52 protein-coding genes, 3 tRNA genes, 1 pseudogene and 1 riboswitch (1 of these 57 running past the window's edge) are annotated in these 57,671 nt (G+C 57.8%); of the genes and pseudogenes, 15 read left to right on the plus strand and 41 right to left on the minus strand.

Going from position 1 to position 57,671, the window contains the following annotated elements; translation table 11 throughout:
- Positions 1–79: 79 nt before the first annotated feature.
- The 4 genes and pseudogenes from AC07W5_RS27705 to AC07W5_RS27720 all read right to left on the minus strand — a co-directional run.
- Complete coding sequence (locus AC07W5_RS27705) at positions 80–499, minus strand: putative holin (protein WP_495024694.1); 420 nt, start codon at positions 497–499, stop codon at positions 80–82.
- The gene (locus AC07W5_RS27710; protein ID WP_494992762.1) at positions 486–788 is read right to left on the minus strand and encodes a response regulator transcription factor; all 303 of its coding nucleotides are present in this window, start codon (positions 786–788) and stop codon (positions 486–488) included. The genes AC07W5_RS27705 and AC07W5_RS27710 overlap by 14 nt, the downstream gene beginning before the upstream one ends.
- Before the next feature lie 135 nt (positions 789–923).
- The gene (locus tag AC07W5_RS27715; RefSeq protein ID WP_495024695.1) at positions 924–1,541 is read right to left on the minus strand and encodes a TPM domain-containing protein; all 618 of its coding nucleotides are present in this window, start codon (positions 1,539–1,541) and stop codon (positions 924–926) included.
- Positions 1,542–1,586: 45 nt separating this feature from the next.
- Positions 1,587–1,788, minus strand: a pseudogene (locus tag AC07W5_RS27720) (LemA family protein); the annotation flags it as partial.
- A 237-nt stretch (positions 1,789–2,025) separates the two neighbouring features.
- On the opposite strand from AC07W5_RS27720, the gene bglX reads away from it, so the two are divergent.
- A complete protein-coding gene (gene bglX, locus AC07W5_RS27725; RefSeq protein ID WP_495024696.1) occupies positions 2,026–4,317 on the plus strand; it encodes a beta-glucosidase BglX in 2,292 nt (763 codons plus the stop codon).
- A 134-nt stretch (positions 4,318–4,451) separates the two neighbouring features.
- Here the strand turns inward: bglX and AC07W5_RS27730 are convergent, their stop codons facing one another.
- The 5 genes from AC07W5_RS27730 to AC07W5_RS27750 form a co-directional block, all read right to left on the minus strand.
- Positions 4,452–5,609 (minus strand): phospholipase D-like domain-containing protein, encoded by a 1,158-nt coding sequence (locus tag AC07W5_RS27730; protein ID WP_495024697.1) that lies wholly within the window; start codon positions 5,607–5,609, stop codon positions 4,452–4,454.
- 1 nt (position 5,610) lies between these two features.
- On the minus strand, positions 5,611–6,201 hold the full coding sequence (locus AC07W5_RS27735) for a YceI family protein (RefSeq protein WP_494992758.1): 591 nt from the start codon (positions 6,199–6,201) through the stop codon (positions 5,611–5,613).
- Between the two features lie 63 nt (positions 6,202–6,264).
- Positions 6,265–6,618: an amidase gene (locus tag AC07W5_RS27740; RefSeq protein ID WP_494992757.1), complete on the minus strand. Its 354-nt coding sequence runs from the start codon at positions 6,616–6,618 to the stop codon at positions 6,265–6,267.
- Entirely contained in the window at positions 6,615–7,712 is a 1,098-nt protein-coding gene (locus tag AC07W5_RS27745) for a serine hydrolase domain-containing protein (protein WP_495024698.1), read from the minus strand. The genes AC07W5_RS27740 and AC07W5_RS27745 overlap by 4 nt, the downstream gene beginning before the upstream one ends.
- 242 nt (positions 7,713–7,954) lie before the next feature.
- Positions 7,955–8,830, minus strand: a complete 876-nt coding sequence (locus AC07W5_RS27750; RefSeq protein ID WP_494992755.1) for an acyl-CoA dehydrogenase middle domain-containing protein — start codon at positions 8,828–8,830, stop codon at positions 7,955–7,957.
- Positions 8,831–8,971: 141 nt separating this feature from the next.
- Here AC07W5_RS27750 and olsB point away from each other — a divergent pair, with 141 nt between their 5' ends.
- Both olsB and AC07W5_RS27760 read left to right on the plus strand, forming a co-directional pair.
- A complete protein-coding gene (gene olsB / locus AC07W5_RS27755) occupies positions 8,972–9,727 on the plus strand; it encodes an L-ornithine N(alpha)-acyltransferase (protein WP_494992754.1) in 756 nt (251 codons plus the stop codon).
- The gene (locus AC07W5_RS27760) at positions 9,727–10,521 is read left to right on the plus strand and encodes a lysophospholipid acyltransferase family protein (RefSeq protein WP_495011546.1); all 795 of its coding nucleotides are present in this window, start codon (positions 9,727–9,729) and stop codon (positions 10,519–10,521) included. Before olsB ends, AC07W5_RS27760 begins: the two co-directional genes overlap by 1 nt.
- 128 nt (positions 10,522–10,649) lie before the next feature.
- Here the strand turns inward: AC07W5_RS27760 and AC07W5_RS27765 are convergent, their stop codons facing one another.
- Entirely contained in the window at positions 10,650–11,234 is a 585-nt protein-coding gene (locus tag AC07W5_RS27765) for an acyl carrier protein phosphodiesterase (RefSeq protein ID WP_495011545.1), read from the minus strand.
- A gap of 153 nt (positions 11,235–11,387) precedes the next feature.
- Between AC07W5_RS27765 and AC07W5_RS27770 the strand changes: the two genes are divergently transcribed.
- Genes AC07W5_RS27770 through AC07W5_RS27780 form a run of 3 tightly spaced genes read left to right on the plus strand, consistent with a single transcriptional unit; the run spans position 11,388 to position 13,952 of the window.
- Positions 11,388–11,690: an ArsR/SmtB family transcription factor gene (locus AC07W5_RS27770; RefSeq protein ID WP_494992751.1), complete on the plus strand. Its 303-nt coding sequence runs from the start codon at positions 11,388–11,390 to the stop codon at positions 11,688–11,690.
- 25 nt (positions 11,691–11,715) lie between these two features.
- Positions 11,716–12,882: an MFS transporter gene (locus tag AC07W5_RS27775; protein WP_495024699.1), complete on the plus strand. Its 1,167-nt coding sequence runs from the start codon at positions 11,716–11,718 to the stop codon at positions 12,880–12,882.
- Between the two features lie 20 nt (positions 12,883–12,902).
- Positions 12,903–13,952 (plus strand): alkene reductase, encoded by a 1,050-nt coding sequence (locus AC07W5_RS27780; RefSeq protein ID WP_495024700.1) that lies wholly within the window; start codon positions 12,903–12,905, stop codon positions 13,950–13,952.
- A gap of 405 nt (positions 13,953–14,357) precedes the next feature.
- Here AC07W5_RS27780 and AC07W5_RS27785 read toward each other — a convergent pair whose 3' ends face one another.
- From AC07W5_RS27785 to emhR, 4 genes are all read right to left on the minus strand, one after another.
- Entirely contained in the window at positions 14,358–14,987 is a 630-nt protein-coding gene (locus AC07W5_RS27785) for a CoA transferase subunit B (RefSeq protein ID WP_494992748.1), read from the minus strand.
- Positions 14,988–14,989: 2 nt separating this feature from the next.
- Entirely contained in the window at positions 14,990–15,688 is a 699-nt protein-coding gene (locus AC07W5_RS27790; protein ID WP_495011543.1) for a CoA transferase subunit A, read from the minus strand.
- A gap of 119 nt (positions 15,689–15,807) precedes the next feature.
- Positions 15,808–16,692, minus strand: coding sequence for a DMT family transporter (locus AC07W5_RS27795; RefSeq protein WP_495024701.1), 885 nt, complete (start codon positions 16,690–16,692; stop codon positions 15,808–15,810).
- A gap of 161 nt (positions 16,693–16,853) precedes the next feature.
- Complete coding sequence (gene emhR, locus AC07W5_RS27800; protein WP_495024702.1) at positions 16,854–17,486, minus strand: efflux system transcriptional repressor EmhR; 633 nt, start codon at positions 17,484–17,486, stop codon at positions 16,854–16,856.
- A gap of 252 nt (positions 17,487–17,738) precedes the next feature.
- Between emhR and emhA the strand changes: the two genes are divergently transcribed.
- From emhA to AC07W5_RS27815, 3 genes are read left to right on the plus strand one after another with little or no spacing between them, the layout of a single operon-like run.
- Positions 17,739–18,896, plus strand: a complete 1,158-nt coding sequence (emhA, locus tag AC07W5_RS27805) for an efflux RND transporter periplasmic adaptor subunit EmhA (RefSeq protein ID WP_494992744.1) — start codon at positions 17,739–17,741, stop codon at positions 18,894–18,896.
- A 3-nt stretch (positions 18,897–18,899) separates the two neighbouring features.
- Positions 18,900–22,064, plus strand: a complete 3,165-nt coding sequence (gene emhB, locus AC07W5_RS27810; protein ID WP_494992743.1) for an efflux RND transporter permease subunit EmhB — start codon at positions 18,900–18,902, stop codon at positions 22,062–22,064.
- Positions 22,061–23,521, plus strand: coding sequence for an AdeC/AdeK/OprM family multidrug efflux complex outer membrane factor (locus AC07W5_RS27815; RefSeq protein WP_494992742.1), 1,461 nt, complete (start codon positions 22,061–22,063; stop codon positions 23,519–23,521). Before emhB ends, AC07W5_RS27815 begins: the two co-directional genes overlap by 4 nt.
- Positions 23,522–23,963: 442 nt before the next feature.
- Here AC07W5_RS27815 and AC07W5_RS27820 read toward each other — a convergent pair.
- The 7 genes from AC07W5_RS27820 to ltaE form a co-directional block, all read right to left on the minus strand.
- A tRNA-Arg gene (locus tag AC07W5_RS27820) sits at positions 23,964–24,040 on the minus strand.
- Between the two features lie 71 nt (positions 24,041–24,111).
- Positions 24,112–24,188, minus strand: a tRNA-Arg gene (locus AC07W5_RS27825).
- A gap of 107 nt (positions 24,189–24,295) precedes the next feature.
- Positions 24,296–24,386 (minus strand) — tRNA-Ser (locus tag AC07W5_RS27830).
- Positions 24,387–24,448: 62 nt separating this feature from the next.
- On the minus strand, positions 24,449–24,637 hold the full coding sequence (gene csrA / locus AC07W5_RS27835) for a carbon storage regulator CsrA (protein ID WP_002554426.1): 189 nt from the start codon (positions 24,635–24,637) through the stop codon (positions 24,449–24,451).
- Positions 24,638–24,821: 184 nt separating this feature from the next.
- Positions 24,822–26,063, minus strand: a complete 1,242-nt coding sequence (locus tag AC07W5_RS27840; RefSeq protein WP_494992740.1) for an aspartate kinase — start codon at positions 26,061–26,063, stop codon at positions 24,822–24,824.
- Positions 26,064–26,158: 95 nt separating this feature from the next.
- Positions 26,159–28,789, minus strand: coding sequence for an alanine--tRNA ligase (gene alaS, locus AC07W5_RS27845; protein ID WP_494992739.1), 2,631 nt, complete (start codon positions 28,787–28,789; stop codon positions 26,159–26,161).
- A gap of 146 nt (positions 28,790–28,935) precedes the next feature.
- Positions 28,936–29,940, minus strand: a complete 1,005-nt coding sequence (ltaE, locus tag AC07W5_RS27850; RefSeq protein ID WP_495024703.1) for a low-specificity L-threonine aldolase — start codon at positions 29,938–29,940, stop codon at positions 28,936–28,938.
- Positions 29,941–30,159: 219 nt separating this feature from the next.
- Positions 30,160–30,331, plus strand: a riboswitch (FMN riboswitch).
- Positions 30,332–30,453: 122 nt separating this feature from the next.
- On the opposite strand from ltaE, the gene AC07W5_RS27855 reads away from it, so the two are divergent.
- Positions 30,454–30,963 carry a 6,7-dimethyl-8-ribityllumazine synthase gene (locus AC07W5_RS27855; RefSeq protein WP_494992737.1) on the plus strand — a complete coding sequence of 170 codons (510 nt, stop codon included), beginning with the start codon at positions 30,454–30,456 and terminating at the stop codon, positions 30,961–30,963.
- A gap of 133 nt (positions 30,964–31,096) precedes the next feature.
- On the opposite strand, the gene astE is transcribed toward AC07W5_RS27855, so the two are convergent.
- The 14 genes from astE to acs form a co-directional block, all read right to left on the minus strand.
- Positions 31,097–32,107 carry a succinylglutamate desuccinylase gene (astE, locus tag AC07W5_RS27860; protein ID WP_494992736.1) on the minus strand — a complete coding sequence of 337 codons (1,011 nt, stop codon included), beginning with the start codon at positions 32,105–32,107 and terminating at the stop codon, positions 31,097–31,099.
- A gap of 12 nt (positions 32,108–32,119) precedes the next feature.
- The gene (locus AC07W5_RS27865) at positions 32,120–32,407 is read right to left on the minus strand and encodes a hypothetical protein (protein ID WP_007943895.1); all 288 of its coding nucleotides are present in this window, start codon (positions 32,405–32,407) and stop codon (positions 32,120–32,122) included.
- 62 nt (positions 32,408–32,469) lie between these two features.
- Positions 32,470–33,816, minus strand: a complete 1,347-nt coding sequence (gene astB, locus AC07W5_RS27870; RefSeq protein WP_495011538.1) for an N-succinylarginine dihydrolase — start codon at positions 33,814–33,816, stop codon at positions 32,470–32,472.
- A gap of 137 nt (positions 33,817–33,953) precedes the next feature.
- Positions 33,954–35,423 (minus strand): succinylglutamate-semialdehyde dehydrogenase, encoded by a 1,470-nt coding sequence (astD, locus tag AC07W5_RS27875; RefSeq protein ID WP_495024737.1) that lies wholly within the window; start codon positions 35,421–35,423, stop codon positions 33,954–33,956.
- Positions 35,420–36,454, minus strand: a complete 1,035-nt coding sequence (astA, locus tag AC07W5_RS27880; protein WP_494992734.1) for an arginine N-succinyltransferase — start codon at positions 36,452–36,454, stop codon at positions 35,420–35,422. Before astA ends, astD begins: the two co-directional genes overlap by 4 nt.
- A gap of 97 nt (positions 36,455–36,551) precedes the next feature.
- Positions 36,552–37,571: an arginine/ornithine succinyltransferase subunit alpha gene (gene aruF / locus AC07W5_RS27885; protein WP_494992733.1), complete on the minus strand. Its 1,020-nt coding sequence runs from the start codon at positions 37,569–37,571 to the stop codon at positions 36,552–36,554.
- Positions 37,572–37,829: 258 nt separating this feature from the next.
- On the minus strand, positions 37,830–39,050 hold the full coding sequence (locus tag AC07W5_RS27890; protein ID WP_495011537.1) for an aspartate aminotransferase family protein: 1,221 nt from the start codon (positions 39,048–39,050) through the stop codon (positions 37,830–37,832).
- 348 nt (positions 39,051–39,398) lie between these two features.
- On the minus strand, positions 39,399–40,379 hold the full coding sequence (gene argR, locus AC07W5_RS27895; protein WP_495011536.1) for a transcriptional regulator ArgR: 981 nt from the start codon (positions 40,377–40,379) through the stop codon (positions 39,399–39,401).
- 122 nt (positions 40,380–40,501) lie between these two features.
- The gene (locus tag AC07W5_RS27900; RefSeq protein WP_494992730.1) at positions 40,502–41,266 is read right to left on the minus strand and encodes an ABC transporter ATP-binding protein; all 765 of its coding nucleotides are present in this window, start codon (positions 41,264–41,266) and stop codon (positions 40,502–40,504) included.
- A gap of 27 nt (positions 41,267–41,293) precedes the next feature.
- Complete coding sequence (locus AC07W5_RS27905; RefSeq protein ID WP_495024704.1) at positions 41,294–42,406, minus strand: succinylglutamate desuccinylase/aspartoacylase family protein; 1,113 nt, start codon at positions 42,404–42,406, stop codon at positions 41,294–41,296.
- 2 nt (positions 42,407–42,408) lie between these two features.
- Positions 42,409–43,107 (minus strand): ABC transporter permease, encoded by a 699-nt coding sequence (locus AC07W5_RS27910; RefSeq protein WP_494992728.1) that lies wholly within the window; start codon positions 43,105–43,107, stop codon positions 42,409–42,411.
- Entirely contained in the window at positions 43,104–43,793 is a 690-nt protein-coding gene (locus AC07W5_RS27915) for an ABC transporter permease (RefSeq protein ID WP_495024705.1), read from the minus strand. Before AC07W5_RS27915 ends, AC07W5_RS27910 begins: the two co-directional genes overlap by 4 nt.
- Positions 43,794–43,885: 92 nt before the next feature.
- Complete coding sequence (locus AC07W5_RS27920) at positions 43,886–44,662, minus strand: ABC transporter substrate-binding protein (protein WP_494992726.1); 777 nt, start codon at positions 44,660–44,662, stop codon at positions 43,886–43,888.
- Between the two features lie 668 nt (positions 44,663–45,330).
- Positions 45,331–47,286, minus strand: coding sequence for an acetate--CoA ligase (acs, locus tag AC07W5_RS27925; RefSeq protein WP_495013512.1), 1,956 nt, complete (start codon positions 47,284–47,286; stop codon positions 45,331–45,333).
- Positions 47,287–47,703: 417 nt separating this feature from the next.
- On the opposite strand from acs, the gene AC07W5_RS27930 reads away from it, so the two are divergent.
- The 3 genes from AC07W5_RS27930 to AC07W5_RS27940 all read left to right on the plus strand — a co-directional run bounded on the left by AC07W5_RS27930 (position 47,704) and on the right by AC07W5_RS27940 (position 50,536).
- Positions 47,704–47,967, plus strand: a complete 264-nt coding sequence (locus tag AC07W5_RS27930) for a DUF2790 domain-containing protein (protein WP_495024706.1) — start codon at positions 47,704–47,706, stop codon at positions 47,965–47,967.
- A gap of 330 nt (positions 47,968–48,297) precedes the next feature.
- The gene (locus tag AC07W5_RS27935; RefSeq protein WP_495024707.1) at positions 48,298–48,621 is read left to right on the plus strand and encodes a hypothetical protein; all 324 of its coding nucleotides are present in this window, start codon (positions 48,298–48,300) and stop codon (positions 48,619–48,621) included.
- A gap of 667 nt (positions 48,622–49,288) precedes the next feature.
- On the plus strand, positions 49,289–50,536 hold the full coding sequence (locus AC07W5_RS27940; RefSeq protein ID WP_494992722.1) for a ribonucleotide-diphosphate reductase subunit beta: 1,248 nt from the start codon (positions 49,289–49,291) through the stop codon (positions 50,534–50,536).
- Between the two features lie 189 nt (positions 50,537–50,725).
- Here AC07W5_RS27940 and AC07W5_RS27945 read toward each other — a convergent pair whose 3' ends face one another.
- From AC07W5_RS27945 to tnpB, 4 genes are all read right to left on the minus strand, one after another.
- Complete coding sequence (locus AC07W5_RS27945; RefSeq protein ID WP_495024708.1) at positions 50,726–50,953, minus strand: type II toxin-antitoxin system Phd/YefM family antitoxin; 228 nt, start codon at positions 50,951–50,953, stop codon at positions 50,726–50,728.
- A gap of 189 nt (positions 50,954–51,142) precedes the next feature.
- On the minus strand, positions 51,143–52,219 hold the full coding sequence (locus tag AC07W5_RS27950) for a GmrSD restriction endonuclease domain-containing protein (protein WP_495024709.1): 1,077 nt from the start codon (positions 52,217–52,219) through the stop codon (positions 51,143–51,145).
- On the minus strand, positions 52,216–52,965 hold the full coding sequence (locus AC07W5_RS27955) for an FRG domain-containing protein (RefSeq protein ID WP_495024710.1): 750 nt from the start codon (positions 52,963–52,965) through the stop codon (positions 52,216–52,218). Before AC07W5_RS27955 ends, AC07W5_RS27950 begins: the two co-directional genes overlap by 4 nt.
- A gap of 291 nt (positions 52,966–53,256) precedes the next feature.
- The gene (gene tnpB, locus AC07W5_RS27960) at positions 53,257–53,370 is read right to left on the minus strand and encodes an IS66 family insertion sequence element accessory protein TnpB (RefSeq protein ID WP_495024711.1); all 114 of its coding nucleotides are present in this window, start codon (positions 53,368–53,370) and stop codon (positions 53,257–53,259) included.
- Positions 53,371–53,888: 518 nt separating this feature from the next.
- On the opposite strand from tnpB, the gene AC07W5_RS27965 reads away from it, so the two are divergent.
- Positions 53,889–55,367 carry an McrB family protein gene (locus AC07W5_RS27965; RefSeq protein ID WP_495024712.1) on the plus strand — a complete coding sequence of 493 codons (1,479 nt, stop codon included), beginning with the start codon at positions 53,889–53,891 and terminating at the stop codon, positions 55,365–55,367.
- A gap of 17 nt (positions 55,368–55,384) precedes the next feature.
- Positions 55,385–56,650 (plus strand): McrC family protein, encoded by a 1,266-nt coding sequence (locus AC07W5_RS27970; protein ID WP_495024713.1) that lies wholly within the window; start codon positions 55,385–55,387, stop codon positions 56,648–56,650.
- Here the strand turns inward: AC07W5_RS27970 and AC07W5_RS27975 are convergent.
- Together AC07W5_RS27975 and AC07W5_RS27980 are read right to left on the minus strand one after the other, a co-directional pair.
- On the minus strand, positions 56,639–57,256 hold the full coding sequence (locus AC07W5_RS27975; RefSeq protein ID WP_495024714.1) for a very short patch repair endonuclease: 618 nt from the start codon (positions 57,254–57,256) through the stop codon (positions 56,639–56,641). The two genes, AC07W5_RS27970 and AC07W5_RS27975, sit on opposite strands and share 12 nt — an antisense overlap.
- On the minus strand, positions 57,213–57,671 hold the 3' end of the coding sequence (locus AC07W5_RS27980) for a DNA cytosine methyltransferase (RefSeq protein ID WP_495024715.1). It continues 1,959 nt past the right edge of the window; 459 of the gene's 2,418 nt are visible here — the last part of the coding sequence; its start codon lies beyond the right edge, outside the window — the gene reads right to left on this strand; its stop codon occupies positions 57,213–57,215. Before AC07W5_RS27980 ends, AC07W5_RS27975 begins: the two co-directional genes overlap by 44 nt.

The raw sequence follows: 57,671 nt of genomic DNA on the forward strand, positions 1-57,671 counted from the left end.
CGCCGCCGGACGCAGCCTTCGGCAGCTGCTACGGGGGACAGTGCTGAACCTGAAATTCCTTAACTGACTGGCATTGGGCTCACTTCCCCCCTTTAAGACGCCGGATAATCTCTCCGAGATTGGCGCCGTCAACCCACTGCATCGCTTTGATGCTGATCGGTATGACCATCAATGCGCACAGGAATGCAGCGACACCACTGGTCAGGAAAGGGGCGAGTGGCAACGTCACCGGGGTGAACAGGTAACCGACGCCAGCGGACAACAACAACAACAACAACAACAACAACAACAACAACAACAACAACAACAACAACAACAACAACAACAATGAACCTATACGCTGCCAAGCCTTGAGGTTTTTCCGGGTGGTGGTGACTAACCAGGCCCCAAGGGCCGCTCCAAACAGTGCTTCGCCATCGATCGGCGGCAGTGTCGCTGCAACGCCCAACCCAAGTAGCAGTCCGCTGATGCTGCTGTAGGTCGAATCAGTCATGCTCATGGGCCTCTCGTTCGATGCTACCCATGGAGATAATCCCCAGTTCGATGGCCTTGAGCACTGCCGCGCTGCGCGAGCTGACCGCGAACTTGCGGCGAATATTGGAGAAATGAAAGTTGATCGTGGCTTCTGAGCAACTCTGAATCCGTGCGATTTCCCAAGAGGTTTTCCCTTGAGAACTCCATTGCAGAACTTGCGTTTCTTTAGGCGTCAGCCTGACAGGAGTGTTTTTATCGGCCCCATAAGGCAGACCACGGCAGACGACGGGATCATCCGCTTGACGGTATGACATGATGCAAATTCCCTCTATAGCCGAACGCCTGTGTGCAGAGCGTTCATCAATAGAGAGAGATATTGGATACACGCCTGCCCCCCGGCAACGCACCGAGGTTGTAGCGCCGCAAGGGACAAATCCGGGGGCAGAGGCCTACCTGAGAATCACCAACCTATTTGGCAATTCATTGCGCACATGGGTCACCGGCACATGCACCCTGAGCAGTTCACCGCAGGCTTCGATACAGGTGATGAACCCCTGCAAGGTCTGGCCCTGTTTCACTTGCTGGGTAAAGACGGCGACGATGGCATCCCAGCATTTGTTGTCCAGGCGTTTGGAAATGCCCTCGTCCACCAGGATTTCGACATAACGCTCCGCCTCGCAAACAAAAATCAGCATGCCGGTGCTGCCGACGGTGTGATGCAGGTTCTGTTCGAGGAACTGCCGACGCGCCAGGTTCGAGGCGCGCCAATGGCGTACCGAGCGCGGGATCAAGTGGGTGGTGATCCTGGGGATCCGGAACAGCAGGCAGAGAATGATAAAGCTGACCCACTGCACCAGCAGCAACGTATGCATGTTCATCCAGCCGGACAGGTAGTGCACGACGCCCGGCACGATCAGCGCCAGCAGGCTGGCCCAGAGCAGCGGAATATAGGCATAGTCGTCGGCCCGGGCAGCGAGAACGGTGACCAGTTCGGCATCGGTGTATTGCTCGACCCGCGCAATCGCTTCGGCGACCTTGCGCTGTTCGTATTCACTCAGTAACGCCATGTCTTCGAATACTCATTCATTATTTTTAGTACCGCGAGGATGAAGTCGCGCCACGCTGATGCGGTTTTCGGTGCCTTCAAGTTGCGATTGCAGGGCCAGAAAGTTCTGGTTGGCCTTTGAGGTCCGGATAGCGCTCGGAAACCGCCATCAAACGGCTGAGGGCGCCGGTCAACTGGTCCTGAGCCTGCTTGAACTGCTTGAATTTTTCCGGGTCGTCCAGAATGCTGGCATCGACCTGGATCGGGGTGACACGCCCTTGCACAACCCTATGGAATGGAACCAGCGACCCTTTACATCGAGCTCTTGGGGCATAATCTGCTGCCACCACTGGATTGCATCGAGCCAATCAGCTAAAAGATGCCCTGCGCGAAAAAGCGTTCAGAAGTGTGCTGCATTTATCCGAACAACAATAGTCGCTCCCTAAATTTTGGCTATCCAGCGCGTTTCAACTGCGACTGCTTATAAGCCAGCGAGAATAATATTCATGAAGAAGTTGTGTTTGCTGGGCCTTGTTATCAGTCTGGCCAGTCACTCTGTATTGGCCGACACAAATCCCGCACCCATTGAGAACAAGGACGCCTTCATCGCCAACCTGATGAAGCAAATGACCCTCGATGAAAAGATCGGCCAGTTGCGCCTGATCAGCATCGGCCCGGAAATGCCCCGCGAGATGATCCGCAAGGAAATCGCTGCCGGGCGCATCGGTGGCACGTTCAACTCGATTACCCGTCCGGAAAACCGTCCGATGCAGGACGCGGCGATGCGCAGCCGGCTGAAGATCCCGATGTTCTTCGCCTATGACGTGATCCACGGTCACCGGACGATCTTCCCGATCAGCCTGGCCCTGGCCTCGAGCTGGGACATGGACGCGATTGGCCTGAGCGGGCGCATCGCCGCCAAAGAAGCCAGTGCCGACAGTCTCGACATTACCTTCGCGCCGATGGTCGACATCTCCCGCGACCCACGCTGGGGCCGCACCTCAGAAGGTTTCGGTGAAGACACCTACCTGGTGTCGCGCATTGCCAAAGTCATGGTCAAGGCCTTCCAGGGCGCTAGCCCGAGTGCAGCGGACAGCATCATGGCCAGCGTCAAACACTTTGCCTTGTACGGCGCGGTCGAGGGCGGTCGCGACTACAACACCGTGGACATGAGCCCGGTCAAGATGTACCAGGACTACCTGCCACCCTACCGCGCGGCCATCGATGCCGGTGCCGGCGGAGTGATGGTCGCCCTGAACTCGATCAACGGTGTCCCCGCCACCGCCAATATGTGGCTGATGCAGGACCTGTTGCGCAAAGAATGGGGCTTCAAGGGCCTGGCGGTCAGCGACCACGGGGCGATTTTCGAGCTGATCAAACATGGCGTCGCACGCGACGGTCGCCAAGCCGCGAAGCTGGCGATCAAGGCCGGCATCGACATGAGCATGAACGACACGTTGTATGGCCAGGAACTGCCGGGGCTGCTGAAGTCCGGAGAGATTGCCCAGAGCGATATCGATAACGCGGTGCGTGAAGTGTTGGCCGCCAAGTACGACATGGGCCTGTTCAAAGACCCGTACCTGCGCATCGGCAAGGCCGAAGACGATCCGGCCGACACCAATGCCGAAAGCCGCCTGCACCGCAGCGAAGCCCGCGACGTGGCCCGCCGCAGCCTGGTGCTGCTGAAAAATCAGGGTGAAACCCTGCCGCTGAAAAAGACCGCCAAAATCGCACTGGTCGGCCCGCTCGCCAAAGCGCCGATCGACATGATGGGCAGTTGGGCCGCCGCTGGCGTGCCGGCCCAGTCAGTGACCCTGTTCGACGGCATGACCCGCGCGCTTGGCAATCAGTCGACGCTGATCTACGCCCGTGGCGCCAACATCACGTCCGACCAGAAGGTCGTCGGTTACCTGAACTTCCTCAACTTCGATGCCCCGGAAGTGGTGGACGATCCGCGCTCGGCAGCAGTGATGATCGATGAAGCGGTCAAAGCCGCGCAACAGGCCGATGTGGTTGTGGCTGCGGTCGGCGAGTCCCGCGGCATGTCCCACGAGTCTTCGAGCCGCACCGACCTGAACATCCCGGCCAGCCAGCGCGAGCTGATCAAAGCCCTCAAAGCCACCGGAAAACCGCTGGTGCTGGTGTTGATGAACGGCCGCCCGCTGACCATTCTCGACGAGAAGGAACAGGCCGATGCGATCCTCGAAACCTGGTTCGCCGGCACCGAGGGCGGCAATGCGATTGCCGACGTGCTGTTCGGCGACTACAACCCGTCCGGCAAGTTGCCGATCAGCTTCCCGCGTTCGGTGGGGCAGATCCCGACTTACTACAACCACCTGAGCATCGGCCGTCCGTTCACTCCGGGCAAGCCAGGCAACTACACCTCACAGTACTTCGACGACATCACCGGCCCCCTGTACCCGTTCGGTTACGGTTTGAGCTACACCGACTTCAGCCTGTCCGATATGGCGCTGTCGGCCACTACCTTGAACAAGACCGGCAAGCTCGACGCCAGTGTGAAAGTTAAAAACACCGGCAAGCGCGATGGCGAAACCGTGGTGCAGCTGTATATCCAGGATGTCACCGGCTCGATGATCCGTCCGGTCAAGGAGCTGAAGAACTTCCAGAAAGTGATGCTCAAGGCTGGCGAAGAGAAAGTCGTGCACTTCAGCATCGAAGAGAACGACTTGAAGTTCTACAACACCCAGCTGAAATTCGCGGCCGAGCCAGGCAAATTCAACGTGCAGATCGGCCTGGATTCCCAGGACGTAAAAGAACAGAGTTTCGAGCTGTTGTAAAACCGCGACAGGCCTTGGATCGTTCCCACGCTCTGCGTGGGAATGCAGCCCGTGACGCTGCGCGTCACATTCAAGAGCGGACGCAGAGCGTCCGGTGAGGCATTCCCACGCGGAGCGTGGGAACAATCATGTGGTCACCCCCGTCGATCCAGCAGATTCACGACCAAGCGATCCACCCAACCCCAAACTCGCTGTTTGACCCGTCGCCACAACGGCCGGTTTCTCCACGCCTCAAGGCTGACAGCCTGGCTCTGGGCAAAGTCCGCCTCAAAACTCGCCGCCACCGCACGCGTCAGCTCAAGATCGAGCGCCTCCAGATTGGCTTCCAGATTGAAACGCAAAGTCCAGTGATCGAAGTTGCACGAACCGATGCTCACCCAGTCGTCGATCAAGACCATTTTCAGATGCAGGAAGCACGGCTGATACTCGAAGATCTTCACGCCAGCCCTGAGCAGACGTGGGTAGTAGCGATGCCCGGCGTAACGCACTGAGGGGTGATCGGTACGCGGCCCGGTGAGCAGCAGGCGCACATCGATACCGCGCGCTGCGGCTCTGCGCAACGAGCGGCGAACTTTCCAGGTCGGCAGGAAGTACGGCGTCGCCAGCCAGATGCGGCGCTGCCCGCTGTTCAAGGCGCGTACCAGCGATTGCAGGATGTCCCGATGCTGACGGGCGTCGGCATAAGCCACCCGCCCCATGCCCGGAGCGATCGCCGGCACACGGGGCAGCCGTTGCAGACCGAAGTTCGAGGCCGGTTTCCAGGCCCGGCGGTGACGGTTGGCGACCCATTGGCGGTCGAACAGCATCTGCCAGTCCTGCACCAACGGGCCGACGATTTCCACCATCACCTCATGCCATTCGCTGGTGTCCTCGCCCGGGGTCCAGAACTCATCGGTGACACCCGTGCCCCCCACCACTGCCAGGCTTTGATCGACCAACAGCAGCTTGCGGTGATCGCGGTAAAAATTGCGCACCCAGTGTCGCCAGCTCAACCGATTGTAGAAACACAGCTCGACACCGGCCTCCATCAATCGGCTGCGCAAACTCAAGGTGAAGGCCAGGCTCCCGTAGTCATCGAACAGGCAGCGCACGCGAACGCCGCGTTCGGCCGCCTGCACCAGCGACTGGACCATGGCTTCGGCGCAGGCTCCGGCCTCCAACAGGTACAACTCAAGCTCCACCTGGCGCTCGGCCCGCGCAATCGCCACCAACATGCGCGGGAAGAAACCCGGCCCGTCGATCAGCAGTTCGAAGTGATTGCCTTCGCGCCAGGGGAATACCGCGCCGCTCATGTCAGCGCGCCGCGAAAATCAGTACCGCACCCACCGGCACCGAGAGACTGATCGCCGACAAATCGGCGGCTTTGCGCAATGTAATCAGGCCCGGTGCCAAATCGAAGTCTTCGGCATTGAGCACCAGCGGCTCAAGGGTGACCACCTGAAAACGCCGGTCATCAAGCCTTGTGGCCAGCAGTTCGGCGTTGTAGCTCTGCTCCTTGCCGTGAAGCTTTACGGTCAGCGGCAACCGTAGTTCGAGCTGCGCACCGGGGGCGAGGTCTTTGATCGGCAGCAGATTGATTTGCGCGGTGATCAGCGCCTGCGGGAATGTCTTGATCTCGAACAGATCCTTGCGCATGCGCTCATCGCGTAGCGCATTTGCGCTATTGACCGACTCCAGCTCGACCTGTACTTGCGTCATGCCCGTGTCATCAACCTTGCCGTGCAGCGCCAGAAAGCGCTGAACTTCAGAGATATGGGCGTTCCTGGTGGTGACAAAGGACAGTCGTGAAGACTCGCCATCCAGATACCAGTCGGCGTGAGCAGGCAGGGCCGCGCAGGCCGTCAGCAGCAAAGTGCACAGTTTGAGTAACGAAGCGTTGGGCATAACAACTCATGGGCAAATAAACCTGAGTTGAACCTTAACCATACTCGCCGAACTTGCAAACTTTCATGAGCCCGGCAACCGATCAGCCTGTGGCAGCAACCGGCAACCCTGGCGCGTGCCTATCCAGCCAGCGGTGTGGGTTCGGCCCATGCCGCTGGCCGTCACACGCTTGCTCGCCGCATCATCAAAAAAACCGCTGATGGGCAAATATTGCTTCACATAAGCAGTGCAATACTGGGTCGGATTGTTCATCACATAGCGACAGGAGCAGTACTCCTTGGCGGTGTAAGCTCCAAGGATGTCGGGGAACGCCTGCAATGCCTCCCGTTCCTGCCAGCCCCAGCCGAGCGACGCCAGAACCAGCAAAATCAGCACACTGCTGAACGGTCTGCGCCGGACAAACCCGCGACGGCTCATGGCAACACCTGTGGGGTAAAAGCGGCCAACGCACGCTTGAGCAATTCGTTGTGCTGGTAACTGCCATCGCGATCATCAGCATAACGCACGATCACCAGGTTCTCGCTGGGGATGACATACAGCGCCTGCCCCCAATGGCCCAGTGCGGCAAAGGTATCGGCCGGAGCATCCGGCCAGGGTTTGCCTGCACCCTCCACCGCGCGATTGAGCCACCACTGGCCACCGGGCACAACGTCGTCCTGCTTCGCTTGATAGTACGCAAAAGGCTGGCGATTGAACTCGACCCACTCCTTTGGCAACAACTGCCGATCGCGCCAACGACCGTCGCGCTGCATCAACAGACCGACCCGTGCCAGATCACGCGCGGTGAGGTAGCAATAGGATGAGGCGACAAAAGTACCGCTGGCGTCGGTTTCCCAAATAGCGTTGCGAATGCCCAAGGGTTCGAACAACCCGGTCCACGGATAGTCCGGATACTTTGCGCCGAGCAGGTTTTTCAGTGTGGCGGACAACAGATTGCTGTCACCACTGGAGTAGCGAAACACCTGTCCCGCCGCGCTGAGCTCAGCACGTTCGGCAGTGAACGCTGCCATATCGCCGCGACCCAGGGTGTACAGCATGGCCACCACCGATGACTTCAACGGGGCGTATTCATAGTCTTCCTGCCAATCCAGGCCAGACGCCCAGTGCAACAGGTCGGCCATGGAAATCGCCGGATGCTTTTGCAGCGGCGGATAGAATTTCGCCGCAGGGTCCTGCAACGCAAAACGTCCCTCGCCATAAGCCACGCCCAACACGGTGGCCATCAGGCTTTTGCTGATGGACCAAGTGAGATGCGGCGTATCGACGGTGGTCGGCCCGGCATAGCGTTCGTAAATCAGCTGGCCGTCGCGGATGACCAGCAAGGCATCGGTGCGGATGCCTTTATGGGTAGTGTCGTCGCGAGTCTCAAAGGCGTAATCCTCCAGGGCTTTAAGCGCCGGACCGGTGACCTGAGGGCCTTGGGACCATTGTTCGGCAGGCCAGTTTTCGGCAACAGCCTGATGGTCCACAAACAGCAACAGCGCGAGGAGCAGGGTCAAGCCTTTGGGCATGGTAGGCACTCAGGGGATGAACCTGCTGAGCCTAGTCGAGATAGATGACAGTTTTGAAGGTGAATACCGAGGACCCTTGGCTGCAAAAAAAAACCCGTAGCAGCTGGCGAAGCCTGCGTTCGGCCGCGAAGCGGTCGTGAAACCTGCAATCGCGTTTCTTCAGACAAAACGCATCTATCGGATTGCGACCGCTTCGCGGCCGAACGCAGGCTTCGCCAGCTGCTACGAGGAGCGGGGCCTTTTCAACCCGCCAACGCCTTGGCCAGCCGTTTGGCCCGCGCCACAGTGGCCAGGTCCAGCAGCGCCCGATCACGGTTCCACAGCTCAGCCCACTCCGGCGGGCCATCGTTGAACGCTTCGTTCAGCTCAGGCTTGAGCGAATCAAACTGTGCGAACAAACCACCCAGCAAGATATGCCCGGCATTTGAACCCGGGCTGTGCCGACTGACTTCGGCACACCCGGCCAGCAGCGCCAACAGCCGCAATTGCAGGCTCTGCGGCCAGTCGCTGTCGTGACCGACGCCATACAACCAGGCGCTCATGGCACTGAGCACATAGATGTCTTCCAGGGTACGGAACGGTTTGACGTAGGCGTCCCAACCGTCCCCGGCGAGCAATTCGCACTGGGCATAGTCGAGAAACAGGCGGCCGTGGCTGATGTCCGGCATCAACGCGATGGCCGGTAATTTTTCCAGACGTACACCGGGCTCTCCGGGGTAAACCACCGCCAGACTCAAACGCGGTGGTTCATCCGGCCCTTCGCAGCGCGCGGCAATCAATAGCCAGTCCGCGGCATCGCCGGCCGTGACGAAATCCTTACGCCCGCTCAGTCGCAGGCCATCGAGACGGGTCTGCATGTCTGACGGTCGCAGGCTGCGCTGCTCGGTCGCGCACAAGGCACCCAGGCTCGGCGGCGCACTGGGCCAAAGCATGCGCAACGCTGCCTGGTAGCCCACCAGAAACGCCAGCCCCGGCGTTGCCATCAATCGACCACCGCGCACCGCCAGCTCGAACGGCGTCACGTTGCCCAACTTGTGTAACAAAGCCGCATAGCCTTCAGCCAGATCCGGACCGGCGGGCAACCGGGTGCAGCGGCTCAACAGGGCTTGCCAAGGCATAAGAGGTTCCTCAAAGGGCTGTCATACAAGCATCACCAAAGCTTCATGGCGATGACACCGGGGCTACATAGCCTGACTTTGCACAACAAAGTCGATCGGCTGCAACCCAAGATGGGTCAGTAGCCCGTAAGGAGATTCGCAATGACTCAGATCGCCCGCATCAGCGACACCGGCAATGAACGCCGCCTGCAAGCCGAACGCCTGATCGGTACCGAGGCATTGCAGGAAGCCCAGGCCTTGCGCTTCAACGTTTTCAGCGGCGAATTCAACGCCAGGTTAAAAGGAGCCGAGTTCGGTCTGGACATGGATGACTATGATGTTCACTGCGCCCACATCGGTGTACGTGACCTGAACACCGGCCGTCTGGTTGCCACCACTCGCTTGCTCGACCATCAGGCCGCCAGCAGCCTGGGGCGCTTCTACAGCGAAGAAGAATTCAGCCTGCACGGCCTGGTGCACCTCAAAGGCCCGATCCTGGAAATCGGCCGCACCTGCGTTGATCCGGCGTATCGCAACGGCGGTACCATCGCCGTGCTCTGGGGCGAACTGGCTGAAGTGCTCAACCAGGGCGGTTACAGCTACCTGATGGGTTGCGCCAGCATCCCGATGCAGGACGGCGGGATTCAGGCCCAGGCGATCATGCAACGGCTGCGCGAACGCTACCTGAGCACCGAACACTTGCGCGCCGAACCGAAGAAACCGCTGCCGCCCCTCGACATCCCGTCCAACGTAATCGCCGAAATGCCGCCACTGCTCAAGGCTTACATGCGCCTTGGGGCGAAAATCTGCGGCGAACCCTGCTGGGACGAAGACTTCCAGGTCGCTGACGTGTTCATCCTGCTCAAGCGTGACGAGTTGTGCCCGCGTTACGCACGGCACTTCAAGGCGGCAGTCTGATGAGCCGGTTGCGGGTGTACGCACGGATTGCGCGGGTGTTGCTGGTGGTCGCGCTAGGTTTGAGCATGGCCAGCCTGTTCGGTTTTTTCGAGCGCATGGGCATCGCCAACTCCATGGTCCGGCGTCAGCGCTGGTCACGGTTTTTCATGGCACGGCTGAGTAATGCCCTGCCCTTCCGTGTGACCGTTCAGGGGGAACTGCCGCAACAACCAATGCTATGGGTCAGCAACCATGTGTCATGGACCGACATTCCGTTGCTCGGCATGCTGACTCCGCTGTCCTTTCTGTCCAAGGCTGAAGTGCGTACCTGGCCGGTCGCCGGCTGGTTGGCGGCGAAGGCTGGCAGTCTGTTTATCCGTCGCGGCTCGGGCGACAGCCAGTTGATCCGCAAACAGATGAGCCGTCATCTGGAGCAAGAACATCCGCTGCTGATATTCCCGGAAGGCACCACCACCGACGGCCGTTCGCTGCGCACCTTCCATGGCCGCTTGCTGTCTGCCGCCATCGACGCCGACGTGGCCTTGCAACCGGTGGCCATTCGGTATTTACGTGATGGACAGATCGATCCATTGGCACCCTTCATTGGCGACGATGACCTGCTGTCACACCTGATGCGCTTGTTTGCCAATGATCAGGGCGAGGTGGAAATCCACCTGCTCAAACCGATTGCCTGTCACGGTCAGGAACGTGCGGCATTAGCCTTTCAGGCGCAGCAAGCGGTGCAAAAAGCATTGTTTGGTGAGGTCGCTCAACCTGCAGAACCGCGCCGTACCGGTGACCTGATCGCTGCCTGACCCCCGCGTCTGTAGGAGCCGAGCTTGCTCGCGATGGGATCGCCACGGTGTATCAGCCCAACCGAGGTGTCCGCATCGCGAGCAAACGAACGTCGCCCGACCCTTCCCACACTAGATCATCGCTGCGCTCAAGAATGTATTCGCAATTGTTCTTGTGAGAACGCCTGCAACTCTGGATAGAACACCCGAAAATCCTCACTCAACGGCTCATACAACCTTTCCAGTTCCTGCATGGCGCCAGCCAGTTCCTCGGGGCGCGACAAGCGCCGCGAGATACCCCGGAGCACTTGCTCCAGCACCGCAAAATCACGATACGAACCCAGCCAGTCATGGGCCGCCATGTGCGGCGCAATTTCCGCCAGGCGCCCTGGCAACCGGGGTTCAGCGGCCAGCACCCGATAAACGTCTGCAGTGAAACTGTCCAGCGGACGGTCGGTATACAGCTGCCAGTCCCGCGCCAGGCAATGGTCGAAGAACACGTCCAGCACGATTCCAGCGTAACGCCGCCGCGTCAGCGAAAACCGCGATAGCGACTGGCCGACCAGCGGGTGGCGATCGGTGAACATATCGATATGCCGATGCAGCGCAATGGCCGCCTCGATCTCCGGATCGAACTGCCCTTGCAGCCGGCCTTTGACGAAATCGCCATACAGGCTGCCGAGCAGTTGACCCGGGCGCTGACCGCCAAGGTGTAGGTGTGCGAGATAGTTCATAGAGCGCAGCTTAGCACCAGGCGCTGATATCGTTATAACCCGATATATCGATTTACGCTGATCTCAGACCAAAGTCATATTTGTATATCGCGAAATAACGATTTAAAGTTCGCTCCATCGCGATATAACGTTTTACCCACCCCGAGCACTGCCATGACCATCGACCTCGACGAAATAATAAAAGCCCTGGCGCACCCAGTACGGCGAGACATTCTCAACTGGCTGAAAGACCCGAAAGCTCAGTTCCCCGATCAAATCCACCATCACGAGTACGGCATCTGTGCCGGACAAATCGATCAACGCTGCGGCCTGTCGCAGTCGACCGTGTCGGCTCACTTGGCGACCTTGCAGCGTGCGGGGCTGATCACCAGCCAGAAGGCCGGTCAGTGGCACTTCTTCAAACGCAACGAGGATGTGATTCAGGAATTCCTGCGCACCATCAGCAAAGAGCTCTGACCCGGCACTTTTAAAAGGATTAAACATGCCCCTCTCGCTACTCATCCTGGCCCTGAGTGCCTTCGCCATCGGCACCACCGAGTTCGTCATCATGGGCTTGCTGCCCGATGTGGCGGCCGACCTCGGGGTGTCGATTCCCGGCGCCGGCTGGCTGGTGACCGGCTACGCCCTGGGCGTGGCCATCGGTGCGCCGTTCATGGCACTGGCCACCGCCAAACTGCCACGCAAGGCCGCACTGGTAGCGTTGATGGGCATCTTCATCGTCGGCAACCTGCTCTGTGCCCTGGCCAGTGACTACAACGTGTTGATGTTCGCCCGGGTCGTGACGGCCCTGTGTCACGGCGCCTTCTTCGGCATCGGTTCGGTGGTGGCTGCCGGCCTGGTACCCGCCAACAAACGCGCCTCGGCCGTGGCCTTGATGTTCACCGGCCTGACCCTGGCCAACGTGTTGGGCGTACCGCTGGGCACCGCTCTGGGTCAGGAAGCCGGCTGGCGTTCGACCTTCTGGGCAGTGACAGTTATCGGTGTGATCGCGCTGATCGGCCTGATCCGTTTCCTGCCAGCCAGACGCGATGAAGAAAAACTCGATATGCGCTCGGAGCTGGCCGCCCTGAAAGGTGCCGGGATCTGGTTGTCGCTGAGCATGACCGCGCTGTTTGCGGCGTCGATGTTCACCCTCTTCACCTACGTTGCACCGCTGTTGGGTGACGTCACCGGTGTTTCGCCCAAGGGCGTGACCTGGACCCTGCTGTTAATAGGTCTCGGGTTGACCGGGGGTAACATCATCGGCGGCAAGCTGGCGGACAAACGCCTGGCGGCCACGCTGATCGGGGTCTTCATCTCGATGGCGGTGGTCTCGAGCGTGTTGAGCTGGACCAGCGTCGCGCTGATCCCGACCGAAATCACCCTGTTCTTCTGGGCCAGCGCCTCGTTCGCCGCCGTTCCGGCCCTGCAAGTGAACGTAGTGACCTTCGGCAAGGCCGCACCGAACCTGGTGTCGACCCTCAATATTGGCGCCTTCAACATCGGCAACGCCCTCGGCGCCTGGGTCGGCGGCAGCGTCATTGCCCACGGTTTCGGCCTGACCAGCGTGCCCTTGGCCGCTGCTGCGCTGGCGGTCCTCGCACTGCTGGTGACCCTGATTACTTTTCGTCAGAGCGGCAATGCCGAGCTGGCCCCAGCTACCAACTGATCATTAAGAGGGTTGTATCCATGGCAACTATTTTCGATCCAATCAAACTCGGCGACCTCGAACTGCCGAACCGCATCATCATGGCACCGCTGACTCGCTGCCGCGCCGATGAAGGCCGTGTGCCGAACGCGCTGATGGCTGAATACTATGTTCAGCGCGCCTCCGCCGGCTTGATCCTCAGCGAGGCCACTTCGGTCACACCAATGGGCGTCGGCTACCCTGACACCCCGGGCATCTGGTCCAACGATCAAGTGCGCGGCTGGAGCAACGTGACCAAGGCCATTCACGGCGCTGGCGGGCGGATTTTCCTGCAGCTGTGGCACGTCGGGCGAGTTTCCCACCCCTCTTACCTGAATGGCGAAACACCGGTCGCCCCGAGCGCCATTCAGCCCAAAGGCCATGTCAGCCTGGTTCGTCCGCTGTCCGACTACCCGACGCCACGCGCACTGGAAACCGCTGAAATCGCCGACATCGTCGACGCCTACCGCGTGGGTGCCGAGAACGCCAAAGCCGCCGGTTTCGACGGTGTGGAAATCCACGGTGCCAACGGTTATCTGCTCGATCAATTCCTGCAAAGCAGCACCAACCAGCGCACCGACAACTACGGTGGCTCGCTGGAAAACCGTGCACGGCTGATGCTCGAAGTGACTGACGCAGTAATCGAAGTATGGGGCGCTGGCCGCGTCGGCATGCACCTGGCGCCACGGGCCGACTCCCACGACATGGGCGACGAAAACCCGTCAGAGACCTTCAGCTACGTCGCTCGGGAACTGGGCAAACGTGGCATCGCCTTCATCTGCTCGCGCGAGAAAGAAGGCGCCGACAGCCTCGGCCCGCAGCTCAAAGAAGCGTTCGGCGGCCCATACATCGCCAACGAACGCTTCACCAAAGACAGCGCCAATGCCTGGCTGGCCAGCGGCAAGGCCGATGCGATCGCCTTCGGCGTACCGTTCATCGCCAACCCGGACCTGCCAGCGCGCCTGAAAGCCGATGCCGAACTGAACCAGGCGCATCCTGAAACCTTCTACGGCAAAGGCCCGGTCGGCTACATCGACTACCCAGTGCTGTAAACAAAGCGCCTTAATCGGCATAGGGAGCGGCCTATGCCGATTATGGAAAGGTCGGGTTGATCGTTCCCACGCTCTGCGTGGGAACGCCTCAATGGACGCTCTGCGTCCGCTGTTGGGACGCGGAGCGTCCCGGGCTGCATTCCCACGCGGAGCGTGGGAACGATCATTTCAGCCGCTACCGGTCTTTTTGCAGGCACATTCCGGGAAAGGGGAGAGCAGCCCCCCAAACGCAAAAAGCCCCGACTCGAAAGAGCCGGGGCTTTTTGTTGGCAAAGCAATTTGCCTGGAATGTACTCGCCCCCCTGTAGGAGCGAGGCTTGCCCGCGAAGGGAGCGATGCGGTCTGCCTGACCTACCGCGTTATCGTTCATCGCTGGCAAGCCAGGCTCCTGCAAAGAGCCGTCGATCAAGCGCTGATCGGGCACCCGGTCGCCGCTTGCAGTTCTTCCAGGCTCACACCCGCCGCCAGCTCCACCAGTTTCAGGCCCTGCCCGGTCACATCCAGCACCGCCAGATCAGTAATGATCCGGTCCACCACACCGACGCCGGTCAGCGGCAAGTCGCAGCGTTTGAGCAGTTTGTGGCTACCGCCCTTGGCGGTATGTTCCATCAATATCACCACGCGCTTGACCCCAGCCACCAGGTCCATGGCGCCGCCCATGCCTTTGACCATTTTGCCAGGGATCATCCAGTTGGCCAGATCGCCGTGTTCCGACACCTGCATGGCACCGAGAATCGACAGATTGATGTGGCCGCCACGGATCATCGCGAAGGAGTCGGCACTGTTGAAAAAACTGCTGCCAGGCAAGGTGGTGATGGTCTGCTTGCCGGCATTGATCAGGTCAGGATCGACTTCATCTTCAAGCGGAAACGGACCGATACCGAGCAAACCGTTTTCGCTCTGCAGCCAGACGTCCATGCCTTCGGGAATATAGTTGGCCACCAGTGTCGGCAAACCGATACCGAGGTTCACGTAGAAACCGTCCTGCAATTCTTGAGCGGCGCGCTGCGCCATTTCTTCACGAGTCCAGGCCATGATCAGGCGCTCCGCACAGTGCGTTGTTCGATGCGTTTTTCAGGGGTGGCGTTGAGCACCAGACGCTGCACGTAGATCCCCGGCAAGTGGATCTGGTCGGCATCCAGTTCGCCTGTCTCAACAATCTCTTCCACTTCGACAACACAGACTTTCGCCGCCATGGCGGCCAGCGGGTTGAAATTGCGGGCGGTCTTGTTGAACAGCAGATTGCCCGACTTGTCGGCCTTCCAGGCTTTGACCAACGCCAGGTCGGCACGCAGCGAACGCTCCATCACGTACCACTCGCCATCGAACTCACGGGTTTCCTTGCCTTCGGCCACCAGAGTGCCGTAACCGGTCTTGGTGAAAAACGCCGGTATACCCGCACCACCAGCGCGGAGCTTTTCCGCCAGTGTCCCTTGCGGGGTGAACTCCAGTTCCAGCTCGCCGGCCAGGTACTGCCGCTCGAACTCTTTGTTCTCGCCGACGTATGAGGAAATCATCTTGCGGATCTGCCGGGTGGTCAGCAGTTGACCCAATCCGAAACCATCGACCCCGGCATTGTTGCTGATCACCGTCAGCCCGCTCTTGCCGGTGTCACGCAAGGCGGCGATCAAGGCCTCGGGGATACCGCACAACCCAAAGCCACCTACCGCAAGGGTCATGCCGTCTTCGACGAGACCTTGCAGGGCGGATTCTGCACTCGAGTAAATCTTGTTCACAGGTTTTTCCTCGAATTCACCACGACCCGCAGGCATGCGGACGCGGCCTGTTTGCTCTGGTCGGGAGGAGCCAGGACCATCAGCGACCACCCCTCCCCCGATTCGGCTGCCTCGTCAGCTTAGCCCTTGCGCTGCCCCCAGGCCACGGCAAGACCGCTCAGGCAAATCACTGCAATCCCGATGATGCCGAAGATGTCCGGCGTATGGTCAAAGATCAGGTAGCCGTACATTCCGGCAAACAGAATCTGCCCGTAGCTGAACGGCGCGAGCATCGCCGGGGCGGCATGGCGAAAGGCCTGGGTCAGCAACATATGGCCAAGCATGCCGCAGGTCCCCAGACCGATCATGAACAGAGCGTGAACCAGCGTTGGCGTGCTCCAGAAAAATGGCAGCAGCGCGCTCATGATCAACGAGTTGAGAATACCGGTAAGGAAGTTGCTGGTAGTCGGGCTGTCGATGCCGCTGAGTTTGCGGGTCAGCAGTTGATAGAAGCCAAAACACAGCGCCGAGCACAGCGGCAGGAAAATCGCCGGCGTGAACAGTGCCCCGCCCGGCCGCACCACGATCAGCACCCCGACAAAACCGGCCAGCACCGCCAGCCATTGGCTGCGCGTGACCTGCTCACCCAGCAACGGGACGGACAACGCGGTAACCAATAAAGGCGCGAGAAAGTTGACCGAAGTGGCTTCCGCCAACGGGATATAGCGCAAACCTGTGGTGAAGAACAGGCTGGTGCCAATCAGGCAAAGGGCGCGAAGCAACTGCAAACCCGGGCGTTTGGTGCGCACCACTGCCGAAAAACCAGTGCGCGGCACGAAGATCACCAGCATCAACAGCGTGTGCACCACATAACGTGCCCACACCACCATGACGATGGGGTAAAACACCGACAAGTACTTGGCCAGCGAGTCGTGACTTGCAAACAGCAAAACCGCCAGGCAAATCAGTGCGATGCCTCTGATCGGCTGCTCAGCTCCTTTGAACAACGGGGCGTTTACACTCATTCACACACTCGCACAATTTTCCTACAAAATACGTAGCTCGCTATCTATCAAGATATAACCAGCACGTATATAAAAGCACCCCATCGAAACAAGGCAAACGCAGGATCGATCTTCGCTCGCCTTAAGTGTTGACACAACTGGTCTCAATTACGCATTTTGTCTTAATTGCGCAAGCTCGGACTCCAGCGCAGCATGTCCAACCCGGTATCGACCCAACGCTCGGCTTCTGTGTGCAGTTCAAAACCGTCAGGAGCCAGAAGCCACTTGTAAAGGATGCCGTTGATGAATGCATGCATGCTGATCGCTGCGCGGGCGGTATCCAGATTCTCGGGAAGCTGCCCACGATTCACCGCATTACGCAACGCCAGGCCGATACGCACATTGCAATCCAGGCTGGCGACGCGGCGCTGCTGACGCAGATCGCACATTTCATCGGTGAACTCGCACTTATGAAACAGAATCTCATTAATGCGTCGGGTCTTCGGGTCCAGGGCAACTTGATGAAACAAATGAATCAGCAGCTTGCGCATGCAACCCAACGGGTCGAGCTCCTCTTCATTTTCACTGGCCCTGGCCATCTCATCCAGCGGCTCATGCAAAGTGTCGAGCATGGCCTGAAGCAGATCCGCCTTGTTACTGAAATGCCAATAAATGGCCCCGCGCGTGACGCCAGCCAGCGCCGCGATATCCGCCAGCGTGGTACGCGCCACACCACGCTCATAAAAGGCTTTCTCTGCCGCTTCGAGTATCTGGCTACGGGTTTCCTGAGCTTCCTCTTTGGTACGACGGACCATGGCAGTACAACCTCAATCAGGGTGCCTCAGACGGCACCGGACCTTAATCTGAGCTTAATAGCGGGCGGCGATTGTTATGCCTTCCCCAACCTACAATTCGTGCCTTGTAACAGCCCGGGTACACGCCCCGGTATTTACAAACAACCATGAACGTAAGTATATTAATTAGCAAGCTACTTATCTACCCAGCGCACATTTTTTACCTTTCCACTTTTCTTGTGCGCATTTCGCGCGCCTGACCCGAGGATTTTCATGCAATTCAAGCCAGTTGTTACCGCTCTGGTCACTGCCGTCGCCCTGGCATCGCTGCTTGGCGGATGCAAAAAGGAAGAGGCGGCACCTGCCCCACAAGTCCCTCAGGTCGGCGTAGTGACCCTTCAACCCCAGGCCTTCACCCTGACCTCCGAACTTCCTGGCCGTACCACGGCCTACCGCATGGCGGAAGTCCGCCCTCAGGTCAACGGCATCATTCTCAAGCGTCTGTTCAAGGAAGGCGGCGACGTCAAAGCCGGCCAACAGCTGTACCAAATCGATCCGTCGGTCTATGAAGCCACCCAGAAAAGCGCCGAAGCGAACCTGCAGTCGACCAAGTCGATTTCCGATCGCTACAAACAACTGGTCAGCGAGCAAGCCGTAAGCCGTCAGGAATACGACACTGCCGTGGCCAATCGTTTGCAATCGGAAGCAAGTCTGCAAAACGCACAGATCAACCTGCGTTACACCAAAGTGCTAGCGCCACTCTCAGGCCGTATCGGCCGCTCTTCGGTCACCGAAGGTGCACTGGTCAACAGCGGCCAGGCGACCGCCATGGCGGTGATTCAGCAACTCGACCCGATCTACGTCGACGTCACTCAGTCGTCGGTCGAGTTGCTTGAGCTGCGCCGCGAACTGGAAAGCGGTCGCCTGCAAAAGGCCGGCGAGAATGCGGCCATGGTCAAGCTGACCCTGGAGGACGGCAGCCAATACAAACCGGAAGGCAAACTGGAGTTCTCCGAAGTCTCGGTCGACGAAACAACCGGTTCCGTGACCCTGCGCGCGGTATTCCCGAACCCCGACCACACTCTGCTGCCGGGCATGTTTGTCCATGCGCAGTTGCAGACTGGCGTGAACGCTGCGGCGATTCTCGCTCCGCAACAAGGCGTGACCCGTGACCTGAAAGGCACCCCCACCGCTCTGGTGGTTGGCCCGGACAACAAAGTCGAGCTGCGTCAGCTCAAGGCCAGTCGGACAGTCGGTAGTCAATGGCTGATCGAGGATGGCTTGAAGGCGGGCGATCGGCTGATTACCGAAGGCCTGCAATTCGTCAAACCTGGCGTTGAGGTCAAGGCCAGCGAAGCGACCAACGTTGCGGCGAAAAACCCGACCACTGCGCAGGCAACAAACAAAGCTGCAGGCGGCAAAGGGGAGTAAACCATGTCGAAATTTTTTATCGACCGTCCGATTTTCGCCTGGGTAATTGCTCTGGTGATCATGTTGGTCGGGGCTCTATCGATCCTCAAATTGCCGATCAACCAGTACCCGAGCATCGCGCCACCGGCGATCGCCATCTCCGTTGCCTACCCAGGCGCTTCTGCACAAACCGTGCAGGACACCGTGGTTCAGGTCATTGAGCAGCAGCTCAACGGTATCGACAACCTGCGTTATGTGTCTTCGGAAAGTAACTCTGACGGCAGCATGACCATTACCGCGACCTTCGAACAGGGCACCAACTCCGATACCGCGCAGGTTCAGGTCCAGAACAAACTGAACCTGGCCACCCCGCTGCTGCCGCAAGAAGTGCAACAGCAGGGCATCCGTGTCACCAAGGCAGTGAAGAACTTCCTGCTGGTCATCGGTGTGGTCTCGCAAGACGGCAGCATGTCCAAGGACGACTTGTCCAACTACATCGTCTCCAACATGCAGGACCCGATCTCCCGGACCGCAGGTGTCGGTGACTTCCAGGTGTTCGGTGCCCAGTACGCGATGCGTATCTGGCTCGACCCGGCCAAGCTGAACAACTTCAACATGACGCCGGTGGACGTGAAGACCGCCATCGCTGCGCAGAACGTCCAGGTGTCGTCCGGGCAACTCGGTGGCTTGCCAGCCGTTTCTGGCCAGCAACTGAACGCAACCATTATCGGCAAGACTCGCCTGCAAACGGCCGAGCAGTTCAAATCCATCTTGCTGAAGGTCAACAAAGACGGCTCGCAAGTGCGTCTGGGTGACGTGGCCGATGTCGGCCTTGGTGGTGAGAACTACAGCATCAGCGCCCAGTTCAACGGCAGGCCGGCCTCCGGTCTGGCGGTCAAGCTGGCCAACGGTGCCAACGCTCTCGACACCGCAAAGGCCTTGCGCAAGACCATCAGCGACCTGGAACCCTTCTTCCCTGAAGGGATGAAAGTGGTGTTCCCGTACGACACCACTCCAGTGGTGACCGAGTCGATCAAGGGTGTGGTTGAAACCCTGGTCGAAGCGATCGTGCTGGTGTTCCTGGTGATGTTCCTGTTCCTGCAGAACTTCCGCGCTACCGTTATCACCACGATGACTGTGCCGGTTGTGTTGCTGGGTACCTTCGGGATCCTCGCGGCCTTTGGCTTCAGCATCAACACCCTGACCATGTTCGGTATGGTGTTGGCCATCGGCTTGCTGGTGGACGATGCCATCGTCGTGGTGGAAAACGTCGAGCGGGTAATGAGCGAGGAAGGACTGTCGCCCAAGGAAGCCACCAAGAAGTCCATGGGGCAGATCCAGGGCGCACTGGTCGGTATTGCGCTGGTGCTATCGGCAGTACTGCTGCCCATGGCGTTCTTCAGTGGCTCGACCGGGGTGATCTACAAACAGTTCTCGATCACTATCGTTTCAGCCATGGCGCTGTCGGTAATGGTCGCCCTGATCTTCACCCCGGCGCTGTGCGCAACCATGCTCAAGGCCATTCCAAAAGGTGAGCACGGCGCACCTAAGCGTGGTTTCTTCGGCTGGTTCAACCGCAACTTCGACCGTAGCGTGAAAAGCTACGAGCGCGGTGTCGGCAACATCCTCAGAAACAAGGCTCCGTACCTGCTGGCTTACGTGATCATCGTGATCGGTATGGTCTGGTTGTTCGCCCGTATCCCTACTGCGTTCCTGCCGGAAGAAGACCAGGGCGTGCTTTTCGCTCAGGTGCAGACCCCGGCCGGCTCCAGTTCCGGACGAACTCAGGTGGTGGTCGACGAGATGCGCGAATTCCTGCTGCGCCCAAGCGCGCAAGGCGGTGAAGGCGACGCCGTCAACTCGGTGTTTACCGTGACCGGCTTCAACTTCGCCGGCCGTGGCCAGAGCTCGGGTATGGCATTCATCATGCTCAAGCCATGGGGCGAACGCTCTGCAGAAAACAGCGTGTTCAAGCTGGCTGCCCGGGCTCAGCAGCACTTCTTCACCTTCCGTGACGCGATGGTGTTTGCCTTCGCGCCACCGGCAGTACTGGAGCTGGGTAACGCCACCGGTTTCGACGTGTTCTTGCAGGATCGCGCCGGTATCGGTCACGACAAGCTGATGGCTGCACGTAACCAGTTCCTGGGTATGGCAGCGCAAAGCAAGGTACTGTCGCAGGTGCGCCCGAACGGCCTGAACGATGAACCGCAGTACCAACTGACCATCGACGATGAACGCGCCAGCGCCTTGGGCGTGACGCTGTCAGACATCAACAGCACCCTGTCGATCGGACTGGGCAGTAGTTATGTCAACGACTTCATCGACCGCGGTCGGGTGAAGAAGGTCTACATCCAGGGTCAGCCCGGTGCCCGCATGAGCCCCGAAGACCTGAAGAAATGGTATGTGCGCAACAGCGCCGGCACCATGGTTCCGTTCTCGGCCTTCGCCAAGGGTGAATGGATCTACGGCTCGCCGAAGCTGGCCCGTTACAACGGCGTCGAAGCCATGGAAATCCTCGGTGCCCCGGCGCCCGGCTACAGTACCGGTGAAGCCATGGCCGAAGTCGAAGCCCTGGCCAAGAAGCTGCCGGCCGGTGTCGGTATTTCCTGGACTGGCCTGTCCTACGAGGAGCGTCTGTCCGGCTCGCAAGCGCCGGCGCTGTATGCGCTGTCTCTGCTGATGGTCTTCCTCTGTCTGGCAGCGCTGTACGAAAGCTGGTCGATTCCGATCGCGGTCATGCTGGTGGTTCCGCTGGGGATTATCGGTGCCCTGCTCGCCACGAGCTTGCGTGGCCTGTCCAACGACGTGTACTTCCAGGTGGGCTTGTTGACGACCATCGGTCTGGCATCGAAAAACGCCATTCTGATCGTCGAGTTTGCCAAGGAGTTGCATCATCAGGGACGTAGTCTGACCGATGCGGCCATTGAAGCCTGCCGGATGCGTCTGCGGCCGATCATCATGACTTCGCTGGCATTCGTGCTCGGCGTGGTACCACTGGCAATCTCCACAGGCGCAGGTTCGGGCAGCCAGCATGCAATCGGTACCGGGGTAATTGGCGGCATGATCACCGCCACTGTTCTGGCGATCTTCTGGGTGCCGTTGTTCTTCGTCACAGTGTCCTCCTTAGGCCGCAGAGAAAACGTGGACGAACTGGACACCATTGAAACTCAAACCGAGGCTAGCCAATGAGCAAGTCGCTACTTTCCCTGGCAATTACCGCGTTCGTGCTCGGTGGTTGCTCGCTGATACCCGATTATCAGCAGCCAGAAGCACCGGTCGCGGCGCAATGGCCGCAAGGTCCAGCCTACAGCCCTACGGAGGCCGCCAACGTGGCGGCCGCTGAACAAGGCTGGCGGCAGTTTTTCCATGACCCGGCACTGCAACAGCTTATTCAGACCGCACTGGTGAACAACCGCGATCTGCGCGTTGCGGCCCTGAACATCGACGCCTTTGCGGCTCAATACCGCATCCAGCGCGCCGACTTGTTCCCGGCCGTCTCGGCGACCGGCAGCGGTAGCCGTCAACGTACTCCGGCGCGCCTGTCGCAAACCGGCGCAGAACACATCACCAGCCAGTATTCGGCGACTCTGGGCGTCAGCGCCTATGAGCTGGATTTGTTTGGCCGCGTTCGCAGCTTGAGCGAACAAGCCTTGCAAACCTATTTCTCCAGTGAAGAGGCCCGTCGCAGTACTCAGATCAGCCTGGTGGCCAGCGTGGCCAACGCCTACCTGACCTGGCAAGCCGACAAGGAACTGCTGAAGCTGACCGAGACCACCCTGGGTACATACGAGGAGAGCTACAGACTTACTGCGCGCAGCAACGAAGTCGGTGTGGCCTCGGCCCTCGACCTGAGCCAGTCGCGGACCTCCGTAGAGAACGCACGAGTGCAATTGGCGCGTTATACCCGCCTGGTAGCACAGGACGAAAATAGCCTGGCGCTGTTGCTGGGCACCGGGGTTCCGGCCAACCTGCCAGGCGGTCAGCCGCTGGCTGGCGACCTGCTGAGTGAAGTACCCGCCGGTCTGCCTTCTGACCTGCTGCAGCGTCGCCCGGACATCCTTGCAGCCGAACACAAGCTCAAGGCTGCCAACGCCAACATTGGCGCGGCACGGGCGGCGTTCTTCCCGAGCATCAGCCTGACCGCCAACGCCGGCACGCTGAGCCCGGATCTGTCCGGTCTGTTCAAAGGTGGTTCGGGGACCTGGTTGTTCCAGCCGCAAATCAATCTGCCGATCTTCAATGCCGGCAGCCTGAAAGCGAGCCTGGATAACTCGAAAATCCAGAAAGACATCACCGTGGCACAGTACGAAAAGTCCATCCAGACCGCCTTCCAGGAAGTCTCCGATGGCCTGGCCGCACGCCAGACCTTCAACCAACAGTTGCAGGCCCAGCGTGATCTGGTCAGTGCCAACCAGGCTTACTACCGTTTGGCCGAGCGTCGCTACCGGATCGGTATCGACAGCAACCTGACCTTCCTCGATGCCCAGCGCCAGTTGTACAGCGCGCAGCAAGCATTGATCACTGACCGTCTTTCGCAGTTGGTCAGCGAGGTCAATCTGTACAAGGCCCTCGGTGGCGGCTGGAACGAACAAACCGCGCAGAACGAGCCGATCAAGGAAGAGGCGCCGAAGCTCAAGCTGCTCTGAAAGCCTGAGTAAGGATCGCTGAACGCTCCTTGATGAGTAAAAAATCCGGAGCCCGATAAGGGCTCCGGATTTTTTTTGCCTGTTCCACAGGATTCGAGCGCTAACTCTCGTAGCAGCTGACGAGCTTGCGAGGCTGCATTCGACTGCGAAGCGGTCGTGAATCAGACAACACGCTCTTTCAGGTAAACCGCGCGCACAGGTTTTGCGAGGACTTCGTCCTCGAACGCAGCCTCGCAAGCTCGGCAGCTGCTACGGCGCCCGGACAAGCACTCACAGCGTGTTTGAGATCGTTGACGAGGCATTCACTGCCGAATCGTGTGGAGCCTGCCTGGCACACCGCACAGGAGCGTTTACCGGCATCCCACACGATGCCAAACCCTTTCATAAAAAGCGCACAAAAAAAAACGCCCCAAGCCGTTAGGCTTGGGGCGCTTTTCATGTTTGGTGCACTCGACAGGATTCGAACCTGTGACCGCTCGGTTCGTAGCCGAGTACTCTATCCAGCTGAGCTACGAGTGCAATTTGTGTTTGATAGACCAGACCACCCTGGTTGAAGCAAGTTGCTCGCATTACTACAAACAACCCTTAAATGGTGCACTCGACAGGATTCGAACCTGTGACCGCTCGGTTCGTAGCCGAGTACTCTATCCAGCTGAGCTACGAGTGCATTTGTTGCCGCGCATTATAGGCCGTAGAATCTTTTTGTAAAGCACTTTTTCTAGTAATTTCAACAACTTACAGAACAAGCCAGATTACAACGTACTAAATAAATAATGGCGGAGAAGGGGGGATTCGAACCCCCGACACCCTTTTGAGGTGTACTCCCTTAGCAGGGGAGCGCCTTCGGCCACTCGGCCACCTCTCCGCAACACGGGGCGTATCTTAACCAACCTTTTCCCCGTTTGCAAACATAAAAAACGATAAAAATTAATGGCTTGGTTCTTCGTCCTTCTCTTTCTTTATACGCAGGTAAATTTCCTCACGGTGAACCGCCACCTCTTTGGGTGCGTTGACACCAATGCGCACTTGATTTCCTTTGACGCCGAGCACGGTCACAGTGATTTCGCCATCACCAATAATCAGGCTTTCTGCGCACCGACGAGTCAGAATCAGCATACCTTTCTCCTCACGCATTTCAGTTCAGGGACAACAGTCTGCAAAAAAAAGGCACTCGACCTACAACCAGAACGGTCGCAGCCCTGCATGCCTAAGTATTGACTAGCACGAGCAAAAGAACAGTTTTCCGTCGCACCGATCAAAAAACGAAGGGCGCGGATAACCGCGCCCTTCGGGCAACGCGTCACTCGCCCTGTCGGGCCGCCGCGTCGAGTTCGAAAGCCGTGTGCAGAGCGCGCACAGCCAGTTCCAGGTACTTCTCTTCGATGACGACCGAAACCTTGATTTCCGACGTCGAGATCATCTGGATGTTGATGCTTTCTTTAGCCAGCGCTTCGAACATGCGGCTGGCGACACCTGCGTGAGAACGCATGCCCACACCGACGATCGACACCTTGGCAATCTTGGTATCACCCACCACTTCACGCGCACCGATTTCACGCGCAGTGTTTTCCAGGACCGACTGAGCCGCCTGGTAATCATTGCGGTGAACCGTGAAGGTGAAGTCGGTGGTGTTATCGTGCGCCACGTTCTGCACGATCATGTCGACTTCAATGTTCGCGGCGCTGATCGGGCCGAGAATTTTAAAGGCTACGCCCGGGGTGTCTGGCACACCACGGATGGTCAGCTTGGCTTCATCGCGGTTGAAGGCGATGCCGGAAATGATCGGCTGTTCCATGGATTCCTCTTCATCAATAGTAATGAGGGTACCCGGACCCTCCTTAAAGCTGTGCAGGACGCGCAGCGGAACGTTGTACTTGCCGGCAAACTCGACCGCACGGATCTGCAGCACCTTGGAACCGAGGCTGGCCATTTCCAGCATCTCTTCGAAGGTGATCTTGTCCAGGCGTTGAGCCGAAGACACGACTCGCGGGTCGGTGGTGTAGACGCCGTCCACGTCGGTGTAGATCTGGCACTCATCAGCCTTCAAGGCTGCGGCCAGAGCCACGCCAGTGGTGTCGGAGCCGCCACGACCGAGGGTCGTGATGTTGCCGTGCTCATCGACGCCCTGGAAACCGGCGACCACAACCACGCGACCGGCCTTCAGATCACCACGAATCTTCTGGTCATCAATCTGCAAGATGCGCGCTTTATTGTGCGCGCTATCGGTCAGAATCCGCACCTGATTACCGGTGTACGAAACCGCCGGCACGCCGCGCTTGATCAGCGCCATGGCCAGCAGTGCGATCGTCACCTGCTCACCGGTGGAGACAATCACATCCAGTTCACGGGGAACCGGTTGGTTGTCGCCACTGATTTGCCTGGCCAGATCGATCAGGCGATTGGTTTCGCCACTCATCGCGGACAGCACAACCACCAGGTCATCACCGGCTTCGCGGAATTTCTTAACCTTGTCAGCGACCTGCTCGATTCTCTCGACAGTGCCGACCGAGGTGCCTCCAAACTTCTGTACGATCAAAGCCATTTCAAAGCCGCCTCAGCCCATGAAGGGCCCCCATTAATCATTCAAACTACGCAGGTCCGAAGCCCGCCACTAGACGACGGGCCCGGCTTGGAGCCTTAGATACCCTGCTCTACAAACGGTACGGTCAGGGCCAGTGCGGCATCCAGCGCGCTGGCGTCGATACCGCCGCCTTGCGCCATGTCCGGACGACCGCCGCCCTTCCCGCCCACTGCCGCAGCGGCTTGCTTCATCAAATCACCGGCTTTGAGTTGGCCAGTCAGGTCTTTGGTCACGCCTGCAACCAGAACGACCTTTTCCTCATGCACACTGCCGAGCAGGATCACTGCGCGGCCGAGTTTGTTCTTCAATTGATCGACCAAGGCCAACAACGCCTTGCCGTCCTGACCGTCCAGACGCACGGCCAGCACCTTCACACCCTTGACGTCCAACGCCTGTGCCGACAAGTCATCACCGGCAGCGCTCGCGGCCTTGGCCTGCAACTGCTCGAGCTGTTTCTCCAGCAGACGGTTGCGCTCAAGCACAGACAACAGTTTGTCGATCAGGTTGTCGCGACTGCCTTTGACCAGGCTCGCGGCTTCCTTGAGTTGTTCATCAGCGGCGTTCAGATACGCCAGCGCCGCAGCACCAGTGACCGCCTCAATACGACGAACGCCAGAGGCCACACCGCCTTCGCTGATGATTTTCAGCAGGCCGATGTCGCCCGTGCGATTGGCGTGGATACCGCCGCACAGCTCGACGGAGAAATCACCGCCCATGCTCAGCACGCGCACGCTGTCGCCGTACTTCTCGCCGAACAGCGCCATGGCGCCTTTTTGCTTGGCGGTTTCGATATCGGTTTCTTCGGTTTCGACCTCGGTGTTGCTACGCACTTCGTGGTTGACGATGTCTTCCAGGGCTTTCAACTGCTCTGGCTTGATCGCTTCGAAGTGGCTGAAGTCAAAGCGCAGGCGCTGACTGTCGACCAACGAACCTTTCTGCTGCACGTGCTCGCCCAGTACCTGGCGCAGAGCGGCGTGAAGCAAGTGCGTCGCGGAGTGGTTCAGCGAAGTGGCATGACGCACGTCTGCATCGACCTGAGCCTGCACCGGCGCACCGACGGTCAAGCTGCCCGAAGCCAACACACCGTGGTGCAGGAACGCGCCACCGGTCTTGGTGGTATCGCGCACATCGAAGCGCGCAACACCGGCCTGCGTGCTGGTCATCAAGAACCCGCAATCACCAATCTGGCCGCCCGACTCAGCGTAGAACGGGGTCTGGTCAAGAACCACCACGCCCTCTTCACCTTCGCTCAACACGTCGACCGATTGCCCGTCTTTATAGAGAGCCACAACGTTGGCCGAACCGCTGGTGGCTGTGTAGCCGGTGAACTCGGTGGCCACATCAACCTTGACCAGGCTGTTGTAGTCCATGCCGAACGAGCTGGCGGAACGCGCGCGCACGCGCTGGGCTTCCATCTCGCGCTCGAAACCTGCTTCATCGATCGTCAGGCTGCGCTCACGGGCGATGTCGCCAGTCAGGTCCATCGGGAAACCGTAGGTGTCGTACAACTTGAACACCACATCGCCCGGTACCACGTCGCCCTTGAGCTCGGCCAGATCCTGCTCGAGGATCTTCAGGCCCTGCTCCAGGGTCTTGGCAAACTGCTCTTCTTCAGCTTTCAGTACGCGCTCGATGTGCGCCTGGTTTTGCGTGAGTTCAGGGAACGCCTCGCCCATCTCGGCGACCAGTGCCGCAACGATCTGATAGAAGAAGCTGCCCTTGGCGCCCAGCTTGTTGCCGTGACGGCAAGCACGACGGATGATCCGGCGCAGCACGTAGCCGCGACCTTCGTTCGATGGCAGCACGCCATCAGCGATCAGGAAACCGCAGGAACGAATGTGGTCCGCGACCACTTTCAGCGAAGCCTGGCTGTCGTTGGTGCAACCAATGGCCTTGGCCGAAGCACTCAGCAGGCTTTGGAACAGGTCGATTTCATAGTTCGAGTGGACGTGCTGCAGCACGGCACTGATTCGCTCCAGGCCCATGCCGGTATCCACCGACGGCGCCGGCAGCGGGTGCAGCACGCCATCGGCAGTGCGGTTGAACTGCATGAACACGTTGTTCCAGATTTCGATGTAACGGTCGCCGTCTTCTTCCGGCGAACCCGGTGGGCCGCCCCAGATGTCGGCGCCGTGATCGTAGAAAATCTCGGTGCAAGGGCCGCACGGGCCGGTGTCGCCCATGGTCCAGAAGTTGTCGGAAGCGTACGGCGCGCCTTTGTTGTCGCCGATACGGACCATACGTTCAGCCGGAACCCCGACTTCCTTGGTCCAGATGTCATAGGCTTCATCATCGCTGGCGTAGACCGTGACCCAGAGTTTGTCCTTGGGCAGGTTCAGGACAGAGGTCAGGAAGGTCCAGGCGAAGGTGATCGCATCACGCTTGAAGTAATCGCCGAAGCTGAAGTTACCCAGCATTTCAAAGAAGGTGTGGTGACGAGCGGTATAACCGACGTTTTCCAGGTCATTATGCTTGCCGCCGGCGCGTACGCACTTCTGGCTGCTGACAGCGCGGGTGTAGGCGCGCTTTTCCTGGCCCAGAAAGCAGTCCTTGAATTGGTTCATCCCCGCGTTAGTGAACAGCAGGGTTGGGTCGTTGCCCGGAATCAAAGAGCTGGAGGCTACACGGGTGTGGCCTTGCTCTTCGAAGAAGCGAAGGAAGGCTTCACGGATTTCTGCGCTTTTCATTAGGTTCTTCCACGGAGACTGCGGCCAAAGGCCTGTGCAAAACGTCAAAAGACGGAGCGACGGCAAAGGGCCGCATTATATCGGCGTTAGTGACCAGGTACAGTGTGTTTGTACGATACAGACAGTCAATTGGACGACCAACACCGTCAGTTGCGAGAAAATTCGATAAAAGTCGCTACAACCTGCTCGATCTGTGCGCGACTGACGTCCAGATGGGTGACCATCCGCAACCGCGGGGCCGCACTGAGTTTGATCCCACGCTCAGCGGCGAAGGCTTTCAGCGCTTCGGCTTTGTCACCCAGTTGAACATAAACCATATTGGTCTGCACCGGCTCCACCCCATAACCGGCGTCGAGCAAGCCCTCAGCCAGCAATCGGGCGTTGAGATGGTCATCGGCCAGACGCTGCACCTGATGATCCAGCGCATACAGCCCCGCCGCCGCGAGAGTTCCGGCCTGGCGCATGCCGCCACCGACCATCTTGCGCAGCCGCCGTGCCTTTGCGATCAACTCGGCCGTGCCGCACAGCACTGAACCAATCGGCGCGCCGAGGCCCTTGGACAGGCAAACCGACACCGAATCGAAATGCTGAGTGATCTCCCGTGCGTCGACACCCAGTTTAACCGCTGCGTTGTACAACCGCGCGCCATCCAGATGCAGGGAGAGGCCATGTTCCTGGGTAAAACTGCGCGCTCGGGCCAGATACTCCAATGGCAGGACCTTGCCTTGCATGGTGTTTTCCAGGGCCAGCAAGCGGGTACGGGCGAAATGGAAGTCGTCCGGCTTGATCGCCGCAGCCACCTGCGCCAGGTCCAGCGAGCCATCGGGCTGGACCTCCAGCGGCTGCGGCTGGATCGAACCCAGCACTGCCGCCCCGCCGCCTTCGTACTTATAAGTGTGCGCCTGCTGGCCGACGATATATTCGTCGCCGCGCTCACAATGGGCCATCAGCCCGAGCAGGTTGCTCATGGTGCCAGTGGGTACAAACAGCGCCTGAGCAAAGCCCAGACGCCTGGCCAGCTCGGCTTCAAGCCGGTTCACCGTGGGATCTTCGCCGTACACGTCATCACCGGTGACGGCCGTTGCCATTGCGTGGAGCATCCCGGCAGTCGGTTGGGTCACTGTGTCGCTACGAAGATCGATAACTCTCATGGAACAGGCCTCGGCAATGGGACGTGAACGTCGCGGCTAACTAAACGGGAAAATCCCTTTCGAACTCGATTACTGCGGTCGTCGCACTCGATAGTCAAGGCTTCGGGTAAGAAAAGCCTGCTCAAGCCAACGGAAAATTCGATTCGTATCATCAGAAAGCAGCGATGCGCTGTTCAGAAATATATGTTAAAAACTCTCCGCCGCCAGAAATCCTGGTGGCAACGTTCTCAGGGCGGGGTGTAACTCCCCACCGGCGGTAATTGCGCGCAATGCGCATAGCCCGCGAGCGCTTGGTGACACGAACAGCTTGGGCAGTGTGCGTCGGCAAGGTCAGCAGACCCGGTGTGATCCCGGGGCCGACGGTCATAGTCCGGATGAAGAGAGAACGGGATTGGCGCCAAAGGGCCGTCTCAAGGTACTCGTGCGTATACCTGCACGATTGACCGGAACGTACCCTTAAATCCCCTTCGATTCATAACGCCCTGTTTTTCACACAAACAGGAGTCAGAACAGATGCAACCCACCGCAATCGATAGCAAGAGCAAAAGCCACCACGGCGAGCGCGTCGCGTTTATCCAGGCCTGCTGGCACAAGGATATTGTCGATCAGAGCCGTAAAGGCTTCGTCGCCGAAATGCTCGTCCAGGGCTATCAGGAAAGTGATATCGATTTCTTCGAAGTCGGCGGCGCCTTTGAAATCCCGCTGCACGCCAAGCTACTGGCCAAGTCCGGCCGTTATGCCGGCATCGTCGCTGCCGGGCTGGTAGTGGACGGCGGGATCTACCGCCACGAGTTCGTCGCCCAGTCGGTGATCAGCGGCCTGATGCAGGTTCAGCTGGAAACCGAAGTGCCGGTATTTTCGGTCGTGCTCACCCCGCACCACTTCCATGCAGGCGAAGAACATCAGAAGTTCTTCTTTGAACACTTCCTGCATAAAGGCCAGGAAGCGGCAAAGACCTGTGCCGATACGTTGCACAAGACGCGTGTGTTGCGTCGTAGCGAGCAGCGTGCGGTAGCGGTTTAAGCGTCAAAAGCTTGATGACCGATCATTCCCACGCTCCGCGTGGGAATGCAGCCCGTGACGCTGCGCGTCACAATCCAGAGCGGACGCAGAGCGTCCAGTGAGGCATTCCCACGCAGAGCGTGGGAACGATCATTCAAGCGAGATCGTCGGCGGTGGTTGGCACTATCAGAATCCCTGCCCGCAGCCCGTTTTTGACCTTCGGGTTAGGGAAAATGATCCGCGCGCCCTCTTCTTCGACGATCCAGCGCGTCTGGGCGATGTCCTCGGCCAGCAGATAACCCACTTCCAGCTCCGAGAAGTTCTCGATATCCGCCGGTAAGTTCAGGTGGAATGCATCGCTGTGCTTGATGATTTCCCGCGCCACGCTGAACAGCTGCAAGCCGTTCAACCCTTCGTCCGCCAACGACGGCTCGTTGCCTTCGATAATCTGCTTCAGACGGGTTTCCAGGCGTTCGACGTTAACCCCCTGGTTCTGCCCGAACGGCCGGGCCTTGCCCAACTCGAGGGTGAAGGACTCGGCACCGAGCTTGTCGTAGGTGTACGAACTGAAAACGATGGAGGGTTTGTTCTGCAACAGCACCGCTTCCATACCGGCGGCGCGCAAGCGAACCAGCTCCTGGCGTGAATGCTGGCGACCTTCCTTCCAGGGATACAGCGCGAATTGCTCGATCTTCGAGCCGCGGATCGCGGTGTGCAGATCGTAGTGCAAACGGCTGCGATCCGGCAGGTTGAAGAAGCTCGCTGCCAGACGCTCCAGCTCGCAAGCGCGCAAGGCTTCCGAACCACTCGTCAGTTCGTGACGGCCGTTGAACAGCCGGTTGACGTCCTGGTCGACAAAACGCTCGCCGTGACGCATGGCGTCGGGGTTGCCGAACAGGAACAGAATGCGTGCGCGTGGTTTCAACTCACCACGGGCGATTTCATGTAACAGACGGTCGAGCAGCTCGATTGGCGCTGTCTCGTTACCGTGGATACCGGCTGACAACAGCAGATCCAGGCCATTGTCGCGAGCCTCGGGCGGCCGGACTTCCAGCGCACCTTCGCTCAGCCAGCGCATCCGCACGCCTTCGACAGTCAGTTGAGTCTTCTCCGCCGGTTCGCGGCCGGCGAGGGTCAGTTCAAGCAGTTTGCCGAGGGCGAGCATAGAGCGATTTCCTTAATGGTCGTGTGCGCAATCCGGGCCGTGCACGTGGTCTTCGTCACCGATTTCGGCCGGTTCCATTTCCAGTTGCAGACTTACCAGATTAGTCGCCAATGGACGCAACAGCAGGTTGGCGTACTCAGCGTCGCCTTCTTCAACATCTACACCGATCAGCAACTGGCCGCGGCCGTCGTGCTGAATCCACAATTCTTTGCCTTGCCACATCACCGCAACGCGGGTGCAGGAGGTTTCCAGCTGAGTGCCGTCGGTGTCTTCAAGGATCAGCTGCAGGGTATCGCTCATTATTACGCTCTCATCTGGGATAAAGCTGCACGCCCGGCGCTGTTTGAGCCGGGCGTGGGCTTTCAATTGATCTGGAATGGATAAACCGCGCCCAGTTTAAGGATTTGCGTCAGTTCATCCAGTGCCGTCCGGCACTCAAGCAACAATTGCGGGTCCGCCAGATCAGTTTCACTCAGACGGTCGCGGTAGTGCTTGTCGACCCATTGGGTCAGCGTGCCGTACAACGGCGCGGTCATGATAACCCCTGGGTTGACCGCCGCCAGCTCGGTTTCATTCAGTGCGACGCGAAGACGCAGACACGCCGGGCCGCCACCATTCTGCATGCTCTGCTTGAGATCGAAGACTTTCACTTCGCGGATCAGACCACCAGAACCGGTCAGGCCTTGCAGGTACTGCCAGACGCGGTCGTTGTTCTGGCACTCTTGCGGCACGATCAACAGCATCGAACCGTCGGCGCGCGACAGCAGTTGACTGTTGAACAGGTACGAACGCACGGCGTCTTCTACCGACACCTGGGAACGCGGCACGCAGATCGCTTTGAAATTGCCGCCGCGCTTGGCCAGCTTGGCTTGCAACTCAGCAAGCATTGGCTCGGTGTCGAGGAACGCATCCTCGTGATAGAACAGCACCTCGCCGTTGCCCACCGCGATCACGTCGTTATGGAACACGCCCTGATCGATCACCGACGGGTTCTGCTGGGCATAGACCACACCGTCATCGCTCAAGCCGTGCAGGCGCGCGACCGCTTGCGATGCTTCCAGGGTCTGGCGTGCCGGGTACTTTTGCGGGGCCGGGTAACGGGTGTCGAACGCACTGCGACCGAACACAAAGAACTCGACACCGGCCTCGCCGTATTCACGGCAGAAACGTGTGTGGTTGGCCGCGCCTTCGTCACCGAACTGCGCCACTGCCGGCAACGCGGCGTGATGGGCGAAGTGCTTCTGATCAGCAAACATTGCCCCCAGCACGCGGCTGGTGGTCGGGTGTTCGATGCTGCGGTGGTATTTGCAGTTCAGGTTGGCGGCGGTGAAATGCACGCGACCGTCTGCAGTATCGGCGCTCGGGCTGACCGTGGCGGCGTTGGCCACCCACATGCTCGAGGCCGAGCAGCTGGCGACCAGCAATGGCATTGCCTGCCTGGCGGCTTGCTCGATTACTTGAGCATCGCTGCCACTGAAACCCAGCTTACGCAGGCCGGCCACATCCGGGCGTTCTTGCGGAGCCAGGACGCCTTGTTGAAAGCCCATTTCCATCAGCGCTTTCATTTTCGCCAGGCCTTGCAGCGCCGCTTCCTTGGGATTGGAGGACTGCTGACTGTTGCTCTGGGACGCAACGTTGCCGTAGGACAGACCGCCATAGTTATGGGTCGGCCCCACTAGACCGTCGAAATTGACTTCATAGGATTTCATCAGCGAGGCTCCACGAAAATCTGTTGTTATATATTTGATTCGACCGCTTCGCGGTCATCGCGAGCAAGCTCGCTCCTACATGGATTGCATTGAACCTGTAGGAGCGAGCTTGCTCGCGATAAGACGCCAGAGGCGTCTTACGAAAGCTTCACGCCGGGCGTCAACGCCGTCGGCAACGTCAGGCTCGGTGTTTCCAGCGAGGCTACCGGGTACGCGCAGTAATCCGCCGCGTAGTAAGCACTGGCGCGATGGTTGCCCGAGGCACCCACGCCACCGAACGGTGCGCTGCTCGCAGCCCCCGTCAGCTGCTTGTTCCAGTTGACGATACCGGCGCGGCTTTCCAGCCAGAACTGCTGATAACGCGCCTCGGAATCCGACAGCAAACCTGCCGCAAGACCGTATTGCGTGTCGTTGGCTTCAGCGATCGCAGCTTCAAAGTCAGCGTAGCGGATCACTTGCAGCAGCGGACCGAAGAGCTCTTCATCCGGACGCTCGCTGACCGCAGTCACATCGAGAATGCCCGGTGTCAGCAAGGCCGCCTGGGCCTGCGGTTGAGTCATTTCCAGCAGCGCCACGGCGCCGTTACCGAGCAAGTGCTCTTGAGCTTCCATCAACGCACGGGCGGCGCCAAGGGAAATCACCGAGCCCATGAACGGTGCCGGTTGCTGATCGAAGGCGCCGACTTCAATCGTCGAGCTGACCGCCACCAGGCGCGCCAGCAGCGTGTCGCCCCAGGCGCCTTGCGGCACCAGCAAACGACGGGCGCAGGTGCAACGCTGACCGGCGGAAATGAAGGCCGACTGAATAATGGTGTAGACCGCAGCGTCGAGGTCAGCGACCTGATCGACCACCAGCGGGTTGTTGCCGCCCATTTCCAGCGCCAGGATCTTGTCCGGGCGACCGGAGAACTGCTGATGCAGGTGGTTGCCGGTGCGGCTGGAACCGGTGAAGAACAAGCCGTCGATACCCGGATTGGCCGCCAGGGCGATCCCGGTTTCGCGAGCGCCTTGCAGCAGGTTCAGCACGCCAGCCGGCAAACCGGCTTCGATCCAGCACTTGACCGTCAGCTCGGCGACTTTCGGGGTCAGCTCGCTTGGCTTGAACAACACACAGTTACCGGCCAGCAGTGCCGGAACGATATGCCCATTCGGCAGGTGACCCGGGAAGTTGTACGGGCCGAACACCGCGACCACACCATGTGGTTTGTGGCGCAATACGGCGGTGGCGTCGCCCAATGGGCCGCTCTTCTCGCCGGTACGCTCACGGTAGCTTTGCACCGAGATGGCGATCTTGTTGATCATGCTGGTGACTTCGGTGGCCGACTCCCACAGCGGTTTGCCGGTTTCTTCACCGATGCAGCGGGCCAGATCGTCGGCGTGGTTTTTCAGGCTGGCGGCGAAGGCCTCCAGCACACCGATCCGATCTTCCAGTGAACGCTTGGCCCAGGCCGCAAACGCCTGGCGAGCCGACTGCACGGCAGACTCGACTTGCGCGGCGTTCGCGCCATTGCCGGACCACAAGACCTGCTGGGTTACCGGATTCAGCGACTCGAAGGCTTCGCCCTGACCTGCCAGCCATTCACCAGCGATGTAAAGCGTACTCATTATTTCGACTCCCGAGAAACTGGCTGGGCCGACAACGGCACAGCACGTACCTGATCGCCCGCATTGAGTTTAAGGCGTTTGGCAGTCAACTGATCGACCACCAGAGTGCCCGCCGCGAGACGTGCTGGAGCAGCAGTGATCCGGCAGTCTTCGCGCTTGCGGTTGTGGATCAAAAATGGCGTAGCGTCGTCACCCGGGGTGCCGATGGCCAGCACTAGCGCCTGGCTGTCGCGCACTGCACGGATCTTGCCGGTTTCGCATTCCACGGCCGGGCCGGCGTCGAAGATGTCGACGTAACCCTGATAGCTGAAGCCTTCGCTCTTGAGCATCGCCAGTGCCGGTTCGGTGTCAGGGTGAACCTGGCCGATCACATTGCGTGCGCCCTCGGAGAGGAAGCAGGTGTACAGCGGGAACTTTGGCATCAGCTCGGCGATGAACGCCTTATTGCCCACGCCGGTCAGGTAATCAGCCTGGCTGAATTCCATTTTGAAGAAGTGCCGGCCCAGACTTTCCCAGAACGGCGAGCGCCCGGCGGCGTCGGACACACCGCGCATTTCGGCGATGATCTTGTTGCCGAACAGCTGCGGGAATTCGGCGATAAACAGCATCCGCGCCTTGGCCAGCATGCGGCCGTTGAGGCCACTGCGGTAATCGGCATGCAGGAACAACGAGCACAGCTCGGAGTTGCCGGTCAGGTCGTTGGCCAGGAACAGCGTCGGGATCTCGCGGTAGATATTCAGCTCCTGGGAAGCGCTGACGGTCAGACCGACCCGGAAGTTGTACCAGGGCTCGCGCAGGCCAACCGCACCGGCAATCGCGGAAATGCCCACGACGCGACCGTTGTCATCTTCGAGCACGAACAAATAGTCCGCGTCACCGCGTGACGCTTCGCCGCGAAAAGTCTTTTCCGCCCAACCGACCCGATGCGCCAGGCGCTCTTCGTTGGCCGGCAAGGTGGTCAGGCCGGTGCCAGTGCTGCGGGCAAGTTCAATCAGAGCGGGTAAATCGCTGCTGCGTACGGGACGAACGATCATGCTATCTCCTCAAACAGGTGGCGTGTGGCGCCACCCGCGAAACTCACTGCTTTCCAGGATTCTTTCCAGGCACTCTTTATCGGCATGGCAGCAGGCGTTAAACCGCCACCAGGCGCACGCTGGCACCTTCGCCGACGCCCAGGGCTTCGGCCGTTTCAAGATCCAGGGTCACCGGTTTGCCCGGCGCGTAGTCCAGTTCCAGCATTACCGCTCGGTAATCCTGCAGTTGTGCGTTGGATACCAGGTACTGACGCCCGCCACCCTTGGCGACTTCACCGATTTTCACCGGTACTACACGGCTCTGAGCGATCGAACGAATCCCGGAAACACGGGCATGCAAGGTCGGACCACCATCGAAGATGTCGATGTAGTGATCGGTCTCGAAGCCTTCGCGCATCAGAATGTCGAAGGTGATCTGCGCTCGCGGATGCACCTGCCCCATCGCTTCTTGAGCGGCATCGGGCAGCAGCGGCACGTAGATCGGGTAATGCGGCATCAGTTCAGCGAGGAAGGTCCGGCTTTTCAGCCCGCACAGACGCTCGGCGGCAGCATAGTTAAGGTCGAAGAAGTTACGGCCGATGGCGTCCCAGAACGGCGAATCGCCATTCTCGTCGCTGTAACCGACGATCTCGGTCACGACCGAATCAGCGAAACGTTCCGGGTGGCTGGCGACAAACAGTAGACGACCACGGGAGTTGAGTTCCGACCACGGCGAACCCACCAGCTCCGGGACCACATAGAAGCTGGTCAGCAGGCTGTTGCCAGTCAGGTCATGGCACTGGGAAAGCACGTGAATCTTGTTATGAATCTTCAGTTCACGGGAGGCGTGAACGAAGGTTTCATTACGGAAACTGTAGAACGGCTCGGAGTAACCGGCCGAAGCAACGATCGCCGAGCAGCCGACCAGTTTGCCGGTGGTCGTGTCTTCGAGAACGAAGAAGTAGCTCTCTTCACCGTTGAAGCTGACTTCGGCGGCGAACGAAGCTTCGGACGCGGCGATCTTGTCGCTCAGGCGTTCGATATCATCCGGCAGGGACGTGACACCAATCGGGCTGTCCGCAGCCAGACGCTGTACCTCGCCCAGATCAGCCATTTGCGCGGGGCGCATCACCAGCATGGTGTCACTCCTTACTGAAAAACAGGTCGGCAAAAGTGCCAACTCGGGGAAAAAAATGCCGGGCAGGCCCGGCACAGGAATTTGGCTCAACGCTTACTACAAGAATAGGCGTTGAGGGAGTACCACGGCCTGAATCAGATCCCTGTAGGAGCAGCCGGTCGACGCTCGATTGCTCGCGATGGAGGCATAACAGTCGACATCAATGTTGGACGTCAGACCGCTATCGCGAGCAAGCTCGGCTCCTACAGGGCCGCGGGATCAGGCTTGAGTCAGTTTTGCCACGGCGCGTTCGAAACGCTCCAGGCCCTGCTCGATATCGGCATCTTCAACCACCAGGCTTGGCGCGAAACGAATCACGTCCGGGCCGGCCTGCAGAATCATCAAACCTTCACGCTCTGCTGCGTTGAACACGTCTTTGGCCTTGCCTTTCCAGGCATCGCTCAGCACGCAGCCGATCAACAGACCGAGACCACGAACCTCAGTGAACAGGCCGTATTGCTTGCCGATCTGCTGCAGACGGGTCTTGAACTTGTCGTGCTTGGCTTTGACGCCGTTCAGCACTTCTGGTGTGTTGATCACGTCGATCACTGCTTCCGCCACAGCGCAAGCCAACGGGTTGCCGCCGTAAGTGGTGCCGTGAGTACCGACCACCAGGTGCTTGGCCAGTTCTTCGGTGGTCAGCATTGCCGCGATCGGGAAACCGCCACCCAGGCTCTTGGCGCTGGTCAGGATGTCCGGGGTCACGCCGTAATGCATGTAGGCGAACAGCTCGCCGCTGCGGCCCATGCCGGTTTGCACTTCGTCGAACACCAACAGCGCGTTGTGCTCATTGCACAGCTCGCGGGCGCCCTGCAGATAAGCCAGCTCGGCCGGCAATACGCCGCCCTCGCCCTGAACCGGTTCCAGCACCACGGCGCAGGTCTTGTCGGAGATCGCGGCTTTCAGCGCTGCCAGATCGTTGAACGGCACGTGAGTGATGCCAACGATCTTCGGGCCGAAGCCGTCGGAGTACTTCGACTGACCGCCCACGTTCACGGTGAACAGCGTACGACCGTGGAAGCTGTTCAGCGCGGCAATGATTTCGTATTTTTCCGGGCCGAAACGGTCGTGAGCAACACGACGGGCCAGCTTGAAGGCGGCCTCGTTGGCTTCGGCGCCGGAGTTGCAGAGGAACACGCGCTCGGCAAAGGTAGCGTCGATCAGCTTATGGGCCAGGCGCAAGGCCGGCTCATTGGTGAACACGTTGGACACGTGCCACAGTTTGTTCGCCTGTTCAGTCAAGGCACCGACCAGCGCCGGGTGCGCATGGCCCAATACGTTAACCGCGATTCCACCACCGAAATCGATCAGCTCACGACCCGACTGATCCCAGACTCGGGAGCCGGCACCGCGCACAGGAATGAAAGCAGCAGGCGCGTAGTTGGGAACCATTACCTGGTCGAAATCGGCGCGTTGCACCGGAGCATGCTCAACGGACATCGGAGTCTCCTGAAGAGGAACACCCGCCTGAAACTGGCGAGCGATGGGGGGATTGTAAGGACAGTTTTCAGCTTGGCCTTGCCGCCAAGCGACAACTTCTTATAGCGCCAAACCCGGTTTTAGCCGGGTTTATGGCAATGCGACAAATAGCGTCGCAAAGGCGCAGTTTAAACTGCTTGCGAGGATTTGCGGCTGGGTTGGGGAATTTGATTTGCACAGGGTTGGGAGGTGTGGTGCTGGTGATGGCCTCATCGCGAGCAAGCTCGGCTCCTACAAGAGTCCCGCAATACCTGTAGGAGCCGAGCTTGCTCGCGATAGCTATATCAAAGACACAACAGAGCTTGAAACTCAGCCGCGCTCTGAAGGCACCGACGACAATTCGAACGGGCTGCTGCTACGGCGCTGGTTGCGGTCTTCGCGCGGGGTGGCGCCGAAGAAGTTGCGGTAGGCGCTGGAGAAGTGCGGCCCCGAGGAGAAGCCACAGGACAAACCGATCTGGATAATCGATTTGCTGGTCTGCATCAACATCTGCCGGGCCTTGTTCAGGCGCAGTTCCAGGTAATACTGGCTCGGCACGCGGTTGAGGTACTGCTTGAAGATCCGCTCCAGCTGTCGACGGGACACGCACACGTGCTGCGCGATTTCGTCGGTGGTCAGCGGCTCTTCGATGTTCGCCTCCATCAGCAACACCGCTTGCGTGAGCTTCGGATGGCTGGAACCGAGGCGGTTCTGCAATGGAATGCGCTGACGCTCGCCGCCTTCGCGAATCCGCTCCACCACCAACTCTTCGGACACGGCGCCCGCCAACTCGGCGCCGTGATCACGAGCCAACACGGCCAGCAGCAGATCCAGCACCGACATCCCGCCGCAAGCGGTCAAGCGATCGCGATCCCAGTCGAACAGATGGCTGGTGGCGATGACTTTCGGATAACGCTCGGCAAAATCATCCTGCCAGCGCCAGTGCACGGCGGCGCGGTAACCATCGAGCAGGCCCAGTTGCGCCAGCGGGTAGACACCGGCAGACAAACCACCGATCACACACCCTGCGCGTACCAGTTGTTTGAGTGCACTGCTGAGCGCCGGCGCAAGCGATGTCGGCGGTTCATCCGCCAGCAGAAAAAGCTTCTGAAAACCTTCGAGCTTCCCGACCCAAGGCTCACCCGGCAATTGCCAGGCCCCTTCGGCTGGCACTTCGGCCTGCAGAAACGAGAGTTCGTAAACAACATCCGGATGCACGCGCTGAGCAACACGCAAGGCCTCCTCAGCCAGCGCCAGCGTCAAGGCTTTAGTGCTGGGCCAAATCAGGAAACCAATTCGATGGGCAGTCATGGCGTGCAATCCGAAACGAAAACAGTGTTAAAAGCCGAAGGCGGCAGCAACCAAATTAGACCATCCGGCGCGCGGTGCGCAGCATGACCTAATTCGGTGCACAACGGGAGCGTTAAACGGTATTACTTCAAGCTGCCCGACAGGAACTGCTGCAAACGTTCGGATTGCGGATTAACCAGCACTTCACGCGGATTGCCGCATTCCTCCACCAGACCTTTGTGCAGGAACACCAACTGGTTCGACACTTCGCGAGCGAAGCCCATTTCGTGAGTCACCACCACCATGGTCCGACCTTCCTGAGCCAGCGATTGCATCACCTTGAGCACGTCGCCCACCAGCTCCGGGTCCAGCGCCGAAGTCGGTTCGTCGAACAGCATGACTTCCGGCTCCATCGCCAGCGCGCGGGCAATCGCTACACGCTGCTGCTCACCACCGGACATGTGGCCCGGGTATGCGTCCTTACGATGGGAAACGCCGACCTTGGCAAGGTAATGCTCAGCTTTTTCCCGGGCCTCCACCTTGGACATACCGAGCACATGCACCGGCGCTTCCATGATGTTTTCCATCGCGGTCATGTGCGACCACAGGTTGAAATGCTGGAACACCATCGACAGTCGCGAACGCATGCGCTGCAGCTGTTTCGGATCGGCGGCCTTCAGCGCGCCGTCCTTGTTCGATACCAGCTTCAACTCTTCGTTGTTCAGCAGAATCTTGCCCGCGTGAGGTTGCTCGAGCAGGTTGATGCAGCGCAGGAAAGTACTTTTGCCGGAGCCACTGGAGCCGATGATGCTGATCACATCACCAGCCTGAGCTGCCAGGGACACGCCCTTGAGCACTTCGTGACTGCCATAGCGTTTATGCAGGTCTTGGACTTCAAGCTTGTACATGCGGTCGGTTCTCACAAAAACAGTCAGTCAGTCGTTAAGCAAGCGCCCGTGACGCAGCGCTTCGCGCCCCGCCACCTTGGCCAGCCAGAAACCGGGTTGGGCGTAACGTAGCCGTTCAATGGCAAACAACACACCAGCCGTACCAGCACACACGGTGCTGACCCGATCGGATAAAGGATCAATCACTTCAAAAACCGGCTCGCCCACTTCGACCCAGCTACCCACCGGGAGGAGAAAGCTCACCACGCCAGGATGCGGCGCAAACAGCAACTCAGTGCCTTCGAACGGCATGGCTTCGCACGCTTGCTGCTGCGGGGCCGGCCAAACACCAGTAATCAAGCCTTGCTCGGCAAGGAACGCCAGAATGCCTTCAGCGTGCGCCTCGGCTTGCGGGCGACCGGTATCGGCCTGACCACCCAACTCGAGGGTCGTCGCCAGACAGGCCAATGGGATCTGCGCCTGTGGAAACAGTCGAGACAGGCGCAACCACGGCAGCGAACAGGCCTCATCAAAGGAGCTGCCGCCGGAGTCTTCCGCCAGCAGACCGACCCGCACATTCAAATGCGCAGCCAACGAGCGCCAATGCGGCCAGTGTTGTGGCAAGGCGTACATGTGCAGCGCGGCCTCGGCATCGCAATGCAGATCGAGCACCACATCCGCCGTGCAGGCATGGCTGAGCAACACTCGCTGCATACCTTGCAACTGACTGGCCGCCGGCGGCAGTGCCGCCAGCACATCGACCATGGCCAACCGGATCAGTTTGATATTGGCGTGCGGATCATCACCCAGGCACCCTTGCAGCTGTGCAGCCACCGGCTCGCTCAGCTCGAAAAAATCCCGATTGAAGTTCTTGCCACTGCCAAACTCGAAACGCCCTTGATGGCTACCCTGCAACAGTTGACCAAGGCCCAGCGGGTTCGCCACCGGTACCAGCTCGATCACACCATTCAATGCGCCCTGGGCTTCGAGCTCGGTCAGGCGCTTTTTCAGCTCCCAGGCGGTGCGCATCCCCGGCAGTTCGTCAGCGTGCAGGCTGGCCTGGATATAGGCCTTGCGCTCGCCGCTGCCGAAGCGAAACACCGATACATGGCGTTCGCTGCCCAAGTGGCTCCACGGCAATGGATGATCGATACGTTCCATGATCAGGCCTTGCGCGGGGCCAGGTAGCCCAGCCAGCGGCGCTCAGCCTGCTTGAACAGGCGCACCAGGATGAATGTCATGCACAGGTAGAACACGCCTGCGGTGATATAGGCTTCGAACGGCAAGTAGTACTGAGCGTTGACTGTGCGCGCGGCACCGGTGATATCGATCAGGGTCACGATGGAGGCCAGACTGGTGGTCTGCAGCATCATGATCACTTCGTTGCTGTACTGTGGCAGCGCCCGGCGCAGGGCCGACGGCAGCAGGATGCGGCGATACAACTTGTAGCGTGACATTCCCATGGCCTTGGCCGCTTCGATCTCGCCATTGGGTGTAGCGCGCAGGCTACCGGCAATGATTTCGGCGGTGTAAGCACTGGTATTGACGGCAAAGGCCAGGCAAGCGCAGAACGTCGCGCTCGACAGCCACGGCCAAAGGAAGCTCTCACGCACCACTTCAAATTGCGCCAGACCGTAGTAGATCAAGAACAGCTGCACCAACATCGGCGTGCCGCGAATCACATAGGTGTAGAGCCAGGCGGTCATGTTCACCACCGGCTGCCTGGAGACGCGCATCAAGCCCAGCGGCAAGGCGGCCAGCAGACCGAACAGCAGCGACAGTGCGAGCAATTTCAGGGTAGTCAGCAAACCGCCGAAGTACAGCGGCAGAGCCTCCCAAATGACGTTGTAGTCGAAGATCATAGATCAGCCGCCCTTACGCCTACCGAGTAGCGCTTCTCAAGGTGACGCAATGCCAGCAACGAGACACTGGTGATCACCAGGTACATCGCCGCCACTGCGAGGAAGAAGGTGAAAGGCTCGCGGGTGGCATCTGCCGCCTGCTTGGCCTTGAACATCATGTCTTGCAGACCCACCACCGAAATCAGCGCGGTAGCCTTGGTCAACACCAGCCAGTTATTGGTGAAACCAGGAATCGCCAGGCGAATCATCTGAGGCACCAATACCCGGAAAAACACCTGGAAACTGCTCATGCCATACGCCATGCCAGCTTCTGCCTGCCCCTTCGAGATCGCCATGAAGGCTCCACGGAAGGTTTCCGACAGGTACGCACCGAAGATGAAACCCAGGGTGCCGATACCAGCAGCCAGCGGGTTCAAGTCAATGTAATCGTTGAAGCCGAGCAGCGGCGCAACGCGATTGAGCAGGTCCTGACCGCCGTAGAAAATCAGCAGGATGAGTACCAGATCGGGAATCCCGCGGATCACCGTGGAATACAGATCGCCCAGCCAGGCCAGCCAGCGTACCGGCGACAGGCGCAACGCGACCCCGATCAGACCCAGAACAATGGCCAAGGCCATGGACGACAAGGCGAGCTCAAGCGTCAGCCATGCGCCATCGAGGATGACAGCCCCGTAGCCTTTCAACATGATTCAGGTCCTCGAAAGTAGGGATGAAAAAATGGCGCAAACCTCAGAGACCCTGTTGCTTGCGCCATTTCGGACTTACCGCTGCGACCTATTTACTTGCCGTAAATGTCGAAGGCGAAGTACTTGTCCTGGATTTGCTTGTACTTGCCGTTCGCGCGAATGGCAGCGATGGCAGTGTTGATCTTGTCCAGTTCAGCCTTGTCGCCTTTACGTACCGCGATGCCTACGCCGTCACCAAAGTATTTGACGTCGGTGAACGCCGGGCCAACGAAGGCGAAGCCTTTGCCAGCGTCGGTTTTCAGGAAGCCGTCATCCAGCAGGGTAGCGTCTGCCACGGTGCCGTCGAGGCGACCGGCAGCCACGTCCAGGTAGATTTCGTTCTGCGAGCCATATGGTTTGACTTCCGCACCCAGCGGCTTCAGGACTTCTTCAGCGAAACGGTTGTGGATCGAACCGCGTTGCACGCCGATTTTCTTGCCCTTGAGCTCGGCCAGGTTGTCGCCGACCTGAGTACCGGCCTTCATGACCAGACGTGCCGGGGTGTTGTAGTACTTGTTGGTGAAGTCCACGGACTTCTTGCGATCGTCAGTGATCGACATGGACGACAGGATCGCGTCGATCTTGCGTACTTTGAGTGCCGGGATCAGACCGTCGAACTCTTGCTCGACCCAGACGCACTTGACCTTCATCTCTTCGCACAGCGCGTTGCCGATGTCGTAGTCGAAACCAACGATACTGCCGTCTGGCGCTTTCGATGCGAACGGAGGGTAAGCCGCCTCGATACCAATTTTCAGAGGCTTTTCATCAGCGAATGTCGGCAGGGAAAGCACGGACAGTGCCAGGGCGCCAAGAAGCACGAGTTTCTTCATCGTAGGACTCCATCGGTAAAGGGCGAAAACGGCAGAGTGAGCGACAGCCCAATATGCGAATGGGTGAAACCTGAAAGCGATGCTGCGTCCCAGAATCCTTGCGTTGAAATCAACACAAGCAACGACGAGCGAGTGATCGGCATTCTAACGACAGGCCCGAAGCCGATATTTCTTCAATGCGACAACAATTTACAGAAGCACTGAGAAAGCCGGTCAAGCACATTGACAGCCCTGCAAGTTTATGCAGAAGCAAAAGAAAGGCAAACGATCTATGTAGCAAATAACGGGCCCATTATTCGCAAACCCTTCTATTCCGGCAAGCGTAGCGTTCTATCTTATTTTCCGTGTGGGTTGAAGCGGCCCAAAACAAGGCTTTACGTTTCGCTTTGCCCCGAAATCGGTCGCGGGGTTACACATTTGGTTACTTGACCGAGAATGGGTAACAACAGGAGGGTTCCTACCGGAAAAACCGATAATTATTGGTACATTGATCGTTCCCACGCTCTGCGTGGGAATGCCGCCCCGGACGCTCTGCGTCCGCTGTAGAGATGACGCAGAGCGTCACCGGATGCGTTCCCACGCGGGAGCGTGGGAACGGTCAACCCCGGCTCACAAAAAAGCCCCACCCGGTTCAACACCGAATGGGGCTCGATGACGCTGAACTCGCCTTACGCGACGTTCATGGTCTTGTGGGTATCGATCAAATGCTGCACCACACCAGGATCTGCCAGGGTGGAGATATCTCCCAGACCGTCATATTCGGCGGTGGCAATCTTGCGCAGGATACGGCGCATGATTTTCCCCGAACGGGTTTTCGGCAGGCCCGGCGCCCACTGGATGACATCCGGCGAAGCAATCGGACCGATCTCTTTACGCACCCAGTTCTTCAACTCAAGACGCAGCGCTTCGCTCGGTTCTTCGCCACCGTTGAGGGTGACATAGACATAGATGCCCTGCCCCTTGATGTCGTGCGGCACACCCACCACCGCCGCTTCGGCGACTTTCGGGTGAGCGACCATCGCGCTTTCGATCTCGGCGGTCCCCATACGGTGACCAGAAACGTTCAACACGTCATCCACACGACCGGTGATCCAGTAGTAACCGTCCTCATCGCGACGGGCACCGTCACCGGTGAAATACATGCCGCGGAAGGTCTTGAAGTAGGTGTCGACGAACCGGTCATGGTCGCCATACAGCGTGCGCGCCTGGCCTGGCCACGAATCGAGAATCACCAGGTTGCCCTCGGCAGCGCCTTCGATGATGTTGCCCAGGTTATCCACCAACGCCGGCACTACACCGAAGAATGGTCGTGCTGCGGAACCCGGCTTGAGCGCGTGAGCACCCGGCAGCGGGCTCATCAGCGTGGCGCCGGTCTCGGTCTGCCACCAGGTATCGACGATCGGGCAGCGCGACTGGCCGACGTTTTTGTAGTACCAGTCCCAGGCTTCCGGGTTGATCGGCTCACCGACCGAACCCAGCAGACGCAGACTGCTGCCATCGGCGCCTTCGAAAGCAGCCTTGCCCGAGGCCATCATCGCGCGGATCGCGGTCGGCGCGGTGTAGAGGACATTGACCTTATGCTTGTCGACGACCTTCGCCACCCGAGTGATATCCGGGTAGTTCGGCACGCCTTCGAACAGCACGGTGGTCGCGCCATTGGCCAGCGGGCCATAGACAATATAGGTGTGGCCGGTGACCCAGCCGACGTCGGCGGTGCACCAGTAGATTTCGCCCGGACGGTAGTCGAACACCCGCTCATGGGTCAGCGCGGCGTACAGCAGATAGCCCGCGGTGGTGTGCTGCACGCCCTTCGGCTTGCCGGTGGAACCTGAGGTGTAAAGGATGAACAGCGCTTCTTCAGCACCCATTTCTTTCGGCGCACACACGGTGCCCGCCACTTTCATCAGGTCTTCGTACCAGATGTCGCGGTGCTGGTTCCACTTGATGTCGCCACCGGTGCGCTTGCACACGATGACCTTCTGGATGCTGCTGGTTTCCGGGTTGGTCAGCGCGTCATCGACGTTGGCCTTGAGCGAGATTTTTTTGCCGGCACGCAGGCCTTCGTCAGCGGTGATCACCACTTTCGATTTGCAGTCGATGATCCGACCGGCCAGGGCTTCCGGCGAGAAACCACCGAACACCACCGAGTGAATCGCGCCGATCCGGGCACACGCCAGCATAGCGACCACGGCTTCGGGAATCATCGGCATATAGATAGTCACCACGTCGCCGCGGTGCACATCCTGGCCACGCAGGGCGTTGGCGAACTTGCAGACTTCTTCGTGCAGCTCGCGGTAGGTGATGTGGCGGCTCTCGGCAGGGTCATCGCCTTCCCAGATGATCGCCACCTGATCGCCACGCTCGGCGAGGTGACGGTCCAGGCAGTTATAGGAAACGTTCAGGGTGCCGTCGGCAAACCATTTGATGTCGACATGGTGATCATCAAAGGAAGTCTGCTTGACCGTGGTGAAAGGTTTGATCCAGTCGAGGCGCTTGGCTTGCTCGCGCCAGAAGCCGTCCGGGTTGACCACCGACTGCTGGTACATGGCCTTGTAGGTCGCCTCATCAGTCAGCGTGTTGGCCGCAACCTCGGGACGAACGGGATACAGAGAAGCCGCACTCATCTTTCTTACCTCGGTGACATAGTTGTAGTTGTTGTATGCCCCAGTTGTAGCCGGGGCGGGCCTATAGAACCATTCGACGATGGTAGTAACAAGACCCTACAAAATGTCGTGTTTGCCCCTCAAGCCGCTCAAAACCGGCGCATACCGCGATTTTTACCCCTTTGAAAATGCTTGTTTCAGGACCCTTGAGGTCGTTTTCGGGTGATTGTTACAAAAACCGCCAATAGTCTTTATCAAAAGCACGGCTATATGAATGACATTCCCCCGCTTAAAATCAGCCTCGCCAACAACGGCAAAGTGATTAACCACGTTACAGCCCCCACGAAGGCACGTTAATCCAGGTTCTCTTTTCAAGCTCCACACGCAACCTCAAAAGGGTTGCGTGCTCCCTCACGACCCTAGAAAGGTAATATGGATATGAAAGCTTTATTAGTTCTGGCCCTCAGTAGCCTTTGCGCCACCGCCATGGCTGATGAGATCGCGACAGACGCTGCCAGCCAGCAAATGCCGGTGGAGGAATACACCTACTCAACCGACCTGGACATCGCCAAAGTTGTATCGATGAGCGAAGTCCCCAATGTTTGTGAAGTTGTACCGGCCCGCATGGAATATGACGACTCCAAAGGCCAACGGCATATTCTGCGATACAGCGTGATGGGCAATGGTTGCTCTAACGGTTAATCGCCCACGTTAGACCCAGAACTCTTTACCACTGCCGGCCGCAAGAAATCACTCTTGCAGCAAAGATGCCCGGATGCACACCCGACCCTGGGACTGTTGCACCGCATCGCCCAATAGAGGTGCGACCACGGCACTCGCACTCACCTGATTCTTTACCGCTTGATCTACCGCGCTGCGACCTTCTGGCCGCAAGTGCAAGGAACGTCGAGCACTACACATCGATTTATACGATTGTTTTAAGCATTTATTTGCGCTTTTTAATCGAAATAGTCCGAGTAGTATGAGCTTCACACCCACTGAACAAAACGCACAACACCCGGAGCTACCCTCATGAAAACCAAACTGATCCTCGCCCTGACCCTCTCCGTACTGGCCGCCAACACCTTTGCTGCCGATGGCTATGACCGCACCATCGCTGCCGATGGTTACGATCGCACTGGTTCCGCCACCGTCGCCGCTGACGGCTACGACCGCACTGGTGCCGCCACCGTCGCCGCTGACGGCTACGACCGCACTGGCGCTGCCACCGTCGCTGCTGATGGCTACGACCGCACTGGTGCTGCCACCGTCGCTGCTGATGGCTACGACCGCACTGGTGCTGCCACCGTCGCTGCTGACGGCTACGACCGCACCGAAGCCAGCCGCCTCAGCTAATAGCTGACCGCGACGTCACAGCCCGGCCTCGGCCGGGCTTAGTTGTTTCTGGATACCCAAAAAAACCCGTAACACCGCACGAGCTGTAGGAGCGAGCTTGCTCGCGATGACCGCAAAGCGGTCGCAATCCAGCCCCCCCTCTATAGTTGACGAAACGCGACCAGACAATTTACGACCGCTACGCGGGCAAGCCCGCTCGCCACAAGGTCATGCCAAAAGCCACCCAAATTTCCCACCCTTGCGCAACACTCCCGCCCACAAAAAAAACCTGTCCTATCCCAACGCCCCGCAAACCCTTGCCCCGCCTCAACAAAGCCCAACCTCGCCCTCCTCACTGAGACAATCGACCGCCCCCGAACTGAAAAACTGGCTGAAATACCCTGATAAAAACCCTTATACTGGCGCAGTCAAAAGGGCTTGAAATATCCCCTAGTCGGGCTATAAACCCACGCTGATTCAGCCTTCAAAGGCCATAGGGAAAGGCTCAGCGCCCGCCTCCCATCAGCGATTCCGGGGCCATCCCCAACAAATTTATGTTTTTTGCGTGCGTTCACCGCTACTGCACTCAACAATTCTTTAGATCCAAAGCGGCCATTGGTCGTGTGACAACCCACCATAAGTGTTTTTCACACGGGCAATCTGGCCCTCACGCAGGAGACGACACGTCATGCTGAGCTGGGACGAATTCGACAAAGAGGACGGTGAAGTCGCCGCCAAAGGCGCCAACGCCGGCCACGCTTCTGAAGCCAACATGGACCGCCTCGACAGCGCCGGTGGTGCCGCAGCTCAAGAAGCCCGCGCCGTAACCGCCACCGACTCCGCCGCCATCATCCGCGCCAAGGCTGCTCTCGATAACCTCGACATCGCCGAAGGCCTGGCCGAGCTCGAAGGCGCTTCCGCCCGTGTTGCCGTCGACGAAAAGCGCATGATCAACTGCCGCGCCGACCTTAACCAACTCGTACCGTTCAAGTACGACTGGGCCTGGCAGAAGTACCTGGACGGCTGCGCAAACCACTGGATGCCGCAAGAAGTCAACATGACCGCCGACATCGCCCTCTGGAAAGATCCGGAAGGCCTGACCGACGACGAGCGCCGCATCGTGATGCGCAACCTGGGCTTCTTCTCCACTGCCGACTCCCTGGTTGCCAACAACCTGGTACTGGCCGTGTACCGCCTGATCACCAACCCGGAATGCCGCCAGTACATCCTGCGCCAGGCGTTCGAAGAGGCGATCCACACCCACGCCTACCAGTACTGCATCGAATCGCTGGCCATGGATGAAGGCGAGATCTTCAACATGTACCACGAGATCCCATCGGTCGCTAAAAAAGCCACCTGGGGCCTGAAGTACACCCGTTCGATCTCCGATCCGAAGTTCGAAACCGGCACCGTCGAGACCGACAAAGAGCTGCTGCGCAACCTGATCGCCTACTACTGCGTTCTGGAAGGCATCTTCTTCTACTGCGGCTTCACCCAGATCCTCTCCATGGGCCGGCGCAACAAAATGACCGGCGTCGCCGAGCAGTTCCAGTACATCCTGCGCGACGAATCCATGCACCTGAACTTCGGCATCGACGTGATCAACCAGATCAAAATCGAAAACCCACACCTGTGGGACGCCGAAATGAAGGAAGAAGCTTCGCAGATGATCCTGCAGGGCACCCAGCTCGAAATCGAATACGCTCGCGACACCATGCCGCGCGGCGTACTGGGCATGAACGCCGCGATGATGGAGGACTACCTCAAATTCATCGCCAACCGTCGCCTGTCGCAGATCGGTTTGAAGGAAGAGTACCCAGGTACGACTAACCCGTTCCCATGGATGAGCGAGATCATGGACTTGAAGAAAGAGAAAAACTTCTTCGAGACTCGGGTTATCGAGTATCAAACCGGTGGCGCGCTTAGCTGGGATTGATTCCCGGAGCTGGCCACGATCTGCCGCTCATGAATTGAATCGGCAAATCGCAAAAATCAAAAAGCCCTGAACGTCTTCAGGGCTTTTTATTAGGAGAAAACATACCGCGTAGCAGTTGCCGAAGGCTACGTTCGGCCGCGCAGCGGACGCAAAACCAAACACCCCCGAAATCGCTAGAATCGCGAAAAATCATTCAATGAAATCCTGAAGACCCCGATCAAAAACCGCTGACACGCGAATCTGCCCTTTAAGCCGCCCTGGCTTGCGCCTACGCATAACATCAACATGCGGCAGCAAATCCAGATAAGGCTTACCGTCCTTCGTAATCACAACCCTGTCACCGGCCCAAACGCGTTTGGCAAGCAGTGAAAGCTGGGATCTCGCTTCATCCATTGTGAACAGTACCGGTTCGCTCATACTGGCTTCTCCCGTGACTAGTCAAATCAACCTAACCTGTAAGCTCGCGCTGGGTAAAGTGTTGAGATTGCCACAGGCAAAAGACAGGTGCCAACTGAAAGTCGAAACGCTCGCCACACACTGCTCATGAACACCACGAACCGGCCGCCCCCCCCTAACACCTACATACTAAATACTAAATACTAAATACTAAATAGTGATTGGATTAACACCCATGGATTTACTAATCACACCCAAACGCTCACGAATATTAGATGAATCATTAGTACCTTGCTGAGAAAGCCTATCAAACTCTAACAGCTCGAAACTGGCCTCAGCATAATTTTCTTCTGCTCTCAGCCTATTATCGCGCACCTGATCCCGAAACAAGTAAAGACTCTCACGGGAGATACTCCCTCCGGAGCCTTCCTGAATCGCACTTGAGCTCAAAAGATAATAAAGCACCATATTTCCTTGCGCTCGGAGAAGCTCATCTTTCTCTATAAAAATCGAATTCATAAAGTCCAACACCACGCGAACAGCTTTTTTCACATCGGTGACCAGAGCACTTTTTCCTTCGCGATAATTTCGAGCGAGAGCGTCAAGATACTCTTTTTTAGTATCAATTATTTTCCCCTGAGTCCTTAAGTTTTCCTCAATGAAAATAAATCGAGCCGCAACCTCTCTATGCTGATAACGCTTATTACCAAATGCCACACAACGGGTAAAAAAATCATGCGAGGCAATTTCTCGAATTGCTGCAACGAGCTCCCCTCCTATTGCGTTTCTTTTTTCCGCCGCATTTAATGGCACTGCTTCATTAAGACGGGAGAACATATCTTCGATTAGCTCCTGATCATCAGTATCCACACCAATTACTGGCAATACAAAAGAATCGAACTTAATCTTTATTTTTGGATAGCTACTTGCGATATCAGAGTAACCAAGACGGGCCAAGCCTAGAGACTCATCAGCCTGATATTTGAAATCTTCTGACAAAGCGAACTTCCCTTCAATAAACTGCCAAATCGCTTCTAGTCGCTGCCTACCATCTATCACTGCATATGAAAACCCATCAGATTTTTTTTGCTCGCGCGTAAAGGCATGCAAATAAATTTTTGGAATGTCATAGTCATTTAAAATCGAGTCCATCAACAGCTGTTTCTTTTCTAATGTCCAAACCCCGCCCATTCTCTGATAGTCAGGATTTAGCATAATTTCATCTTTTTCAGAGTAGAGCCGCATTATCGTGCTGTGCTGAACCGGAAACGTTTCAATATAGCTCACGACAGACCTCGCTTAATATTTTCACCAATACTTGCCAACTCAGGAAACATAGTGAACTTAGAAAAGCCAAGCAACCGAAGCTGATCTAAAATATGAGCTCGCTTAGACTCCGGTATATTGTATTTAACCACATGACTACCATCGCCAATCTTATCTATCGCAACCTCATCCAAATGGTGAATAGTAAACACACCGAGCTGCGCTTGAATTCTTGTATTATTACGTGTAGCTATTGTTGCAATTGGAAGAAGGCGTGTTCTTTTTGGGCCACTCGCGAGACTCTCGATAGAATAGTTTTTTAATTCCTCATCATCAAAAGAAGGAATAAAAAACTCTTCATTATCATCCTGTATATTTGCCTTTTTATTTAACTCCGAAGGACGCAAACACCATAAAGCAGCATCTTCACCCGGATACTTTTCATTTTCCTCAAGTGCAAAATAAAGCGCAACCAATGGACTCTCACTCCAATCAAGAAGTCTGGTTGGTAAGCCGTAATGCTGCATTAAAAAAAGCCAGTCAAATGAATCTTTAGGATCTCGATCAATAAGCATGGCAGCGCTTTGCTTAAACCGTTTGAGGAGAGTTGATTCAGAGGGTGGCTTTTTTAATCGAAGGTATCCGGGAGCAAGCGCCCAATGGTTACACGCTTGGCCTCTAAACCAAATAGCGCCATCGTATGCTTTGTGATCTCGCTCCAACGCCCCGATAAGCTCAGAGACAGAGCCGACCTCGAATTCAAGCAATCTCAATACCCCCCAGAAGGACAAATAGCCAATAAACTCTTGAGCTTGATACTAGATGGCAAAACGCCCTAAAGGAATAGATTTTTCCTACAAATAATGCAGTCGATTCTGACAACGTAGCAGACTACAGCCTCAAAGGCCGGACGGCATTCATCCAAATTTTTTAAAGCATATGGATTACTCTGTCAGAACCAGACGCTGCCAGGGAAGACCGATCACCAACGCCTGAAGCTGCTCGGGACTCAGCTCCATCTTCGAGCCATGTCGGCGGCTGGGCCAGACAAATCCTCCCTAATGCAGGCGGCATGCCGCCAGCCAGATTCCCTGGCCGTCATGCACCAATACCTTGATCCGGTTGCCGCGTCGGTTGGCGAACAGATAAGCGCAGTGTAGGCTGCGCCGCACCGAACACGGCCACGACTCTGGACAGAGTCGTTTCGGTGCCTGCGCGCATGTCAATGGGGTCGCTGGCCAACCAGATCGAGTTGACTCGGATCACCGCGCAAATCGAGTACAGCCTTGGGGATCAGAAGCTGGCCGCTGCACAAGCACACTGTTGCATGCTTGCCAGGCAACTCGATATGGATGGGTGTTGCGATGCTGGTTTGGTTAACCCGCTCCAGTTTCAAAGAAACGAAAGCGGTTAGATGTGAAAACCCAGGTGGGCAGCTCTAAGCGATGAGATCAGAAAAGTGAGTTAGCCGGGCGCTTGCTGAAATCTAGCGTAATTGAGCGAACTTAGTTAGGGTGCTTGCCAGTAAACTGTTCCAGCCATGGAGCTGCCTCCGACGACTACGCGTTACGCGTTTCTCCAGTGGTGTGCTCCGCGATCAGAAACGGTTAGCGGCGATATTGGTTTCACTAAAGCCCTTAGCGCTGCTCTCAACGCTCATAGATGGAGAGTCGCATTGTCGAGCCCAACGATGAAGATCTTGTATGGCCCGCCTGGTACAGGGAAAACCTGGCAGGCAGCCAGGGAAGCTGTAAGGGCAATCGAGCCTGTCCGTTATGCCCTTGCGATGCAGGAAGCTGATCCGGCCGAGGCATTGCGACAGTTGCATGAGAGCTTGGTCACCGAAGGTAGGATACTCTGGGTCACTTTCCACCCTAGCTATTCATACGAAGACTTTGTTGAAGGTTATAGGCCGGTTGTTGATGATTCCGGGCAGCTTGCTTACCGCGTGGTAGATGGCCCATTCAAATCTCTCTGCTTGCGTGCGCGGTTCGAAACGGACCTACAGATCGGGGATCAGTTGACGAACGGATCAGGAGGTGCGGCAGGCGTAGTTGTTGGAAAAGACGCTGGCGGTTGGGTCGTGCAAGTCAAAACTGATCGCTCTGATAAGGTCGCTGGTTCAATAGACAAATATGTCCCACGATTTGTAGTGAATCGCATTCTGGCTATGCGGCTTCCCCCACAGATATTTTCCATTCCCGGTGCAGGGAGCTATGAGCTAGCGGACTATGGTATTGATCCAAGTGATCTAGATGTGCCTGAACCACAGGAGGGGGACACCGCCACCACTCGCGGAGGATCTGTAATCCGAAAAATTGTCGCTGCACGTACTGGAGTGTTTTCGAGCTCTGACCTGAGTAACTCCGCTCACATAGGCTCGGTCGTTCGACGGTTAAGTAAAATGCAGGAAGAGGCTCCCGGAGCGGGCAGTCCAGTTGCACTTGTTATCGACGAGATCAACCGGGCAGAGCCATCGCGGGTGTTTGGCGAGCTGCTCACATTACTGGAAGAGGATAAGCGTGAAGGAAAGCCCGAGGCGAAGCAGATATGGCTCCCATACTCCAAAAAGCTTTTCTCGGTACCAGCAAATGTGTCGATTATCGGAACGATGAATACAGTTGACCGCTCGCTTACCGCTTTGGACTTTGCGATGAGGCGTCGATTCGAATTCACCCACGTGCCCGCACAGCCAGAGCTTGTTCCCTATAGTTATGGTGGTGTAAGCACTCGAACACTGCTGCAGCGTATCAACAATCGTGTAGCGATGTTGCTCGGCAGTGGATACGAGTTTGGACATGCCTTTCTGATGCAGGAAAAGCTTGAGGCTATCAGTTCTTCTATGCATTGGGCTGCAGAGCCAGACAACCAGCTTCGTGTGCTGGCGCATGTAATGAGAGCCAATATCCTGCCGACACTAGCTGAATACCTCCATGGTGATTGGAGCAAAATTCGAGCAATTGCCGGCGAGGCTCGCCATGAGGCTGAAACAATTTCGTTGTTTGAATCTCCCCCCTTGGATCCCCAGTTTATGACCCGCTTGCCGGATGACTATGACTCCTTTGAGGCGAAGTCTTTGACGTTTTCACATTGGTGGGATCCGAGCGGTACTCAGTGGGATGGTGTGCGATTCCTTCGTTTTATTGTCGCGTTGGCAGCAGGTAACTAATCCAGGGGGTAACTCTTTTGCCTGAAGTAACCACCTGGGAAGGAATGCCCATTCCGCTCCCCCCTGATGTAGAACCTCGCTGGTTTGCGGACCGACTTATACAACTCACCGACTCGGCGCCTTTTACGGCCTTTCGCTGGAAGCGGGGGGGCTTGCATGCGGCGGAAGTTGTGGGTTGTGTTCAGCTTGGCCGTATTCGAATCAACATTCTACCCAAGCTCGACACGCCTAAGCCGGATCGTGATAAGTCGTTTTTGTTGAACCTTCTACGCGCTGCTGGCTACCTCAGTTATCTACATCAAGGTGCGGCAGAGGTCCGTGCAGAAACTTTAGATCCACTGGAAGCGATGATTTCTGAAATTGCGATAGAGATGGCCTATGCTCTACGCAAGGGTTACCCCAGACGATATGAAGAAGAGTGCGAAGATTCTCCGGTATTAAGAGGTCGGATTGACTTTACGCGGCTATCTACTCGCCTGCCGGGATCTGCAATTATACCAATTCGGCATTCCCCATTAAGCGTAAACAATCAACTTGCCAAAGTTATTAAGGGAATAGCGACCTTCTTGCATCGTATTACTCGCAATGCGGTAAACCGACAGAGACTGGGGGTGGTCCTTGCTAGCCTCTCACTTGTGAACAACAAAATAGTCAGTGTTGCTCAAGTTGATGCCATAGTGCTTTCCCGATATGAGATGCATTGGTCTAAGACCTTGGCTGTAGGTCGTTTATTGTTGAGCGGGCAGTCGCCAGATCCAACATTCGGCGGGAGTAATCAAGCATTCTCACTGCTTTTCCCCATGCAGCATCTCTACGAACGTGCGTTAAGGAAGATTCTTGCTACGGCTATTGATGGCAGTGGTCTGAGTGTCAACTCCCGTAGCGAGCCTTTGTTCTTATTCGTAGATACGGATGATCAATCAGGGGTAGTCCGACTACGACCTGACTATGTTTTCAGTCGTGGAGGTGAGCCTGTTGCGATTGCAGATGCAAAGTGGAAACGTGCAAGCGAGGGGGGAGCAGCCCACGGTATAAAGCGGGAAGATTTTTATCAGATACATGCATATCTGACACGGTATAAAGTGTCTGAGGCAATAATCCTCGTTCCGAGAGCTCCTTGGATGCCTGAGAAGTGGACTAAAAGCTATCGCGATGGCGATACACATGCTCAAGTGCATTTAATAGGCGTAGATGTAGAGGGGTTGGTGAGCCGTAACTATAAGGCACGAAACATGAGCTATAAATTGCTCACTGATATGCTCGGTAGTATCCTACCTGCATAGAGTCGATTTTTTCGCTTTTCTGGGGCGCATCTCTTGATATGCCGTCTGTTCAGAAATCAGATATTCGATATTCCACCGCTCCAAGATCCCGCTAAAGCAGACTGGCTCCACTTTCACAACCATCGCTCGATCCCTAAATAGCACGGCTGGATCAAGGTAGGCATTTGCAACGTCCGTCGCCACCTGAGCGAGATCAGATTCTACTTCATGCTCCCAAAATCGTAAGACACGCCAACCGCTCTCGATCAGAGCGACGGTTTGTTTACGGTCTCGTCTAGTGTTGGACTCCAGCTTTTCTGACCAAAACTCAGGTCTTGTTCGAGGCATAACATAGTGGTGTGGGCAGCCGTGCCAGAAGCAGCCGTCTATGAACACAGCTAATTTACGTGAGATGAAGACGATATCAGGGCGTGTTCCTGCAACCCTGAAATTCACTCGGAATCGAAACCCTCTATGCCACAGTGCCTTGCGCAGTAGCATTTCAGGGGCGGTGTCCCGCCCTCTGATCTTTGACATGTTGAAACTGCGTGAGCGCTCTGGATCCAGAGCGCCCTTCGAGCTATTAGGTGATGGCAAGTGGTTTTGGCTCGATGTTAGGCGCGGCATAAGGAAGTTTTTTCGATCCCGACATCATTTTTTCCTTGGATAGAACCTGTGCAACACGCTGTGCAAATTGCAAGCTCAGCAGGGGGGGCACTGCGTTACCAACGACCCGGAAACCATCCACAAGGCCAACACTTCCAAACCTGTAGTCATCAGGAAAGGACTGTACCCGTGCAGCTTCCCTTACAGATAGTGTGCGCGGGAGGGTGGGGTGGACGAACGCATAAGTATCTTTCGCCATATGGCTAACGATAGTCTTCGAGGGTTGCGCTGGATCCATGCGAGACAACCAATCACCATGGGCACCCTCGCGCTTGCGCAGGTAGGTTGTCGTAAGCAGATGATGTTGGAGTTCACCAGGTTGAGGTGGAATGCTTTCTAACATTAGGCGAAGGCTCAATGAGCCATCAGCGGAAGC

The organism is Pseudomonas sp. GW821-FHT01E05 (assembly GCF_059422425.1).

Coding starts and splice junctions, on each gene's coding strand:
- AC07W5_RS27855 (WP_494992737.1), top strand. CDS start 30,454: ATGCAACCCACCGCAATCGATAGCAAGAGCAAAAGCCACCACGGCGAG.
- alaS (WP_494992739.1), bottom strand. CDS start 28,789: ATGAAAAGCGCAGAAATCCGTGAAGCCTTCCTTCGCTTCTTCGAAGAG.
- astE (WP_494992736.1), bottom strand. CDS start 32,107: ATGCTCGCCCTCGGCAAACTGCTTGAACTGACCCTCGCCGGCCGCGAA.
- ltaE (WP_495024703.1), bottom strand. CDS start 29,940: ATGAGAGTTATCGATCTTCGTAGCGACACAGTGACCCAACCGACTGCC.
- AC07W5_RS27735 (WP_494992758.1), bottom strand. CDS start 6,201: ATGCCCAACGCTTCGTTACTCAAACTGTGCACTTTGCTGCTGACGGCC.
- bglX (WP_495024696.1), top strand. CDS start 2,026: ATGAAGAAGTTGTGTTTGCTGGGCCTTGTTATCAGTCTGGCCAGTCAC.
- AC07W5_RS27815 (WP_494992742.1), top strand. CDS start 22,061: ATGAGCAAGTCGCTACTTTCCCTGGCAATTACCGCGTTCGTGCTCGGT.
- AC07W5_RS27935 (WP_495024707.1), top strand. CDS start 48,298: ATGAAAACCAAACTGATCCTCGCCCTGACCCTCTCCGTACTGGCCGCC.
- AC07W5_RS27750 (WP_494992755.1), bottom strand. CDS start 8,830: ATGCCTTGGCAAGCCCTGTTGAGCCGCTGCACCCGGTTGCCCGCCGGT.
- astB (WP_495011538.1), bottom strand. CDS start 33,816: ATGAAATCCTATGAAGTCAATTTCGACGGTCTAGTGGGGCCGACCCAT.
- AC07W5_RS27785 (WP_494992748.1), bottom strand. CDS start 14,987: ATGGCCTGGACTCGTGAAGAAATGGCGCAGCGCGCCGCTCAAGAATTG.
- AC07W5_RS27760 (WP_495011546.1), top strand. CDS start 9,727: ATGAGCCGGTTGCGGGTGTACGCACGGATTGCGCGGGTGTTGCTGGTG.
- AC07W5_RS27775 (WP_495024699.1), top strand. CDS start 11,716: ATGCCCCTCTCGCTACTCATCCTGGCCCTGAGTGCCTTCGCCATCGGC.
- AC07W5_RS27940 (WP_494992722.1), top strand. CDS start 49,289: ATGCTGAGCTGGGACGAATTCGACAAAGAGGACGGTGAAGTCGCCGCC.
- argR (WP_495011536.1), bottom strand. CDS start 40,379: ATGACTGCCCATCGAATTGGTTTCCTGATTTGGCCCAGCACTAAAGCC.
- AC07W5_RS27890 (WP_495011537.1), bottom strand. CDS start 39,050: ATGTCCGTTGAGCATGCTCCGGTGCAACGCGCCGATTTCGACCAGGTA.
- AC07W5_RS27710 (WP_494992762.1), bottom strand. CDS start 788: ATGTCATACCGTCAAGCGGATGATCCCGTCGTCTGCCGTGGTCTGCCT.
- AC07W5_RS27945 (WP_495024708.1), bottom strand. CDS start 50,953: ATGAGCGAACCGGTACTGTTCACAATGGATGAAGCGAGATCCCAGCTT.
- astA (WP_494992734.1), bottom strand. CDS start 36,454: ATGATCGTTCGTCCCGTACGCAGCAGCGATTTACCCGCTCTGATTGAA.
- AC07W5_RS27905 (WP_495024704.1), bottom strand. CDS start 42,406: ATGGAACGTATCGATCATCCATTGCCGTGGAGCCACTTGGGCAGCGAA.
- AC07W5_RS27730 (WP_495024697.1), bottom strand. CDS start 5,609: ATGAGCGGCGCGGTATTCCCCTGGCGCGAAGGCAATCACTTCGAACTG.
- AC07W5_RS27900 (WP_494992730.1), bottom strand. CDS start 41,266: ATGTACAAGCTTGAAGTCCAAGACCTGCATAAACGCTATGGCAGTCAC.
- AC07W5_RS27865 (WP_007943895.1), bottom strand. CDS start 32,407: ATGAGCGATACCCTGCAGCTGATCCTTGAAGACACCGACGGCACTCAG.
- AC07W5_RS27975 (WP_495024714.1), bottom strand. CDS start 57,256: ATGCCGCGCCTAACATCGAGCCAAAACCACTTGCCATCACCTAATAGC.
- AC07W5_RS27910 (WP_494992728.1), bottom strand. CDS start 43,107: ATGATCTTCGACTACAACGTCATTTGGGAGGCTCTGCCGCTGTACTTC.
- olsB (WP_494992754.1), top strand. CDS start 8,972: ATGACTCAGATCGCCCGCATCAGCGACACCGGCAATGAACGCCGCCTG.
- AC07W5_RS27740 (WP_494992757.1), bottom strand. CDS start 6,618: ATGAGCCGTCGCGGGTTTGTCCGGCGCAGACCGTTCAGCAGTGTGCTG.
- aruF (WP_494992733.1), bottom strand. CDS start 37,571: ATGCTGGTGATGCGCCCCGCGCAAATGGCTGATCTGGGCGAGGTACAG.
- emhB (WP_494992743.1), top strand. CDS start 18,900: ATGTCGAAATTTTTTATCGACCGTCCGATTTTCGCCTGGGTAATTGCT.
- AC07W5_RS27840 (WP_494992740.1), bottom strand. CDS start 26,063: ATGGCTTTGATCGTACAGAAGTTTGGAGGCACCTCGGTCGGCACTGTC.
- AC07W5_RS27920 (WP_494992726.1), bottom strand. CDS start 44,662: ATGAAGAAACTCGTGCTTCTTGGCGCCCTGGCACTGTCCGTGCTTTCC.
- acs (WP_495013512.1), bottom strand. CDS start 47,286: ATGAGTGCGGCTTCTCTGTATCCCGTTCGTCCCGAGGTTGCGGCCAAC.
- emhR (WP_495024702.1), bottom strand. CDS start 17,486: ATGGTCCGTCGTACCAAAGAGGAAGCTCAGGAAACCCGTAGCCAGATA.
- csrA (WP_002554426.1), bottom strand. CDS start 24,637: ATGCTGATTCTGACTCGTCGGTGCGCAGAAAGCCTGATTATTGGTGAT.
- AC07W5_RS27780 (WP_495024700.1), top strand. CDS start 12,903: ATGGCAACTATTTTCGATCCAATCAAACTCGGCGACCTCGAACTGCCG.
- AC07W5_RS27915 (WP_495024705.1), bottom strand. CDS start 43,793: ATGTTGAAAGGCTACGGGGCTGTCATCCTCGATGGCGCATGGCTGACG.
- AC07W5_RS27715 (WP_495024695.1), bottom strand. CDS start 1,541: ATGGCGTTACTGAGTGAATACGAACAGCGCAAGGTCGCCGAAGCGATT.
- AC07W5_RS27795 (WP_495024701.1), bottom strand. CDS start 16,692: ATGAGTGTAAACGCCCCGTTGTTCAAAGGAGCTGAGCAGCCGATCAGA.
- AC07W5_RS27770 (WP_494992751.1), top strand. CDS start 11,388: ATGACCATCGACCTCGACGAAATAATAAAAGCCCTGGCGCACCCAGTA.
- AC07W5_RS27930 (WP_495024706.1), top strand. CDS start 47,704: ATGAAAGCTTTATTAGTTCTGGCCCTCAGTAGCCTTTGCGCCACCGCC.
- AC07W5_RS27965 (WP_495024712.1), top strand. CDS start 53,889: ATGAAGATCTTGTATGGCCCGCCTGGTACAGGGAAAACCTGGCAGGCA.
- emhA (WP_494992744.1), top strand. CDS start 17,739: ATGCAATTCAAGCCAGTTGTTACCGCTCTGGTCACTGCCGTCGCCCTG.
- AC07W5_RS27745 (WP_495024698.1), bottom strand. CDS start 7,712: ATGCCCAAAGGCTTGACCCTGCTCCTCGCGCTGTTGCTGTTTGTGGAC.
- AC07W5_RS27765 (WP_495011545.1), bottom strand. CDS start 11,234: ATGAACTATCTCGCACACCTACACCTTGGCGGTCAGCGCCCGGGTCAA.
- AC07W5_RS27705 (WP_495024694.1), bottom strand. CDS start 499: ATGAGCATGACTGATTCGACCTACAGCAGCATCAGCGGACTGCTACTT.